This is a genomic window from Actinomadura rupiterrae (genome assembly GCF_024172125.1).
Lineage (GTDB): Bacteria > Actinomycetota > Actinomycetes > Streptosporangiales > Streptosporangiaceae > Spirillospora > Spirillospora rupiterrae.
Window position 1 is genome coordinate 744,133 of record NZ_JAMZEA010000001.1, and the last position, 55,584, is coordinate 799,716.

52 protein-coding genes (2 of these 52 cut by a window edge) are annotated in these 55,584 nt (G+C 72.8%); 24 read left to right on the forward strand and 28 right to left on the reverse strand.

What is annotated here, in order from left to right; genetic code table 11:
* The 3 genes from FHU30_RS03335 to wecB all read right to left on the reverse strand — a co-directional run.
* Positions 1-487, reverse strand: the 5' end (the start) of a protein-coding gene (locus tag FHU30_RS03335) for a glycosyltransferase (RefSeq protein ID WP_253871888.1). 1,643 nt of this gene lie to the left of the window's left edge; only the first 487 of its 2,130 coding nucleotides appear in the window; the start codon lies at positions 485-487; the stop codon falls past the left edge of the window.
* 68 nt (positions 488-555) lie between these two features.
* Positions 556-1,239: a hypothetical protein gene (locus FHU30_RS03340; protein ID WP_253871286.1), complete on the reverse strand. Its 684-nt coding sequence runs from the start codon at positions 1,237-1,239 to the stop codon at positions 556-558.
* Positions 1,232-2,326: a non-hydrolyzing UDP-N-acetylglucosamine 2-epimerase gene (gene wecB / locus FHU30_RS03345; RefSeq protein ID WP_253871890.1), complete on the reverse strand. Its 1,095-nt coding sequence runs from the start codon at positions 2,324-2,326 to the stop codon at positions 1,232-1,234. Before wecB ends, FHU30_RS03340 begins: the two co-directional genes overlap by 8 nt.
* A 54-nt stretch (positions 2,327-2,380) precedes the next feature.
* On the opposite strand from wecB, the gene FHU30_RS03350 reads away from it, so the two are divergent.
* The 3 genes from FHU30_RS03350 to FHU30_RS03360 all read left to right on the forward strand — a co-directional run bounded on the left by FHU30_RS03350 (position 2,381) and on the right by FHU30_RS03360 (position 6,512).
* The gene (locus FHU30_RS03350; protein ID WP_253871288.1) at positions 2,381-3,805 is read left to right on the forward strand and encodes a glycosyltransferase family 4 protein; all 1,425 of its coding nucleotides are present in this window, start codon (positions 2,381-2,383) and stop codon (positions 3,803-3,805) included.
* Between the two features lie 50 nt (positions 3,806-3,855).
* The gene (locus FHU30_RS03355) at positions 3,856-5,118 is read left to right on the forward strand and encodes a nucleotide sugar dehydrogenase (RefSeq protein ID WP_253871300.1); all 1,263 of its coding nucleotides are present in this window, start codon (positions 3,856-3,858) and stop codon (positions 5,116-5,118) included.
* A gap of 98 nt (positions 5,119-5,216) precedes the next feature.
* A complete protein-coding gene (locus FHU30_RS03360; RefSeq protein WP_253871892.1) occupies positions 5,217-6,512 on the forward strand; it encodes a glycosyltransferase family 4 protein in 1,296 nt (431 codons plus the stop codon).
* Here FHU30_RS03360 and FHU30_RS03365 read toward each other — a convergent pair.
* Both FHU30_RS03365 and FHU30_RS03370 read right to left on the reverse strand, forming a co-directional pair.
* Complete coding sequence (locus tag FHU30_RS03365; RefSeq protein ID WP_253871301.1) at positions 6,469-7,125, reverse strand: GNAT family N-acetyltransferase; 657 nt, start codon at positions 7,123-7,125, stop codon at positions 6,469-6,471. The genes FHU30_RS03360 and FHU30_RS03365 overlap by 44 nt on opposite strands.
* Positions 7,126-7,327: 202 nt before the next feature.
* Positions 7,328-8,152, reverse strand: coding sequence for a GntR family transcriptional regulator (locus FHU30_RS03370; RefSeq protein WP_253871303.1), 825 nt, complete (start codon positions 8,150-8,152; stop codon positions 7,328-7,330).
* 345 nt (positions 8,153-8,497) lie between these two features.
* Between FHU30_RS03370 and FHU30_RS03375 the strand changes: the two genes are divergently transcribed.
* A complete protein-coding gene (locus FHU30_RS03375) occupies positions 8,498-8,932 on the forward strand; it encodes a DUF6292 family protein (protein WP_253871305.1) in 435 nt (144 codons plus the stop codon).
* 106 nt (positions 8,933-9,038) lie between these two features.
* Here FHU30_RS03375 and FHU30_RS03380 read toward each other — a convergent pair whose 3' ends face one another.
* Positions 9,039-10,838, reverse strand: coding sequence for an outer membrane protein assembly factor BamB family protein (locus FHU30_RS03380; protein WP_253871307.1), 1,800 nt, complete (start codon positions 10,836-10,838; stop codon positions 9,039-9,041).
* Between the two features lie 96 nt (positions 10,839-10,934).
* On the opposite strand from FHU30_RS03380, the gene FHU30_RS03385 reads away from it, so the two are divergent.
* The 5 genes from FHU30_RS03385 (at position 10,935) to FHU30_RS03405 (ending at position 16,282) form a co-directional block, all read left to right on the forward strand.
* A complete protein-coding gene (locus FHU30_RS03385; protein ID WP_253871308.1) occupies positions 10,935-11,549 on the forward strand; it encodes an HD domain-containing protein in 615 nt (204 codons plus the stop codon).
* A 35-nt stretch (positions 11,550-11,584) separates the two neighbouring features.
* The gene (locus tag FHU30_RS03390; protein ID WP_253871309.1) at positions 11,585-12,094 is read left to right on the forward strand and encodes an SRPBCC family protein; all 510 of its coding nucleotides are present in this window, start codon (positions 11,585-11,587) and stop codon (positions 12,092-12,094) included.
* A 68-nt stretch (positions 12,095-12,162) separates the two neighbouring features.
* A complete protein-coding gene (locus FHU30_RS03395; RefSeq protein WP_253871310.1) occupies positions 12,163-12,915 on the forward strand; it encodes an acetoacetate decarboxylase family protein in 753 nt (250 codons plus the stop codon).
* Positions 12,912-13,673, forward strand: coding sequence for an SDR family NAD(P)-dependent oxidoreductase (locus FHU30_RS03400; RefSeq protein ID WP_253871311.1), 762 nt, complete (start codon positions 12,912-12,914; stop codon positions 13,671-13,673). The genes FHU30_RS03395 and FHU30_RS03400 overlap by 4 nt, the downstream gene beginning before the upstream one ends.
* An 86-nt stretch (positions 13,674-13,759) precedes the next feature.
* Positions 13,760-16,282 (forward strand): HelD family protein, encoded by a 2,523-nt coding sequence (locus FHU30_RS03405; protein ID WP_253871312.1) that lies wholly within the window; start codon positions 13,760-13,762, stop codon positions 16,280-16,282.
* A gap of 204 nt (positions 16,283-16,486) precedes the next feature.
* On the opposite strand, the gene FHU30_RS03410 is transcribed toward FHU30_RS03405, so the two are convergent.
* Both FHU30_RS03410 and FHU30_RS03415 read right to left on the reverse strand, forming a co-directional pair.
* Positions 16,487-16,648, reverse strand: a complete 162-nt coding sequence (locus tag FHU30_RS03410) for a hypothetical protein (protein ID WP_253871313.1) — start codon at positions 16,646-16,648, stop codon at positions 16,487-16,489.
* A gap of 28 nt (positions 16,649-16,676) precedes the next feature.
* On the reverse strand, positions 16,677-16,970 hold the full coding sequence (locus FHU30_RS03415) for a hypothetical protein (protein ID WP_253871314.1): 294 nt from the start codon (positions 16,968-16,970) through the stop codon (positions 16,677-16,679).
* A gap of 317 nt (positions 16,971-17,287) precedes the next feature.
* Here FHU30_RS03415 and FHU30_RS03420 point away from each other — a divergent pair, with 317 nt between their 5' ends.
* On the forward strand, positions 17,288-18,076 hold the full coding sequence (locus tag FHU30_RS03420) for a GntR family transcriptional regulator (RefSeq protein WP_253871315.1): 789 nt from the start codon (positions 17,288-17,290) through the stop codon (positions 18,074-18,076).
* A gap of 86 nt (positions 18,077-18,162) precedes the next feature.
* On the opposite strand, the gene FHU30_RS03425 is transcribed toward FHU30_RS03420, so the two are convergent.
* Entirely contained in the window at positions 18,163-18,438 is a 276-nt protein-coding gene (locus FHU30_RS03425) for a ribbon-helix-helix domain-containing protein (protein ID WP_253871316.1), read from the reverse strand.
* A gap of 299 nt (positions 18,439-18,737) precedes the next feature.
* Here FHU30_RS03425 and FHU30_RS03430 point away from each other — a divergent pair, with 299 nt between their 5' ends.
* Complete coding sequence (locus FHU30_RS03430; protein ID WP_253871317.1) at positions 18,738-20,081, forward strand: cyclic nucleotide-binding domain-containing protein; 1,344 nt, start codon at positions 18,738-18,740, stop codon at positions 20,079-20,081.
* Positions 20,082-20,126: 45 nt separating this feature from the next.
* On the opposite strand, the gene FHU30_RS03435 is transcribed toward FHU30_RS03430, so the two are convergent.
* The 6 genes from FHU30_RS03435 to FHU30_RS03460 all read right to left on the reverse strand — a co-directional run bounded on the left by FHU30_RS03435 (position 20,127) and on the right by FHU30_RS03460 (position 26,079).
* Positions 20,127-20,981 carry a glycosyltransferase family 2 protein gene (locus FHU30_RS03435; protein ID WP_253871894.1) on the reverse strand — a complete coding sequence of 285 codons (855 nt, stop codon included), beginning with the start codon at positions 20,979-20,981 and terminating at the stop codon, positions 20,127-20,129.
* A 43-nt stretch (positions 20,982-21,024) separates the two neighbouring features.
* Positions 21,025-21,948, reverse strand: a complete 924-nt coding sequence (locus tag FHU30_RS03440; protein ID WP_372503838.1) for a CDP-alcohol phosphatidyltransferase family protein — start codon at positions 21,946-21,948, stop codon at positions 21,025-21,027.
* Entirely contained in the window at positions 21,926-22,981 is a 1,056-nt protein-coding gene (locus FHU30_RS03445; RefSeq protein WP_253871897.1) for an iron-containing alcohol dehydrogenase family protein, read from the reverse strand. The genes FHU30_RS03440 and FHU30_RS03445 overlap by 23 nt, the downstream gene beginning before the upstream one ends.
* A 181-nt stretch (positions 22,982-23,162) precedes the next feature.
* The gene (locus tag FHU30_RS03450; RefSeq protein WP_253871319.1) at positions 23,163-23,894 is read right to left on the reverse strand and encodes a phosphocholine cytidylyltransferase family protein; all 732 of its coding nucleotides are present in this window, start codon (positions 23,892-23,894) and stop codon (positions 23,163-23,165) included.
* A complete protein-coding gene (locus tag FHU30_RS03455; protein WP_253871324.1) occupies positions 23,891-24,559 on the reverse strand; it encodes a DUF5941 domain-containing protein in 669 nt (222 codons plus the stop codon). Before FHU30_RS03455 ends, FHU30_RS03450 begins: the two co-directional genes overlap by 4 nt.
* Positions 24,556-26,079: a CDP-alcohol phosphatidyltransferase family protein gene (locus FHU30_RS03460; protein ID WP_253871326.1), complete on the reverse strand. Its 1,524-nt coding sequence runs from the start codon at positions 26,077-26,079 to the stop codon at positions 24,556-24,558. The genes FHU30_RS03455 and FHU30_RS03460 overlap by 4 nt, the downstream gene beginning before the upstream one ends.
* Before the next feature lie 176 nt (positions 26,080-26,255).
* Here FHU30_RS03460 and ispD point away from each other — a divergent pair, with 176 nt between their 5' ends.
* Positions 26,256-26,948 carry a 2-C-methyl-D-erythritol 4-phosphate cytidylyltransferase gene (ispD, locus tag FHU30_RS03465; RefSeq protein WP_253871328.1) on the forward strand — a complete coding sequence of 231 codons (693 nt, stop codon included), beginning with the start codon at positions 26,256-26,258 and terminating at the stop codon, positions 26,946-26,948.
* Complete coding sequence (locus FHU30_RS03470) at positions 26,945-27,700, forward strand: glycerophosphodiester phosphodiesterase (protein WP_253871337.1); 756 nt, start codon at positions 26,945-26,947, stop codon at positions 27,698-27,700. The genes ispD and FHU30_RS03470 overlap by 4 nt, the downstream gene beginning before the upstream one ends.
* Before the next feature lie 4 nt (positions 27,701-27,704).
* Here the strand turns inward: FHU30_RS03470 and FHU30_RS03475 are convergent, their stop codons facing one another.
* The 3 genes from FHU30_RS03475 to FHU30_RS03485 form a co-directional block, all read right to left on the reverse strand.
* A complete protein-coding gene (locus FHU30_RS03475) occupies positions 27,705-28,319 on the reverse strand; it encodes a hypothetical protein (protein ID WP_253871339.1) in 615 nt (204 codons plus the stop codon).
* A 236-nt stretch (positions 28,320-28,555) separates the two neighbouring features.
* The gene (locus FHU30_RS03480; protein ID WP_253871341.1) at positions 28,556-29,251 is read right to left on the reverse strand and encodes a hypothetical protein; all 696 of its coding nucleotides are present in this window, start codon (positions 29,249-29,251) and stop codon (positions 28,556-28,558) included.
* 76 nt (positions 29,252-29,327) lie between these two features.
* Positions 29,328-30,377 (reverse strand): glycosyltransferase family 2 protein, encoded by a 1,050-nt coding sequence (locus FHU30_RS03485; protein WP_253871343.1) that lies wholly within the window; start codon positions 30,375-30,377, stop codon positions 29,328-29,330.
* A gap of 140 nt (positions 30,378-30,517) precedes the next feature.
* Between FHU30_RS03485 and FHU30_RS03490 the strand changes: the two genes are divergently transcribed.
* Positions 30,518-32,233, forward strand: coding sequence for an LCP family protein (locus FHU30_RS03490; RefSeq protein WP_253871345.1), 1,716 nt, complete (start codon positions 30,518-30,520; stop codon positions 32,231-32,233).
* Positions 32,234-32,358: 125 nt separating this feature from the next.
* Complete coding sequence (locus FHU30_RS03495; protein ID WP_253871346.1) at positions 32,359-32,790, forward strand: alpha/beta fold hydrolase; 432 nt, start codon at positions 32,359-32,361, stop codon at positions 32,788-32,790.
* A gap of 48 nt (positions 32,791-32,838) precedes the next feature.
* Here the strand turns inward: FHU30_RS03495 and FHU30_RS03500 are convergent, their stop codons facing one another.
* On the reverse strand, positions 32,839-34,008 hold the full coding sequence (locus tag FHU30_RS03500; RefSeq protein ID WP_253871348.1) for an acyl-CoA dehydrogenase: 1,170 nt from the start codon (positions 34,006-34,008) through the stop codon (positions 32,839-32,841).
* Between the two features lie 178 nt (positions 34,009-34,186).
* On the opposite strand from FHU30_RS03500, the gene FHU30_RS03505 reads away from it, so the two are divergent.
* Positions 34,187-35,461, forward strand: coding sequence for a UDP-glucose dehydrogenase family protein (locus FHU30_RS03505; RefSeq protein WP_253871899.1), 1,275 nt, complete (start codon positions 34,187-34,189; stop codon positions 35,459-35,461).
* 92 nt (positions 35,462-35,553) lie between these two features.
* Here the strand turns inward: FHU30_RS03505 and FHU30_RS03510 are convergent, their stop codons facing one another.
* Positions 35,554-36,675: a hypothetical protein gene (locus FHU30_RS03510; protein ID WP_253871350.1), complete on the reverse strand. Its 1,122-nt coding sequence runs from the start codon at positions 36,673-36,675 to the stop codon at positions 35,554-35,556.
* A gap of 95 nt (positions 36,676-36,770) precedes the next feature.
* Here FHU30_RS03510 and FHU30_RS03515 point away from each other — a divergent pair, with 95 nt between their 5' ends.
* Positions 36,771-37,181 carry a CoA-binding protein gene (locus FHU30_RS03515; protein WP_253871351.1) on the forward strand — a complete coding sequence of 137 codons (411 nt, stop codon included), beginning with the start codon at positions 36,771-36,773 and terminating at the stop codon, positions 37,179-37,181.
* A gap of 61 nt (positions 37,182-37,242) precedes the next feature.
* On the forward strand, positions 37,243-38,379 hold the full coding sequence (locus FHU30_RS03520) for a hypothetical protein (RefSeq protein WP_253871353.1): 1,137 nt from the start codon (positions 37,243-37,245) through the stop codon (positions 38,377-38,379).
* A gap of 520 nt (positions 38,380-38,899) precedes the next feature.
* On the opposite strand, the gene FHU30_RS03525 is transcribed toward FHU30_RS03520, so the two are convergent.
* The gene (locus tag FHU30_RS03525; RefSeq protein WP_301322701.1) at positions 38,900-39,241 is read right to left on the reverse strand and encodes a winged helix-turn-helix transcriptional regulator; all 342 of its coding nucleotides are present in this window, start codon (positions 39,239-39,241) and stop codon (positions 38,900-38,902) included.
* 99 nt (positions 39,242-39,340) lie between these two features.
* Here FHU30_RS03525 and FHU30_RS03530 point away from each other — a divergent pair, with 99 nt between their 5' ends.
* Complete coding sequence (locus FHU30_RS03530; protein ID WP_253871355.1) at positions 39,341-40,210, forward strand: NAD(P)-dependent oxidoreductase; 870 nt, start codon at positions 39,341-39,343, stop codon at positions 40,208-40,210.
* A gap of 311 nt (positions 40,211-40,521) precedes the next feature.
* Here FHU30_RS03530 and purE read toward each other — a convergent pair whose 3' ends face one another.
* Both purE and FHU30_RS03540 read right to left on the reverse strand, forming a co-directional pair.
* Positions 40,522-41,016 (reverse strand): 5-(carboxyamino)imidazole ribonucleotide mutase, encoded by a 495-nt coding sequence (gene purE / locus FHU30_RS03535; protein ID WP_253871357.1) that lies wholly within the window; start codon positions 41,014-41,016, stop codon positions 40,522-40,524.
* Positions 41,013-42,218, reverse strand: coding sequence for a 5-(carboxyamino)imidazole ribonucleotide synthase (locus tag FHU30_RS03540; RefSeq protein ID WP_308211172.1), 1,206 nt, complete (start codon positions 42,216-42,218; stop codon positions 41,013-41,015). The genes purE and FHU30_RS03540 overlap by 4 nt, the downstream gene beginning before the upstream one ends.
* A gap of 296 nt (positions 42,219-42,514) precedes the next feature.
* On the opposite strand from FHU30_RS03540, the gene FHU30_RS03545 reads away from it, so the two are divergent.
* Positions 42,515-43,159 carry a GtrA family protein gene (locus FHU30_RS03545; RefSeq protein WP_253871360.1) on the forward strand — a complete coding sequence of 215 codons (645 nt, stop codon included), beginning with the start codon at positions 42,515-42,517 and terminating at the stop codon, positions 43,157-43,159.
* A 58-nt stretch (positions 43,160-43,217) separates the two neighbouring features.
* On the opposite strand, the gene FHU30_RS03550 is transcribed toward FHU30_RS03545, so the two are convergent.
* Entirely contained in the window at positions 43,218-44,495 is a 1,278-nt protein-coding gene (locus FHU30_RS03550) for an ATP-binding protein (protein ID WP_253871362.1), read from the reverse strand.
* A 465-nt stretch (positions 44,496-44,960) separates the two neighbouring features.
* On the opposite strand from FHU30_RS03550, the gene FHU30_RS03555 reads away from it, so the two are divergent.
* Complete coding sequence (locus tag FHU30_RS03555; protein WP_253871364.1) at positions 44,961-45,860, forward strand: hypothetical protein; 900 nt, start codon at positions 44,961-44,963, stop codon at positions 45,858-45,860.
* Positions 45,861-45,892: 32 nt separating this feature from the next.
* Here the strand turns inward: FHU30_RS03555 and FHU30_RS03560 are convergent, their stop codons facing one another.
* From FHU30_RS03560 to glgX, 4 genes are all read right to left on the reverse strand, one after another.
* Positions 45,893-46,564: a response regulator transcription factor gene (locus tag FHU30_RS03560; RefSeq protein ID WP_019629095.1), complete on the reverse strand. Its 672-nt coding sequence runs from the start codon at positions 46,562-46,564 to the stop codon at positions 45,893-45,895.
* Positions 46,565-46,836: 272 nt separating this feature from the next.
* Positions 46,837-48,858 (reverse strand): malto-oligosyltrehalose trehalohydrolase, encoded by a 2,022-nt coding sequence (gene treZ / locus FHU30_RS03565; RefSeq protein WP_253871366.1) that lies wholly within the window; start codon positions 48,856-48,858, stop codon positions 46,837-46,839.
* Positions 48,855-51,350 carry an alpha-amylase family glycosyl hydrolase gene (locus tag FHU30_RS03570; RefSeq protein ID WP_253871377.1) on the reverse strand — a complete coding sequence of 832 codons (2,496 nt, stop codon included), beginning with the start codon at positions 51,348-51,350 and terminating at the stop codon, positions 48,855-48,857. The genes treZ and FHU30_RS03570 overlap by 4 nt, the downstream gene beginning before the upstream one ends.
* Positions 51,343-53,454, reverse strand: coding sequence for a glycogen debranching protein GlgX (gene glgX / locus FHU30_RS03575; RefSeq protein ID WP_253871383.1), 2,112 nt, complete (start codon positions 53,452-53,454; stop codon positions 51,343-51,345). Before glgX ends, FHU30_RS03570 begins: the two co-directional genes overlap by 8 nt.
* A gap of 160 nt (positions 53,455-53,614) precedes the next feature.
* Here glgX and FHU30_RS03580 point away from each other — a divergent pair, with 160 nt between their 5' ends.
* The 3 genes from FHU30_RS03580 to FHU30_RS03590 all read left to right on the forward strand — a co-directional run.
* On the forward strand, positions 53,615-54,094 hold the full coding sequence (locus FHU30_RS03580; RefSeq protein ID WP_253871391.1) for a (2Fe-2S)-binding protein: 480 nt from the start codon (positions 53,615-53,617) through the stop codon (positions 54,092-54,094).
* A 39-nt stretch (positions 54,095-54,133) separates the two neighbouring features.
* Positions 54,134-54,631, forward strand: a complete 498-nt coding sequence (bfr, locus tag FHU30_RS03585) for a bacterioferritin (RefSeq protein WP_253871393.1) — start codon at positions 54,134-54,136, stop codon at positions 54,629-54,631.
* A gap of 166 nt (positions 54,632-54,797) precedes the next feature.
* Positions 54,798-55,584 carry the 5' portion of a GNAT family N-acetyltransferase gene (locus FHU30_RS03590; protein ID WP_253871395.1) on the forward strand. Its footprint extends 431 nt past the window's final position, so 787 of the gene's 1,218 nt are visible here — the first part of the coding sequence; its start codon is at positions 54,798-54,800; the stop codon falls past the right edge of the window.

Sequence of the window (55,584 nt, forward strand, 5' to 3'; positions counted from 1 at the left end):
GCGGTTCGAGACCGTCCGGCAGGACGACCACGGGCGGGAACAGCACGCTCTTGCCCGCCGTCGCCGGGACCGCGGCTTCCAGGAAGGAGCGCAGCTCCTCGGTCTGGCAGAGCAGCACGCGGGACGCGTCGGCGATGCGCCGCAGGTCCCCCTTGGACTTGCCGTCGAACTCGGCCGCCGACTGCGGGACGTCGGTCAGGTACGTCCACAGGCGGCCCTTGAGCGGACCGGCGGCCAGCTGGCCCGCCAGCGCGCGCCCGCGCACCACGGCCAGGTCGAACGGGTTCTGCGCGTCGATCCGCGCGATCACGGCGGCGGCCTCGTGCGGGCGCATCGAGCCCTCGGACGCGGTCAGCCCGTCCTCGTGCGGGGAGAGGACGGTCACGTTCGGCAGCTCGCGCAGCGGGTCGACGAGCCGCCCGGTGCGGACCGGGGCCTTCAGCACGAGCGTGACGTCGCAGCCCGCGCGCGCGAGCGTCTGCACCATGCCCTGGGCCCAGATGGCCGAGCCGTCGATCAGGTTCAGGTCCACGTCTCCGTAGACGAGGGCGCGGGTCAACGCATCTCCTTCAGCGAGGCGGCGTTCAGCGAGGCGGCGTTCAGCGAGGCGGCAGGGGCGTCCAGCGAGGCGACGGGGTCCCAGTCCAGGACGGCCATCGTGGGCGGCGGGTTCTCGCCCCAGAGGACGACGGGCAGGGACCGGGAGCGTGCGATGCCGCGCGCCTCGTCCAGGTCGCGGTCGCGGTCGTACATGCCGGGGACGCCGAGGTAGGCCCACGGCCCGCCCGGCTCGCCCGCGCGCGCGTCCACGACCAGCGCGTCCACGTCGGCGGTCTCCAGGATCGTCCGGACGTCGTGCGGGTGGACCGGCACGACCTCGTACCGCTCGGCGAGCTGCGCCGCCGCGTCCCGGCCGAGGATGCCCGCGATGACCGGGCGGTCGGCGGGGTGCTGCACGAGCAGCCGGTCCTCGGGCCGCTCCAGCCGCTCGGAGCGGCGCATCGCGCTCTCCCGCAGCGTCGCCGACTCCAACGGGCGGTCCCGCTGGCGCCACAGCCGGTACAGCTCGCGCGGCAGCCGCGCGGCGCGCCGGCGCGGGTTGCGCGCGGCCCCGGCGACCAGGCGCCCGAACTGGACGGTCGTCGAGGTCTCCAGCGCGGCGAGGCGCCGCTCCAGCTCCTCGACGCGGGCCTCGCTGTCGCGCAGGGCGGCGCGCAGGCGGGCGGATCGGTCACGCACGGAGGTACTCCAGGATCACTTCGGCGATGCGGGGTCCGGCGTGCCCGTCCCACAGCGGCGGCACCCGGTCGCCGGACGGCCGCTCGCCGTCCAGGACCTTGCGCGCCGCGGGGACGAGCTCCTCCAGCGACACCAGCCGGTTGGTGCCGTGGGTGATGGTGATCGGCCGCTCGGTGTTCGGCCGGACGGTCAGGCACGGCACCCCGAGGACGGTCGTCTCCTCCTGGATGCCGCCCGAGTCGGTGACGACGGCGGCCGCGCCGCGCACCGCGGCGACGAAGTCGACGTACCCGAGCGGGTCGAGGACGCGGACCCGGTCGTGCCGGTCGAGCCCGGCCGCGATGAGGTTCGCGCGCCCGCGCGGGTGCACGGGGATGACCAGCTCGGCGATGTCGGCGACACCGTGCAGGCTCTTGACCAGCGCGGCGGCCTTGTCCGGGTCGTCCACGTTCGCGGGCCGGTGCATCGTCGCCAGGACGTACCGCTCCGGCAGCCCGTGCTCGGCGCGCACCTTCGCGGTGTCGAACCGGATCAGGTTGCCGAGCAGCGTGTCGATCATCGGGTTGCCGACGAAGTGCGCCCGGCCGACCGGGATCCCCTCGGCGGCCAGGTGGCCGACCGCCTCCGGGCTGGTCACCAGGCACAGGTCGGACAACTGGTCGGTGAGCCGCCGGTTGACCTCCTCGGGCATGGTCATGTCGAAGCTGCGCAGCCCGGCCTCCACATGGGCGACCGGGATGCCGAGCTTGGCCGCGACCAGGGCGGCGGCGATCGTCGAGTTCACGTCGCCGTACACGATGACCAGCGCCGGTGAACGGCGGATGAACTCCTCCTCAAGCCCGACCAGCAGCGCGGCCGTCTGGGACGCGTGCGAGCCCGACCCGACGCCGAGGTTCACGTCCGGCTCGGGCAGGCCCAGCTCGTCGAAGAAGACCTCCGACATCCGCCGGTCGTAGTGCTGGCCCGTGTGCACGACGGCCTGCCGCGCGCCGCGCTCCGCGAGCGCGGCGATCACCGGCGCCGCCTTCACGAAGTTCGGCCGCGCGCCGAGGACGTGGACGAGTTCGCCTTGGTGTTCACCCACCATTTCACCCACCTGGCTTTCCTTTCTGTTCATCGGACGCGCCTACGCTCGCCCGCCGTGTTGAAACGCTCCGTGTACATGTCGGCGCTCGCCGTCCGGCAGCTCCGGGACGACCCGTCCCGCGCCGGCCGCCTGGCCGTCCGCCTCGCCGCCCGCGCCGCCCCCCGGCTGGGCCGCGCCCGGCTCGCCAAGCCGAAACCGCGCGCGCCCCAGCGCGAGGCCGCCGACCTGCGAGAACTCCTCGCCACCCCGGTCTACCCGGCCCGTCCGGCGGCGCTCAGGGAGGTGCGCGGGGTGCTGATGTTCGTGACCAACTCGCTGCCGGTCACGAACGCGGGCTACACCGTCCGCACGCACCGGATCGCCCTGGCCCAGCGGGACGCCCTCGGCTGGGACACCAACGTGGTGACGCGGCTCGGCCACCCCCTGGCGCAGGGCGTCGGCGACGCGCGCGCACGAGTGGACGTCGATGGCGTCCCGTACCACCGGCTGCTGCCGTGGGTCCCGCCGTCCGACCCGGTGAAGGCCGTCGGCAAGGCCGCGGACCTGGCCGGACGCCTCGTCGAGGAGCTGCGCCCGGATGTCCTGCACGCGGTCAGCGACCACCGGAACGCGGCCGTGGCGCTGGAGCTCGGACGGCGGCACGGGCTGCCCGTCGTGTACGAGGTGCGCGGGTTCCTGGAGGACTCGTGGCTGTCCCGGTCGCCCGAGCACCGCCCGTCCGACGACTTCTACCGGCTGACCCGCGAGCTGGAGACCCGCCGCATGGACGAGGCGGACGCGGTGGTCACGCTGGGCGAGACGATGCGCGCCGAGATCGCCGGGCGCGGCGTGGACCCGGCGAAGATCACCGTGGTGCCGAACGCCGTGGACGAGGCGTTCCTCGGACCGCTGCCCGACGCCGCCGACCTGCGCGCTTCGCTGGGCCTGCCGGACGGCGTGCCGGTCGTCGGCCTGACCTCGTCCTTCTACGGCTACGAGGGCATCGACACGCTGATCGACGCGGCCGCGCTGCTGCGCGCGGGCGGCGACGACGTCACGCTGCTGCTCGTCGGGGACGGCCCGGAGCGCGCGGCGCTCGAACGCCGCGCCGCCGAACGCGGCGTGCGCGCGGTGTTCCCCGGAAGGGTGCCGCCGTCGGACGTCCGTCGCTATCACGCGCTCCTCGATGTGTTCGCGGTCCCCCGGCGGGCCGACCGCGTCTGCCAATTGGTCACGCCCCTCAAACCGCTGGAGGCGATGGCCGGGGGAATCCCAGTAATAGCAAGTGATGTCAGCGCCCTGCGCGAAATCGTGGAACCCGGCGTGACCGGCACGTTAACTCTTCCGGAAGACGCGGCGGCGTGGGCCAATTCCCTGGGGGAGCTCATTTACAGTCCCGAGCTGAGAAAGAAATCAGGACAGGCCGCCCGGGAATGGGTGCGGGCCGAACGCACATGGCGCGCGGTGACCGCCCGCTACCGCGAGGCCTACCGATCCTGAAAGCACGGGAAAACGCTTAAGCGAATCGTTGAGTGAAGGGAGCCACCGGCGTGGATCTGGTGGTCATCGGGCTCGGCTACGTCGGGCTTCCGCTGGTGCGCGAGGCGTGCCGGGCCGGGCTCCGGGTGGGCGGCTACGACCGGGACGAGCGGGTCGTGAACGGGCTCGCCGCGGGCGCGTCGCACATCGACGACGTGTCCGCCGAGGAGGTCGCGGAGATGCTCGCGGCCGGCTTCACCCCCACCCTCTCGGACGAGGTGCTGCAGGGCGCCCGCACGGTGGTGATCTGCGTCCCCACCCCGCTCTCCCCGGAGGGCGGGCCGGACCTCACCGCCGTGCGCGGCGCGGCCGAGACGATCGCGGGACGGCTCACCCGCGGCACGCTGGTCGTGCTGGAGTCGACCACCTACCCGGGCACGACCGAGGAGGTCGTCCGGCCGATCCTGGAGACGTCCGGACTGACCGCCGGGGAGGACTTCCACCTGGCGTTCTCCCCGGAGCGGATCGACCCGGGCAACCCGGTCTACGGCGTCCGCAACACCCCGAAGATCGTCGGCGGGCTGACCCCGGCGTGCGCGTCGGCCGCCGCCGCGTTCTACGGCAAGTTCGTCGAGCGGGTCGTGCAGGCCAAGGGCACCCGCGAGGCCGAGATGGCCAAGCTGCTGGAGAACACCTACCGGCACGTGAACATCGCGCTGGTCAACGAGATGGCGGTGTTCTGCCACGAGCTCGGCATCGACCTGTGGGACGCGATCGACTGCGCCGCCACCAAGCCGTTCGGGTTCCAGGCGTTCCGCCCCGGACCGGGCGTCGGCGGGCACTGCATCCCGATCGACCCGAACTACCTGTCGTACAAGGTCAGGTCGCTGGGCTACCCGTTCCGGTTCGTCGAGCTGGCGCAGGAGATCAACGACCGGATGCCGCGGTACGTGGCCGAGCGCGCGCAGCAGCTGCTCAACCGCGAGGGCCGCGCGCTGAAGGACGCCAAGGTCCTGCTGCTCGGCGTCACCTACAAGGCCGACATCGCCGACCAGCGCGAGTCCCCGGCCCGCCCGGTCGCGCGCCGGCTGATCCGGCTCGGCGCGGACGTCGCCTTCCACGACCCGTACGTGGAGTCCTGGCAGGTGGACGGCGATGACGTGCGCGCCGCCGAGGGCGAGCTGAGCGCCGCCCTGGCCGAGGCGGACCTGGCGATCGTGCTGGCCGACCACGCCGCCTACGACCCCGCGCTGCTCGCCCGGCACGCCCGGCTGCTGTTCGACACCCGCGGCCGGACCCGCGCGTTCGCCGGAGCGGGCGCCGAGCTTCTATGAGCGAACTCCACCTTCCCGCCGTCCGGAATTCATCGGCAATTTCCACTGCCAGCGCAGAATTCCCAGGAGATCACCGTCGCCCATCCGGAGTGAGTGGAATGCGGGTCTGCGTCTGCACGGTCGTGCACCATCCCGAGGACGCGCGGATTCTGCACCGGCAGATCCGCGCGCTTCTCGACGCCGGGCACGAGGTCACCTATATCGCCCCGTTCCGGGCGACGAACTCGACACCGTGGCGGGAGGTGTCGCCGGTGGACGTGCCGCGCGCCACCGGCCGCCGCCGGCTGCACGCGCTGCGCGCCGCGCACCGCGCCCTGGCCGAGCACGCGGGGTACGCCGACGTGGTCCTGCTGCACGACCCGGAGCTGCTGGTCGGCCTGCCCCGCGCGGTCCGCCGCAAGGCGACGGTCGTCTGGGACGTGCACGAGGACACCGCCGCGGCGCTGACCGCCAAGGGCTGGCTCCCGGCGCCGCTCGCGCCGCTGCTGCGGCCGTTCGTCCGCCGCCTCGAAAAGCGCGCCGAGCGCCGCCACCACCTGCTGCTCGCCGAGGAGGGCTACCGGGACCGGTTCCGGCTGCCGCACCCGGTCGTCCCGAACACCACCTACGTCGCCGAGGACGCGCCCGCCGCGCCGGACGACCGCCGGGTGGTCTACGTCGGCCACCTGTCGGCCGCGCGGGGCGCCCTGGACATGATCGAGACGGCCCGGCTCGTCGCGGCCGAGGGCGTGCTGGTCGAGCTGATCGGCTCCGCCGACCCCGAGATCCGCCAGGCGCTGCGGGACGCGCAGCTCGAAGGCGTGCTGCGCTGGTACGGGTTCGTCCCGAACGACCGCGCGCTGCGCATCGCCGAGGGCGCCATGGCCGGGCTCGCCCTGCTGCACGACGAGCCGAACTACCGGCACTCCATGCCGACCAAGGTCGTGGAGTACATGGCCCGCGGCATCCCGGTCATCACGACCCCGAACCCGCCCGCCGTCGCGATCGTCGAGCCGTCCGGCTGCGGGAAGGTCGTGCCGTTCACCGACCCGATGGCCGTCGCGGCGGCGATCCGGCAGCTCCGCGCCGACCCCGAGCTGCGGACGGCCATGGGCGAGCGGGGCCACGCCACGGCCCGCGCGCGCTTCCACTGGCCGACGCAGGCGATCCCGTTCGTCCACCAGCTGGAGCAGTGGGCCGCGGGCGCGACGGGTGTCGCCGAGCCGCAGCCCGCACCGGCCGCCGGTGTGGCAACTGATGTCGCGACCAAGTTGAACGGCGCGGCCGACGCCGGTTCGCCGATCCCGCCGGGCAGCGGTCTGCAGGGTGCGCCGGACGCAGGGCTGGGCGGCGCCGCCGGGCTGGACCCGGCTACGCCCGCCGGATCCCCGGGACCGAGTCGCCGGCCAGCCTGAACCCGCCGGTGTCCGGCCAGCTCTCCACCGGCTTCAGCGCCCGGTCGAGGACGACGCCGGACGGGTAGACGTCCATGGGCAGGCGCGGGTCGGGACGGACCGTCCCGTCCGCCTGCACTCGCGGGGTGTCGGTGTAGAGGAAGCCGCGCCCGCGGTAGTACCGGTGCAGCCGGATGTTGTCGGTCCACACGTCGATGCGCATGATCTCGGCGCGCCAGGCGAGCCGCCCCCACTCGCCCGCCCACTCGATCAGCCGCTCGCCGAGGCGCAGGCCCGCGTAGCGGCGGTCGATGACGAGCCGGTGCAGGAAGACCGTCCTCAGCTTCAGCTCGTCCTCGGTCCAGAGCCCGGCGCCCGGGATCCGGGTGATGTAGGTGGTGGCGACCGGCCGGTCCCCGTCGGTCACGAGCCAGGTGACCCCCGGGCTGTGGCCGTCGTCGCCGGTCTCCCGGGAGACCTCGATCCCCCGCCGGACGCGTTTCTCCCGCTCCGCCGCGTTCGGCCACGGCTCGGCCCACTGGCTCGTCCCCTGGCCGCGCAGCCAGCGTGCCGCGTCGTCGATGAGGCGGATGATGCCGGGGACGTCGTCGTCACCGGCACGGCGAATGCTCAAGTCTGCGCTGTTCATGGCTCCGTGAAGCTGCCGAAGGCTCCGTGTGGGACCGCCGGCCTCCCCGATCGGCGCCGGCGCCAGGACGAAAGGCCGTTCACCGCGGAAGCGAAGAAGGGCGCCCTCGCCCCTTCCCCCGTGCTCCCGGAGCGTCCTCACCCGCGACGCGTCCGGGAGGCGGCCCCCAGCCGAAGGACCGGATCGCTCAGGACGACCCTCCCTTCTTGGCGCCCTTGTCGTAGGCCCAAGGGGACGCCGGGACCGCGCCGACGACGAGGTCGAGCTGGTTGCGGTCGGCCGGGTAGACCGTCCGTGTGAAGCGGATGGGCTTCTGGTCCCGGTCGTACCCGACCCGGTCGTGGACGATCACCACGCTGCCGGTGTCGCGCAGGCTGAAGAAATTGGTCTCGTTGGTGTCGGGAGCGCGCGCGGTGATGCGGTCGCGGTAGGCCGTCTGCTCCACGCCGAGGGCCTCCTTGAGGTAGGCGACCACGCCCTCCTCGATGTCCTCGTCGTCGAGCAGCCGCTCGGCGCCCTGCGACACGTAGTCCATCGGGTAGTACGTGGTCTGCAGGGACCACGGCCTGCCCTCGATGAGCCGCTCCTGGTGGCGCAGGACGACGCGGGTGCCCTCCTTGATGGCGAGCGCCTTGGCGACCTCGGGGTTGGACCGCTGGATCTCGACCCGCGGGTCCTTGTTCTCGAAGACGCGTCCCTGGAGCTGGGCGTCGAACCGGTAGGCCGCGCCCTCACCGCCCGCGCCGCCGGCGGGCGGCACCGGGATGCCCGCGAGGGTGACGGCGAACGGGACGGTGCCCTCCAGCACGAAGGTGCCGCGCCCCTGCGTGGTCTCGACCAGCCCGCGGGTCTTGAGGATCTTCACCGCCTCGCGGATGGTGTTGCGCGAGGCGTTGTCGTAGTCGACCATGAGCTGCTCTTCGGTGGGCAACCGCTCCCCGGCGGCGAACTCGCCCTCCTCGATGCGGCGTGCCAGGTCATCGGCGATGTCCCGGTACCTGGCCACGGCCATGGCCCACTCCTTTTTCGATCATCACGGTCCGCAGTGCGCTAAGGCCATCCTACTCATAGGGCTTGCAGAAAGGTAGGAACGAATGAATAATTCAGCCAAGGACTTGAACAGCTGAGCGGAACGCCCTCATGAGCCGCATCTCAGGCGGGAGACGGTCGAACCTACCATCCCGATCTGTCGCGGGGACGGCGTTTCCACCGGCACGGAGCATCCGAGGGAGATGATCGGGACCGGGCCACCGGACAAATGATCAGCACGACCTCTCCCCCTACGGCAAAAGGCCGCAGGGATGGACAAAGCGTCCAATTCGGGCCACAATCCGAACCACGGAGAGGAGACATGATCATGTCCGAACGGCGTTTTCCCGTTCCCGCGCGTCACCCGGACCCCTGGGTCGACGAGATCCACGGCTACGTCACCCGTGTCGCCGAAACCCTCGGCCGCGCAGGTGTCCGCGTCGAGACCTGCTGGCTCGACCCCTCCGGCCCCCGCGACGCCACGATCGTGACGCGTTCGGGTTCCGACCGCCGCGCCCTCGTCTGGGACGAGGAGACCGGCTGGCGCGAAGGCCTGTTCGTGAGCGGACGCCAGGGCGAGCGCACCGTCCTGGATGGAACCCGCTATCTCGGCGGTGACGTTCTCCTGGACGGCGACGCGGTACTCGACCGCCTGCTGACCGGTGTCGCCGAGCCCCGCAAGGCGTTCCGCTCCCACACCGACCACCTGGACGGCTTCGCCGCCCGCCTCGCCTCCCACTCACCCGCCACCGCCGCCGCCTGACGCGGCCCGGCACTGCCACCGCTCCCACACCAAGGCTCCCCCGAAGCTCACCGCCTCCCGGCCTCTTGCCCGCTGGGAGGCGGTTCCTTTTGTTCGGAGCACTTGCTCAGGGCAGCGCGCGGAGGTTCTGGGCCACCGAGCGGGCCAGGTGCGCGGCGGCGCCCGGCGGACGGGTGGCGTCCACGACGACGATGTAGCGCTTGACGCGGAGCGCGATGGTGCCCGCGGACGGGCCCAGCTCGTACGCGTCGTCCGCGGCGAGGTCGGTGCGGCGGCGGGCCTGGGCCTGGGTCGACTGGAGCGACGCCAGGAGGTCGGCGGCCGCGTCGGGGGTCTGCGCGACCCAGCGGACCGAGACGGTCGCGCCGTCCGGGGCGGGGCGCATGACGCCCGCGGCGGCGGACGGCTTGGCAGCGGGCTTGGGCGGCGCCGGATTCTCCTGGACGTCGTACTGGCACGCGACCGGTTTCGGGAGCCGGACACCGGCCACCTGCGCGCGGACGGGTCCCCCGGCACGCACCGGCAGCCGGGCCGTGACCAGGTCGGCGGGTTTCAGCAGGGTGCAGGCGTCCGGCCAGGTCGCGGTGGGGACGCCGTCCAGCTCGGCCGGTCCCGGCCCGGCCGGGCCGCCGCGCATCGCGATCAGCCGCGCCGCACCGGACGGCCTGGGCGCCGCCTCCGGGACGGAGATGTAGAGCAGCCCGCCCGCCGCGGCCATCCAGGGGCGGACGCCGACGAGATCCGGGTCCACCGCGAACGGGACGGGCGCGGTGACGGCGCCGCCGGTCGACGGCGTGATGAGGTCGACGCCCGCGGGCAGCAGTCCGTCCGCGAGGCGGGGGCGCAGCGCGTAGAGGCGCCCGCCCGCCTCGGTCAGCGCGGCATAGGCGGGGGTGTCGCGCTGCCAGGCGACGCGTCCGGTCCGGAGGTCGACCGCCTCGGTCCGCGCGCCGGACCCGGCCGAGCGGACGACGACCAGCAGGTTCCCGGCCAGGGCGCTCGGGCACATGCCCGCGCCGCAGGCGTCCGGATCGTTCCAGACGACCAGCTGGTCGCCCGCGCTGTCGTAGACGCGCAGCGCCATGCCGTCCGAGACCAGGACGGACCGGCCGCGCACGGCCACCTCGGGCGCGTCGTCCGCGCCGAGCGTCCGGTCCCACAGGGTGTGGCCGGTGGCGGGATCGACGGCGAGCAGGTGGCTCGGGCCGGCGCAGTCGAGCGCGAGCGCGGCGAGGTCGTCCGAGGCGTCGGCCGGGCGCGGCGCGTCCTCGTAGAGGCGGCAGCCCGCCGGCAGCTTCACCGTCCAGCGGCGCGAGCCGTGCGCGGTCGAGCGACCGGACAGCTCGCGCCGGTCGGCCGAGGCGGTGAGCACGGTGTCCGCGCCGGACGGCCAGTGCAGCGTGGCGCGCGCGACGGTCGCGGGACGCCCGTCCGAGCTGCGCCACAGCAGCCCGCCGGACAGCGCGTCGAAGCCGAGCAGCTCGTGCTCGCCGGGATGGCCGTCCCGCTGGAGGAACGCGACCACGCGGGCGCCGGTGGCCGTCCAGCCGAGCAGGCTCCAGCCGGAGCGGCGGTACTCCCAGCGGCGCACGCCGGTGCGGGCGTCGCGCACCGACAGGCCGCTGCCCGCGGCCGTGACGACCTGGCCGTCCGCGACCTCGTGCGCGACCGTGTCGTGCCCGGCGACGGCGCTGCCGCGCAGCGCGACCGTCCGCGTCCAGCTGGTGGTGAGCGGGCCGGGCGGCGGGCCGAGGCGCGGCTGGTCGGCGACCGGGTCGGCGGTGACGGTGTGCCGCACCAGGCCGTCGGTCAGCAGGTAGCGGACGGCGACCGCGCCGCCCATGGCCAGCACGACCGCGGTGGCGGCGGCGGCACCGCGCTGCCCGATGCGGACCACGGCCGGCACTCCCCTAGGTTGGACGTCACGACTCCCGCGCGGCCCCGCGCCGCGCGGCCTGCTCCGCGCGGCGGACGCCGCGTCCCGCCGGGAAAGGAACCCGACATGCGGACCTTCACCAGCTGGCCGACGTGGGACGCCGCGCGGGCGGACCTGTCCGGCCACCCGGCGCTGCCGGTGCTCGACCTCGCCGCGGAGGCCGCGCTGTACTGGCACGGCGACCAGACCCGGCCCACCGGGGCACCCTACGCCGAGCACCTGCTGGAGGCGCTGGAGGTCCTCGTGCGGGGGGCGGGCGTCTCCGATCCTGCCACCCTCGCGGCGGTGCTGCTGCACGACGTCGTCGAGGACACCGCCGCCACCGTCGCCGACGTGGAGGCGGTCTTCCGGGACGGGTTCGGCGCGGAGTTCGCCGAGGAGGTCGGCGAGCTGGTCGACTGGGTGACCAAGCCGCCCGCGCCCGAGGGGACCGGCCGCAAGGCCAAGCGCGCGCTGAAGGGCGCCTACCTGGCCCGGCTCCGGAACGCGCCGGAGAAGGCCGTCCTGGTGAAGCTGGCCGACCGGACGAGCAACGTGCAGACGCTGGAGAAGATGCCGGCCGACTTCCAGCGCCGCTACTACGCCGAGACGGTCATCTACGTCATGCCGCTGGCCGAGCGGACGCCGTGGTTCGCCGAGTGGTTCGCGGAATGGCGGGACGTCTACGGCCACCTGCGCTGACGGCCGCGCGACCCCCGGCTGCTCTAATGGCCGCCATGGAACGCGAGTGGACGGTCGAGGAGTCGGTGCCGGTCGCGGCGTCCCCGGACGCGGTGTACGCGGCGCTGTCCGATCCGCGCCGGATGCGCGAGTGGAGCCCGGAGCTGTTCGCGGTGTGGGTCCGCGACCGCGGCGAGACCGCCGAGGGCACCCGGTTCGTCGGGTTCAACCGGCTCCGCTGGCGGATCTGGTTCACGAACTGCGAGGTCACGGCCGCGATCCCGGGCCGCGCGTTCGCGTTCCGGGTGACGTCGTTCGGCATGCCGGTCGCGCTGTGGGGCTACCGGATCGAGGGCATCGGCGAGGACGCGGCCTCGACCCGCCTCGCCGAGTACTGGCAGGACCTGCGCCGCGACTCGCGCACGGCCCGCCCGGTCTCGCTGCTCGGACGGGTCTTCACCGGCGTCCCGGCGGAACGCCGCGCCGAGCTGAACCGGCGCGGCATGCGCGCCACGCTCGACCGCATCCGCGCCTCCCTGGAAGCCACCGCGGCACCCCGCTCCTGATCTCCGCCGCTCTCGATCGGCAGGGAGACGCTCTTGAGTGGAAAATAAGAACCTGTTCTACTTGTGGCGTGCCTCCAGACGCCGTGCCCGCCCCGCCGGGGGCGCATCCGATCCAGGGCGACCGGGTCGTGCTGCCGGTCGAGATCCGGGACGCCGCCGTGGCGTCCGCGATGTTCCCCGTCCCGGCCGCCGCCGCGCAGGCCGTGATCGCCTACTCCGGGCTGGAGGTCGTCCGGCCGCTGCCGGGCAGGGCGGTCTGCTCGCTGGCGTTCGTCCGGTACGCGGACGGCGATCTCGGCCCGTACCACGAGTTCGCGGTCGCGTTCCTGGTCCGTCCGCCGGACGGTCCACCTGACAGCCCGCCGGACGGCCCGCCCCGCAAGGTCGGGGCGTTCATCCACTGGCTGCCGGTGAACCAGGCGTTCACCCTCGAAGCGGGCCGAACGATCTGGGGCTTCCCCAAGGAGATGGCCGACATCCGCATGGACCTCGCCAGCCGTACCAAGCGCTGCCTCGTGCGCGTGGACGGCAGGACGGCCCTAGAGCTGCACGTCCGACCAGGCGTTCCGGTGCCGTCCGGTAGGGGCGCGCCTAGCGTGGACGCCTACTCCTGCATGGACGGTGTGACCCGGCGGACGCCATGGACGCTTTCGCCCGGCGGCGTCCGGATGCGCCCAGGCGGCGCACTCCTCAAGCTCGGCGACCATCCCGTGGCCCACGAGCTGCGCGGCCTCGGCCTGGACCGGACGCGCGCGCTGTCGGTCTCCACAGTGGACCGCCTGCGGATGACGTTCCAGGAGGCGGCGGAGGTGCGGACATGACGGCGGTCCGGACGGCCCTGGTCACCGGCGCCGCGAGCGGGCTCGGCGCCCTTGCCGCCCGGCGCCTCGCCGCCGCCGGATGGGACGTCGTGGCGGTCGATCTCGACACCGGCGGCCTGGCCGAAACCGCCCGCCGGTCCCCCAACACGCACGTCCGGGTGTGCGACGTCGGCGATGCGGAGGCGGTGAACGCGCTGGTCGCAGGGGTCGGGCCGGTGCACCGGGTGGTGCATGCCGCCGCCATCGGTCCGCTGGTCCCGGCCCTTGAGCAACCGCTTGAGGACGTCGAGAACGTGCTCCGGACCGACTTCCTCGGCACCGTCCACGTCGTCCGGGCGACGATGCCCGGGATGCTGGAGCGCGGCGGCGGCGAGCTGGTCCTCTTCTCGTCGCTGGCGTCGCTGCTGCCCGTCCCGAAGACCTCGGCGTACGCGGCGGCGAAGGCGGCCGTGAACGTCTACGCCGAAGCCCTCGCGGCCGAGCACGCCGGCAGTGGAGTGGTCATCCGCTGCGTCTGCCCGCGGCAGGTCGATACGCCCGGCTTCCGGGCCGCCGCCGCTGATGACCCGGCCGCTACCGGCCGCATGCGCGGCGTCCCGCCCGGTCTCGTCCTGGACGCGGTGGACCGGTCGCTCGCCCGGCCCGCCCGCGACCTGTACGTCTTCCCCGACCCGCTGACCAGGGTCGTGGCGCTGGCCCGGCGGTGGGCGCCCGGGACGGTCCGGCGCCTTGTGGGACAGGTCACCTCGTCACGCTGAGTGGACCTTGGACCGCGTAGGCTGTCTCTTTCGTGTCCTGGGGACGGGCCCTAGACGCCGTCCCGTAGCCGCGAGGAGCAGCATCCATGTCGTCCGAGGTCACCGACCGTCCCACCGGTAGCCCGCCGGCCGGCGGCACCGGCTCCGGGGCCGGTGAGAAGGGCCCGCTGAAGGACCGCGAGATCGCGGCCGAGCAGCGTTTCGTGGACGAGGCGTACGTCCGGCTGGGCGAGATGCGCGAGGACGCCCGGGCCATGCTGCGCGAGGGGTTCCGGCAGTCCCTCGCCGGCACCAAGGGCTCGCTGGTCGACCGGGACGCCATGGTCCACCAGGCCGCGCAGCGCGCGCACGCGCTCGACATCGCCGACGACGGCCTGGTGTTCGGCCGGCTCGACCTCGCCCCGCGCGAGTACGCCGACGACGCCCAGCCGTCCGGCCGGATCGTGGACGGCCGCGAGGTCCGCTACGTCGGCCGCGTCGGCGTGCGCACCCGCGAGCACGACTCCCTGGTCATCGACTGGCGCGCGCCCGCCGCCGAGGACTTCTACCGCGCGACGCCCGAGGAGCCGCGCGGCGTGATCCGCCGCCGCGTCCTGCACTCGCGCGGGCACAGCGTCGTCGACATCGAGGACGACCTGCTCGACCCGGACGCCGCCGACGGCCTGTCGGTGGTCGGCGACGGCGCGTTCCTGGCGTCCCTCGCGCGCACGCGCGAGGGGACCATGCGCGACATCGTCGCCACGATCCAGCGCGAGCAGGACGAGGTCATCCGCGCCCCCGCCGATGGCACGGTCCTCGTGCGCGGGGCCCCCGGCACGGGCAAGACGGCCGTCGCCCTGCACCGCGTCGCGTACCTGCTGTTCCGGCACCGCCGCCGTTTCGGTTCGCGCGGCGTCCTCGTCGTAGGGCCGAACGCGCGTTTCACGTCGTACATCGAGCGCGTGCTGCCGTCCTTGGGCGAAGGCTCGGCGACGCTGCGTTCGCTAGGCGACCTGGTGCCGGGCGTTAGCGCGAACACGCACGACACCCCGGAACTGGCCCGGCTCAAGGGCGCCGAGGCGATGGTGAACGTCCTGCGCCGCGCCGTTAGCGACCACGCGCCGGACGCCCCGAACGAGCTGCGCGTCGTCTACCGCGGCATCGTGATCCGCCTCGACCGCTCCCGGCTGGACAAGCTGCGCGCCGAGGTGCACCGCCGCGCCCGCAACGCGGTCAACGCCGCGCGCGGCCGCGCCGCCGAGGCCCTGCTGGACGCCCTGTGGGACGCGTTCGGGCAGCTCGGCGGCCCGCAGGCCGTCGAGGAGGACGCCAAGGCCGCAGGGCAGGGCGAGCTGGAGCTGTGGAACTCGATCCTCGCCGCGGACGGGCTCGGCGAGCTGGACGCGGACGGCCGTCCCGCGCCGCGCCGCGGCAGCCGCGAGGAGTTCGACGCGAAGGTCCGCGAGCAGCGCGCGTTCACCGACTTCCTCCAGGCGTGGTGGCCGATCCGCACCCCGCGGGACGTGCTGGCCTCGCTGGCCGACCCCGCCCGGCTGCGCCGCGCCGCCGGACGCGAGCTGGACCGCGCCGGCGCCGACGCGCTCGCCGCGTCCTGGGCCGCGCTCGCCGAGCGCGACGTCCTCACCTACCAGGACGTCGCGCTGCTGGACGAGCTGGACGCGCTGCTCGGCTCCGCGCCGCGCCCGCCGCGCCGCCGCCGCGCGCCCTCCGACGGCGACCCGTTCGTCGTGGACGGCGTGAACGTGCTCACCGGCGAGGAGGTCCCGGACGAGGACTGGGAGCCCGGCATGGACGAGCTGACCACCTCGATCGAGCGGATGGAACGCGCCCGCCGGGTGGACGACGGCGTCGCCGAGGAGCGTCCCGAGTACGCGCACATCGTCGTGGACGAGGCGCAGGACCTGTCCCCCATGCAGTGGCGCATGCTCGGCCGCCGCGGCCGCCAGGCCAGCTGGACGGTCGTGGAGGACCCGGCGCAGAGCGCCTGGGAGGACCTGCCCGCCGCGCGCGCCGCGATGGACACCGCCCTCGGCGGCGGCGCGCCCTCCTCGTCCCGCTCGCGGAACCGGCGCGGCCGGGGCCGTCCGGCGCAGCGCCCGGCGTCCGCGCGGACCGTCCGGCACGAGTACGAGCTGACGACGAACTACCGCAACTCGGTCGAGATCGCCGCGGTCTCCGCGCGCGTGCTCGCCGAGGCGCTGCCCGAGGCGCGTCCGGCCCGCGCCGTCCGCGAGTCGGGCCTCGATCCGGTGGTGCGGGTCGTCCCGGCGGAGGACCACGCGCGCGCGGCGCGCGAGGCCGTCGAAGAGCTGCTGGAGCAGGTCGAGGGGACGATCGGGCTGATCGTCCCGATGCCGTCCGGCGAGGCGTGGTCGGCGGCCGAGCGCGAGCGGCTGGCGGAGGGCCTGCCCGAGCGCGTCCAGGTCCTGGACGTCCTGGAGGCCAAGGGCCTGGAGTTCGACGCCGCCGCGATCGTCGCGCCCGAGACGGTCGCCGCCCAGTCGCCGCGCGGCCTGCGCGTCCTGTACGTGGCGGTCTCGCGGGCCACCCAGCGCCTCGCGGTCCTCACCGCCGCCCCCGCCTGGCGCGACCTCCTCCTCGGCCGCTGAGGGGTCCTGCCGCCGGAAAAGGATGTGTCCGGACCGGCGCCGGTCCGGACTGCGGGGTTCCGGTCTGGCCGGGACGGTGAGGAGGAGGGCCGTCCGGCCTTCACGGGTGAGCGACGAGGGCGGGGGGCCTGGCTCGTCGGTGCGGGCGGATGGGGGTCGGTCCGGCGGCTGCGTCGGCGCCGGGAGGTGGGCGGTGGCCGGTTCTCACCGGTCCTGGTCGTCCGCTCCCGCGGTTCCTTCCAGGGGGCGGTGGTCGGCTCCGCCGATCGGCGAGCCCTCCGATGCGGGCTCCTTCGCGATCTGGGGGTCGGCTCTGCTCGTAGGCTCCTGCGAGCTGAGGTCGGTATGGATCACGACGGGCTTCACGGATCGCTTCCTTCTGTGTCCCGCCCGGTCAGCCGGTGCCCGAACCGACCAGGACGGCGGTGGACTCGTCGGGGTCGGCGTCCGCCCGGTCCGAGCCGTCCGGACGGCGCTGCCCTGCCGGGCGCTCCGCCGCCGGACGCGGACCAGGCGACCGGCGCGCGGACACGAAGGGGTCGCGGTAGCGAACCTCGCCCCTCTCGTCCGCGGGGCCTCCCCAGAGCTGCAGTGTGCGGCTCTTGTGGGAGAACCAGGCCAGAAACACGCCGATGCCCACGAGCACGAGCGCGAACGCGCCCAATGAGACGATCACGACGCTGATCATCGCGGGGACCTCCTGGATCCTTGCTGTCGTCCCTCTCCTTGCTGCGGTGATCGCATCGACCCGGGGAGGGGATCTCCGCGATCCGGTGAGGCCCGGCACTGGTAGGAACTATCCGAGCACTCCGTGCGTCCCATTGGCTGAGTCAGTCGGCCGAGCGTCTCACCCATTGGTGTGGCTCGTCCAGTCATCCCAACCACTGACACCTATAGGATTTCCTGCACCAAGGCGTGCCAAACATGCGATCATGCTTCATTCTGGATGAAGTAATGCACTGGTTGTGAACTTCATCCATTCGTTGGGATGTTTGGAGGCTTTGAATGCCTGCCCGGTACGAGGAGATCGCCGCCGACCTGCGCGAACGCATCAGCAGCGGTGAGCTGCGCCCCGGCCAGCGCCTCCCGACCGAGCGCGAGCTGGCCCTGCGCTACGACGCGTCCCGCAACACGGTGCGCGACGCGGTGCTGCGGCTGAGGGGCCTGCGCCTCCTGGAGTCCCGCCACGGCCTCGGCACGTTCGTCCTGGAGCCACCGGTGAAGTTCGCCATCACGCTCACCCCGTCGGAGGGCACCGGCTCCGGTGGCGGCGAGGGCCGGGCCTGGGTGGACGAGGTCGCCAGGCAGCAGCGCTCGGCGCGGACCTCGGTTCCCAGCGTCGCGATCGAGCAGGCGGACGAGCCGCAGGCCCGCGAGCTGGGCATCGGGGTCGGTGACATGCTCGTCGTCCGCCACCAGCAGCACTTCATCACCGACAAGGGCGTGGACGTGCCGTGGTCGCTCCGGACGTCCTTCTACCCGATCGCCCTGGTGGACCGCGGCGCCACGCGCCTGCAACGCCCGGAGGACATCCCGGAGGGCACGGCCGCCTACCTGGAGCAGACCCTCGGAATCAGGCAGGCGGGCTACCGCGACCGCATCTGGGTCCGTCCCCCGAACGACTACGAGATCCGCTTCTTCGACATGCCCCCGGAAGGCACCGTCCCCGTCTTCGTGCATCAGCGCGTCGTGACCGACACCGAGGGCGAGCCCTGCCGGTACACGCTCACCGTCTACCCCGCCGACCGCAACGAGTTCGTCATCGAAGCCGACCTGCCGGCGCGCGACGGCTAGCGGCGCTCAGAGGAGGCGCACGCGTCGGCGGTCAGATCAGAGGAAGCGGACGCGTCGGTGGTCAGACGAGGCGGACGCGTCGGCGGTCAGAGGAAGCGGACGCGTTCCAGGTCGCCCTGGTCGCGCTCGCGGACGTAGACCTTGCCGCCCTCGGCGATGACGTCCTCAAGGTAGGCGTAGACGCTGAGGGCGCGGTTGATGACGTCGGTCTTGGTGTCGCCGGTGAGGCGCATGAGGTCGGTGAGGGCGGCGGCGCCCTTGGAGGTGAGGTTGACGGTGACCCGTTCGCGGGCGCCCGGTCCCTCGGAGTGGACGGGCTGGTCGCGGCTCTGGTCCGCCGAGAGGGCTTCGGACTTGTTCATCAGCGGGTCTCCTCCACCGGGACGGCTCCTCGCCCCGCTCGCGGCCCGTCGGCTCCGTCCGCGCGGCGGCCACGGCCGGAAACGGGGCCCCGACCGCCGGGTGCGGTCAGTATGCGCCCCGCCCGTACACCGGTCAACGCGGGTGCGTAAGGGCTTACCCGGTCTGCGGCCGTTCTACTCTTGTCACTTCCACGCTATACGTACTTCGTGTGAGTTCTGTATGTACATCACTCACATCCGAGTCTACTGTCAGTGCTATCGGAGGCATACAGGGGGGACCGGGAAGAAGGGAGCGGGACATGCCGGGGGCGGTCATCGTGGCGCTGGCCAGCGTGTTCATCCTGGCCGTCGGGTTCACCGCGGCCATGCTCGCGCTGGTCACCAGGGGGTTGCTGCTCGCGCGGGACACCGCCGAGCTCCGCGCGCTCGTGCGGGACTTCGCCGTCTTCTACACCCTGCCGCTGTCGGTGCTGGTCCGGCGCCTGCCGGCGACCGCGCTGAACCTCGACGGCGGCACAACACCCGGGGCGGCGGGGGCCGCCGAACAGCAGGGCGTCCGGAACCGGCCCGGCGCGGACGACCCGGACCGCGGGTTCCTGGGGGCGCTCGACGAGCGGGAGCGCGCCGCGCTGGGGGCGCTGTCGCGCGAGGTCCGGTACGAGCCGGGCGCGGTGCTGCTGCACAGCGGCCACCCCGGGGACGAGGTGCTCGTCCTGCTCACGGGGTGGACGGCCGTCACCAGCGCTGCCGGGCGGCTCGTCGCGCTACGCGGGCCGGGCGACATCGTCGGCGAGCGCGCGATGTTCATGGTGAAGGAGCGCTCGGCGACCGTCACGGCGGTCACGGAGGTCACCGCGCTGGTCGCGCCCGCCGGGGCGGTCAACGCGTTCCTCGTCGACCGTCCGCACCTGGCCGCCTTCCTTGAGGACGAACTGTACGAGCGGATGGTCGCCGCCGCGCCGGCGTCCGCCCGGGCCGCCGAGGCGCCGGGCTGGAAGGGCACGCGGGACTGCACGGTCATGTTCGTCGACATCGCCGGGTTCGGAGCCGCCGCGCGCTCCCAGCGCGACCGCCGGACGATCCGCGATGTCACCTTCACGCTCGTCCAGGACGCCCTCGACCGCGCCGGTGCCGGTCCGGCCGCCTGCCACCGGGAGGACCGCGGCGACGGCGCGCTCATGCTGCTCCCGGCCACAGTGCCGGTAGAACGGCTCGTCTCCGTGGCCGTCCCGGCGCTGCTGGAGGGGCTGCGCGAGCACGCCCGCTCGGCGGGGCCGGGCCTGGAGCTGCGGCTCCGCGTCGCGCTGGACGCCGGGAGGGTCGTGGTGGACGAACGCGGCGTCTTCGCAGACGTCGTGATCGACACCGCCCGCCTGCTGGACGCGCCGCAGCTCAAGGGCGCGCTCGCCGAGCCGGGACGGCTGCTCGGGCTGATCCTGTCCGCGCGCGTCCACGCGATGCTCCCGGACGGGTCCGCCTTCCAGCGGCTCGACGTCGCCGTCAAGGAGCACCGGCTCGTCGGCTGGACCGCCGTCTACGGCGCGGACGCCGAGCAGCCGCGCGCCGACCGCGGGATGACGCACCCGCACGTCCGGCCGCACCGGGCACGCCGCCTGATCCGCGCCGCCCGCCCGTCCCGCTGACTGCCCGTCCCGCTGACTGCCCGCCCGTCCAGCCGAGCGCGGCCGTCAGATAATCGGGGGGCGGCCCATGCGGGTCATGCGCCAGGCGGTCTTCCAGGAGATCGGGCGGCGCGGGCCCGCGGGCTTGCGCCAGCCCTCGGCGAAGCCCTTGAACCACGGCTTCAGCGCGCTCGGCTTGCGCTCGCGCAGGACGGTCATGCCCATCCAGACGCCGAGGTAGGTGAGCGCCAGCAGCCAGGGGAGGTTGCGGCGGGCCAGCCAGACGCGGTTGCGCGCGTTGTAGCGGTAGAACATCTCGTGCCGGGTCGGCAGGACGGCCGGGTGGAACATGACCGCCGACGCGTCGTACACGATGTGGTAGCCCGCGTTGAGGACCTGCCACGCGAGGTCGGTCTCCTCGTGCGCGTAGAAGAAGTCCTCGGGGAGGCCGCCGCCCGCGTCGAACGCAGCACGGCGGACGGCGCAGGCGCCGCCGAGGAACGTGGTCACCTCGGACGAGCGCTCCGGGTCGCCCGCGCGCAGCCGCGGGACGTGCCGGCGCTCGCCGCGCCCGCCCTCGGGGTCGCGGACGCGGAACGACACGATGCCGAGCGTCGGGTCGGCGGAGAAGCGGTCGCGCAGGTGCGCGCCGAGCCGCGGCGAGCGGTACCAGCCGTCGTCGTCCAGGAAGAGGATCACGTCGCCGCTGGACGCCTCGACCCCGCGGTTGCGTCCGCCGGGGATGCCGAGGTTGCGCGGCAGGCTCAGCGTCTTCACGCGCGGGTCGTCGAACGGCGCCTCGCCCGCGCGGTCGCCGACCGGGTCGACGCCGTTGCCGACCAGGACGACCTCGACGTCCACGTGCTCCTGGTCGAGCGCGCTCTGGACCGACCGCGCCAGCTCGACCGGGCGGTTGCCCATGGTCAGGACGACGACGCTGAGCTTCACTTCGGCCTCCGGAGTGTCACTTGAGCCTCCGCGAGGCCAGGATGCTGACCAGGTGCAGCAGGGTCTGGACGACGGCGACCGCGGCGACCGCGACGCACAGCACCCGCATCGCCGCGGGCGTGTCCGTGCCGAGCACGGCGTCCAGCACGGCCGCGCCGAGGATGAACAGCGACAGCTCGACCGCGCCGATGATCCGGTGGAAGCCCAGCATGGACGCGGCCTGCCGGGCCAGCGCGATCTTGGTGGACCGGGGCCGCAGCGCCCGGTCGCCGCCGGACGGGTCGGACGGCAGCCCGGACTTGGCCCGCGCGACCACCACGTTGTCGGTCTCCGCCTTGATCAGCGCCGCGCCGAGCGCGGCCAGCAGGCCCAGCTCGACGTAGCCGCCGTTGCGCCAGCCGCCCTGCGCGGCGAACCCGAGCCCGGCCAGCAGCGCGACCTCGGACAGGTAGTGCCCGATCCGGTCGAGGAAGACGCCCGCGACCGAGGTGCGCCGCAGGTAGCGCGCGACCTCGCCGTCGATGCAGTCGAGCAGCAGGTAGGCCTGGATGAGGACGGCGCCGCCGAGCGCGGGCCACACCGCGGCCGTCCCGGACGCCGGGACCGACACCACGGCGCCCGCGAGCACGCCGGTCGCCATCATCATGTAGGTGAGCTGGTTCGGGCTGAACCCGAGCCGCAGCGCCAGCCAGGAGAAGTAGGGCGACAGCGACCGCATGTACAGCCGGCCGGCCCAGTGCTCCTCGTTGCGGCGGTCCTTCAGGCCGGGCGGCTGCCCGTACCGCCGGACGTCCCGGACCTTCGCCTGCTTCCGCGTCGGCCGGTCGTCGGGCGGGGCCGCCGCGGCGGCGGCCGCCTCCGGGTCGGTCGGACCGGGGGGTGTGGGGGGTCGTCCCCCCTCGGTCGGAACGGTCACGTCAGCCTCCGTAGGCCCGGACATAGTCGTCCACCGCCGCGCGGACCGCGGCGGCGTCGAGGTCGAGGTGTTCCAAGATCGTATAGCGGCCGGGGCGGGTCTCCGGCGCGAACGAGACGGCGTCCGCGAACTGCTCCGCGGTCAGCCCGACGTCGCCCGGGACGCGCGGCAGGCCGTGCTGCTCCAGGCAGCCGAGGACCTCCGCCAGCCGCTCCTTGCCCGTCCCCAGGCGGGTCGCGCGCAGGTGGTAGCAGAACGCCGCGCCGAGCCCGGCGAGCTCGCCGTGGTTGGCGGTGCCGGGGAACAGCCGGTCGATGGCGTGCATGATCTCGTGGTCGCCGCCGGACGCGGGCCGCGAGTCGCCCGCGAACGACATCGCCATCCCCGACAGCACCAGGCCCTCGGCGAGGACGGTCAGGAACTCGTCCGACTCGACCGACTTCGGCTGGTGCAGCAGCGCCTCGGCGGCGGTGCGGGCGACGGTGAGCGCCATCCGGTCGACCCGCTCGCCGACCGCGTCGGCGGCCAGCAGCCAGTCGTCCACGGCGGAGAAGTTCGACACGACGTCGCCGATCCCGGCCCGGACGAGCCGGTCCGGCGCGGCGCGCACGTAGTCCAGGTCGACGATCATCGCCAGCGGCATCACGACGCCGAACGAGCCCTTGCCCTTGTCGTGCTCCAGGGACGCCACCGGCGAGCAGATCCCGTCGTGGGACAGGTTCGTCGCGACCGACACCATCGGGATGCCGGACAGCGTCGCCGCGTACTTGGTCGCGTCGATCGTCCGGCCGCCGCCGATGCCGACGACCGCCTCGTACTGCCCGGCGCGCAGCCTGCCGCCGAGCGCGACCGCGGCGTCCACCGTGCCGCCCTCGACCTGGAACACCTCGCAGGCGTCCAGGGAGGTGCGGACGTGCTCGGCGATCTTCTCGCCCTGGCCGGGGCCGACCGCGATCGCGACCCGCCCCTCGGTGGCGATCCGCCCGTCGGCGAGCAGCTCGCCCAGGCTGGCGACCGCGCCGCGCCGGACGTCGATGGACAGCGGCGCGTTCAGCATCCGCGTCAGCAGTGGCATTGAGCCCTTCTCTCTCTTCGGGCGGGGGGAACGAAGAGGCCGGTTCAGGGGCCGGTGTCCGGGCGGTGGCCGCCGGGTGCGCGCGGGGCGCGGTTCGCGGCGGCCGCCGGGTACGCGTCGCCGCCGCACCCCGGACACGGGTCGTGCGGCGGCGGCGGTGCGGCTAGTAGGTCGTGGCGATCTCGCGGGCCTTGGCCAGGTCGTCGTGGTTGTCGACCTCGACCCAGGCGACCTCGCCGATCGCCGCGACGCCGATCTTGCCGCCGCGGTTCACGAACTCCTGGTAGCCGTCCTCGTAGTAGAGGTCGGGGTCGCGCTCGAAGGTGGCCTTCAGCGAGTCGGCGAGCGCCTCGGCCGCGGCGGGTTCGAGCAGCGTGGCGCCGATGTACTCGCCGTTGGCGGTGGCCGGGTCCATCAGCTTGGTGATGCGCTGCAGGTTCCCCTCGCCGTCGAGGATGACCTTCATCTCCTCGTCGGCCAGAGTTTTCACGTTGTCCACGGCCAGGAGGATGTCCGGCCCGCGGTTGGCCAGTAGCGTCTTCTCAACGCCGACCGGATGCACGGTGTCGCCGTTCACGAGGAGGACGCCCTTGGCGAAGTGCTCGCGGGCCAGCCAGAGCGAGTAGGCGTTGTTCCACTCCTCGGCCTTGTCGTTGTGGACGAGGGTGATGGAGACGCCGTACTTCTTCTCCAGCTCGTCCTTGCGCTCCTCGACCGCGGACGCGCGGTAGCCGACGACGATCACGACGTCGGTCAGGCCGACCTCGGCGAGGTTGCCGAGGGCGATGTCCAGGATGGTGGTCTCGCCGTCCACCGGCACCAGGGCCTTCGGCAGCGTGTCGGTGTAGGGGCGCAGCCTCCGGCCGGCACCCGCCGCCAGCACCATCCCGATCATGTTCCCTCTTCCTCCAGGTCGGACGTCCCGCCGCCGCCGCGCGCATGGTGCGCCCAGCTCACGGCGCTTTCGCACGCGAACAACACGCCAAGGTAGGCGGCGAGCGCGGCGTACGCGAACGGAAGAAGCCCGGAGAGCCCGAAGAAGGCGACCAGGAGCATCCGCCCCTCCCAGCCGAGCCCGGCCGGGAGCAGCCATTCCGCCGGCCAGTGTCCCTGGCGGGTGCGGTACACGGTGTCGTAGTGGTGGAACGCCAGCACGCCGAGCAGCAGGAAGACCAGCGGCGCGGGCACGCCCTGCGCGAACCCCAGTACGGCCACGTAACCATACTCGATGGCGCGGATGATCGGCGGAACGAGCCAATCGAGACGTCCGGTATGCCCGTTGCCGGCGGCGAGCCCGGTCAGCAGCAGCACCACCGCCGGGGCGAACAGCGCCATCGAGTGCTGGTGGCCCAGACCCGTCGCGAGCAGCACCGACGACACCGCGAGCGCCACCAGCGCCCCCGGCAGCGGCGGCAGCAGGCCGCGGGCGAGAACTCCCAGTCCGACGCCGATCGGGCCGTCGTCCCGGTATGCACGGATCCGGGCCGTCCCGGGGTCGGACGCCTGGTCGCCCGCTTCGTCCTGCGCGGTGGCGGCCTGGGCGGGGCTGGTGGTCGTCATCGGCGGATCGCCCTCATCACTCGTCCGGTCAGGGTGTAGCAGGCCGCGACCCCGCCCCAGCCGAGCAGCGCGGCGAAGGTGAGCCGGGCGGTGCCGAGCGCGGCGGTCACCGAGATCAGCGCGAACCGCTCCCCGATCGGCAGGACGACGATCCGCCTGGCCCAGTAGCGCGCCGAGCGGCCCTCCGGGGGCGCGGACGGCGCCTGCGGGACGGCCGGGACCGGGTCGTCCGCGACCGTGAGGGGCGCGCTCGGGGTGTCCGCGCCGGCGGGCGGCGCGCCGCCGGCGTCCATGGCGACGGGACGGGGGCGGTCGGCGAACGAGAAGTCGATCATGTGCCGGACGGTCTGGAGGACCAGCGCGGCGGCGGCGAGCGCCCAGACGTCCCCGGTGTGCGGCCGTCCGGCCAGGGCCGCCGCGGACGCGCCGACCGCGAGCCCGGCGTACACGCCGAACTCCTTGACCCGGTCGAGGGTCGCGTCGAGCCAGGCGCCGAACGGGCTGAAGGCCCGCGTGTAGCGGGCGAGCTGGCCGTCCACGCAGTCCAGGACGAACGAGAGGTAGAGCAGGACGGCCCCGGCGACCATCCCCGTCCGGGCGCCGCTCGCGAACGCGAACGCGGCGACCGCCGCGAGGCCCGTGGAGATGCCGGTCACCGCGTTCGGCGTGAGGTCGAGCGCGGCGGCGCAGCGCACCAGGAGCGGCGACCACGAGCCGACCGCGTACGTGGCGAACCAGCCGTCGTCCTTCTTGACCGCGGCCCGGAGGCGGATCCGGTCCTCGTCGGCCGCCTGCGCCGTCTTCACGGCCTCCTGGGCGGTGTCCTCGCTCCAGACGCGGCGGCATACGAACTCCTGGACGACGGGCTGCGCCTGGACCGGCACCCCCGCGCGCACGAGCCCGACCAACATCAGCTCTATCGCGTCGTACTCGGGCGCGGTTGGGAGCGCGGCGGGCGGGGGTAGGGCGCCAGGCAGTTCCAGAAGGGCGGCGAGCTTTTCGGCCACTTCCGCGGCCTGGACAGTGCGCTGCTCCCCGATGCACAGGGCTCCGGGGAAATCGGCCGTAGGGGCGGTGACGCGATGGAAGGCGGATCCGGCGGCGGCGACGCGTCCGGCGTCCACCCGGACGGGACGGCTCGGACCGCCCGCCGGCCGGACGGTCGCGGCGGTCGCGGGGTGCGGCGCGGCGTCCAGGACGAGCCGGGCGAGCTGCTCGTCGCTGATCACCAGGTCGGCGGGCAGCAGCACCACCGCCGTGCGGGCCAGGTGCACCAGCCGCGCGATCTCCCGCAGGTCGGCGGCGGTTCCGTCGCACTCGACCGGGTCGTGGCCGTCCTTGCGGAGCCGGGGCGCGAGGTCCGGACGGGTGATCAGGCGGCTCTCCACGCCGAGCGCGCCGAGCCGTCCGACCAGGCGCGTCAGCACGCTCGGCCCTCCGTCACCGGTGGGCAGGGCGGCGGTCGGGACGGGCTCCGGGCCGGCGGTCCGCCCGGTCGCGACGATCACGGCGAGGGTCATCGGCGCCTCCGGCCGGTCGATGGGGTGTCGGATGCTGTCGAATGCACACGGGACTCGAATGCCGAGCGTAGTGATTCGCTCACCGTACGCGTCGGAGCGGCGTGTCCGGTAGAAAAGATCCGGAACGGGTAGGGCGGGCGCGGCCGGCCCACGGCGCGGTGACGGAGGGAAGGCCCATGGCGACGGTCGCGGTGGTGCTCGCGGGCGGCATCGGGCAGCGGATGGGCGCGGGCCGCCCGAAGCAGCTCATCGAGGTCGGCGGGCGGCCGATCCTCGCCCTGTCGGTGGCCGCGTTCGACGGGCATCCCGGCGTGGACGAGGTGCTGGTGGTGATGGCCGCCGGGCACCTGCGGGACGCCGCCGCGATGGCCGCGCCGTTCCGCAAGGTCGCCGGGGTGATCGAGGGCGGCGACACCCGCACCGCCTCGTCCGCGGCGGCGCTGCGCGCGCTGGCGGGCCGTCCGGACGACACCCGCGTGCTCTTCCACGACGCGGCCCGGCCGTTCGTGAGCCGCGCGGTGATCGACCGGGTGCTCGCCGGGCTGGACGGCTACGAGGCGGTCGCGGTCGGTGTCCCGTCGTCCGACACGATCGTGGAGGTCAGCGGCGGGATGGTCGCCGCGATGCCGCCGCGCGAGTCGCTGGTGCGGTTCCAGACGCCGCAGGGGTTCCGGCTCGGCGCCGTCCGCAAGGCCTACGAGGCGGCGCTCGCCGACCCCGCGCTGCGCGCCACCGACGACTGCGGGATCGTGCACCGGTACCTGCCGGACGTGCCGATCACCGTGGTCCTGGGCGACGAGCGCAACCTCAAGGTCACCCACCCCCTGGACATCGTCATCGCCGAGCACCTCGCCGCGGAGGAAGCATGATCTTCGACGCCCCGCCCGCCGTCATCGGCCACCGCGGCCTCGGCGCGGGCACGCTCCCGGACGCGGCCGGCGGCGGCGCGCCGGTCGCGGAGAACACCCTGGACTCGCTGCTCGCCGCCGCCCGCGCGGGCGCGTCCTGGGTCGAGATCGACGTCACCCGGACCGCCGACGACGCCCTCGTCCTGCGGCACGACCCGACCACGCCCGACGGCGCGTTCATCATCGGGCAGACCGCCGAGGCGACCGGGCTGCCCCGGCTGGAGGAGATCTTCGACGCCCTGCCGCCGGAGATCGCGGTGGACGTCGACGTCAAGACCATCCTGGAGGACGCGGTCGACGCGCCGTCCCGCCGCACGGGCGCGCTGCTCGCGCCCGTCCTGCGCCGCGAGGCCCGCCGCCGCCCGCTGCTGGTGACCTCGTTCGACCCGTCCCTCCTGACGTTCCTGAAGGACGAGCTGCCGGACGTCCCGCTGGGCCTGCTCACCTGGCTGCGGTTCCCGCTGTGGCACGGCGTCCCGGCGGCGGCCGGGCTCGGTCTCCAGGCCGTCGCCGCGCACACCGCGTCCTGCGGCTTCGAGCACCCGGACACCCGGCTGCGCCCGCTCGACCAGGTCGTGGACGCGGCGCACAAGGCGGGCCTGGCGTTCATGGCGTGGTGCCCGACCGCCGAGGCGGCGCCGTCGTACGCGGCCGCCGGAGTGGACGCCATGGTCGTCAACGACATCCCCGGCGTCCTGGCGGCCGTCCGCTAGGGCGTCACGCGGGTGGGGGCGCGCTCGGCGGCGTCTGCGGAGGCCCGGACGGGTAGCCCTGCGGCTGCCCGAACGGCCCTGGCGAGGCTCCCGGGCGCGGGCCGCCCGGCATTCCTGGACCGCCCATGCCCGGATGCGGAAGCCCAGGCCCGTACGCGCCCGGACCGGCCATCATCGGAGCCGTCCGCCCGCGCCAGCGGGACGGCGCGACCGACGCGGCGATCAGCAGCCCGCCCGCGAGCACCAGCATCCCCGACGCCAGCTGGTCGGTGAACGCCATCACCCAGCGCGGGCTCATCGGCTTCAGCAGCAGGTCGTAGGTCCAGCGCGGCTTGAACAGGAACACCACGTTGACGATCAGCAGCGCCGCGCCGGGCACCAGCGACGCCAGCGGCGACAGCCTGGGCGCGCACAGCACCGCGAGCAGCGCCGCGGACAGGAGCAGGAGCACGATCAGGACCACCGCGACCCCGGTGGACTCGTGCATCCGGTAGGAGTACAGGGCCATGCTCCGCCACCGGGTGTACCGGTCGGCCGCGTACCCGAACAACCCGATGAGCACGGGGATCGCGACGATCCCCGCGAGCACGCCGAGCCCGTGCCTGGCACCGTTGGTCATGAACCACCTCCGGACGAGCGGGCCTCCGGACGATCGAGGCCGATCCTCGGACGCCGCCCGCCCGCGTCCGGTTCACGCGCAGCGGCGGAACGGCCAGGTCGGGCCGGAAACGGTCAGCCTGAGCCGGACGCGTTCAGCCTGAGCCGGACGCGTTCAGCCGGAGCTGGACGCGGTCAGGCCCGGCCCCGCCGAGACGACGGCCGGGCCGGGCCTGCCTGCCTGCCTGCCTGGGACGGTCAGCTGGAGCCGCCGCCACCGTAGATCTGGGTCCACTCGCCGCCCTTGGGGTTGGTGCCGCCGGCGGCGTGCCGTCCACCGCCCGGGCCGGGCGACGCGGCGGGAGGCGGCGGGGCCGGGGCGTCCTGGCGTCCGTACAGCGGCGGGGCCTCCTGCCGGGACGCCATGGGCGGGTCGGCGGGCGGCGCGCCCCACGCGTCGTTCACCGGACGCGGCGCGGCCGTGGAGCCGTTGAACGGCAGCGAGTCGTCCGCCGCCCGCGACCGCCACCGCGAAGGCGGCAGCGACGCTACGACCAGCGCGAGGCCGATCACCAGCACCAGTCCGGAGTGTGCGAGGAACTGGAGTTCCAGGCCGCGGGAGCCCTTCATCCCCGGCAGGTCGGACAGGTTCCTTATCGCGGACATGGGCCGGACCAGCCACCAGGCGCCGTACCCCGCCAGCGGAAGGCCCGCCACGAGCGACGCCAGCGGGGACAGCCGGGAGCCGCAGAGCAGCCCGAGCAGCACGGCTCCCCCGGCGAAGAGGGCGAGCACGATGAGGCCGTCGCTGAGCGGGCCGTCCTTGAAGGTGGACGCGTTCACGTGCTGCTGCTCGATCATCCGGTGCGTGCCGAAGACGAGGAGCGCGCTCAGCGCGGGGATCGCGACGATCCCGGCCAGTACGCCGAGGCCGTGCCGGGCACCGTTGGACATGGACCACCTCCGAAGGGGTTGGTCGGTCAACCTAGCCCTCGGAGGAGGTCATGCACAGTCCGATTCGCGGAAATAGTCAGGATTTGTTCGGTTTGGGCTGTCCCAGTCCGGGCGGGCTGGTGAGGAAGCCCACGCCCCACGACACGTGCATCGTCGCGAACACGAGCGGCAGCCGCAGCCACGCCGCGAACGGCAGCCCGCGCCCCTCGGCGGCCGCCCCGGCGATCATCGCCAGCGCGTACCCGCCGGGCAGGATCCACCCCGGCCAGAACCCGGCCAGCCCGGCCACCGCGCCCGCGACCATCGCCACCACCGCGAGCGGCGGCGCCAGGTAGCGCAGGTTGAGCGTGCCCTGGTGCTCGCGTCCGACCACCCGGCGCCAGCGGCCCGTGTGGTAGTACTGCTTGGCCAGCGCGCGCAGGTTCGGCCGCGGCCGGTAGGTGACCCGCATCCGCGGGGTGAAGAAGATCTTCCCGCCGGTCTGCCGGATCCGGTGGTTCATCTCCCAGTCCTGCGCCCGGACGAACGTCTCGTCGTAGTACCCCACCCGCTCCAGCGCGCTGCGCCGGAACGTCCCGAGGTACACCGTCTCCACCTCGCCCGGCTCGCCGCCAGTGTGGAACCGCGCGTTCCCGACGCCGAGCTTGGACGTCATCGCCCGCGCCACGGCCTGCTCGAACGGGGTGACGCCCTCCGCGGCCATGATCCCGCCGACGTTGTCCGCCCCGGTCTGCTCCATCGTCTCGACGGCGGCGCGCACGTAGTCCGGCGGCAGCAGCGAGTGGCCGTCCACCCGGACGATGATCGAGTACTGCGACGCGCGGATCGCGATGTTCAGGCCCTGCGGGGTGCGCCCGGTGGGGTTCGGCACGACCCGGATCCGCTGGTCGGAGGCCGCGAGCTTCTGCGCGATCTCCTCGGTCCGGTCGCGGGACGGCCCGACCGAGAGCACCAGCTCCAGCTCGCCGGGGTAGTCCTGGGTCACGATGTGCCGGACCGCGTCGTCGAGGTGGCGTTCCTCGTTCAGCACCGGCATCACGACCGACACCGCGGGCCAGGTGCGTTCCGAAGGCTGGGCGGAACGGACGTCCTGCAGGTCGCTCTGGGTATGCGGAGACGGGTTCATCGGGTCCTGGGGTCAAGGCGGGTCAAGTCGGCGCCACGTTACTGCAAGGACACGGGGCGCAGGTAGCGAACGAATCGGTGTCGTCCACTTTAGAGTGGTGCCGACTCGGGTCGGCAAGTGTTCAGGAGGCGGCGGTCGGCATGACGGACGGGCGAGACTCGGACCGCGGCGGCCCGCGGCGCGGCGACGACCCGCTGGAGCGGTACTTCCGGCCGCGTCCGGGCGGGGTGCCGTCCGGGGCGTCCGCCGCCGAGGACGGCGAGATCGACGGGGTCACCGTCGACGGCGTGCCGGCCCCGCGGGTGACCGTCGACACGCCGCGCGGGCCCCGCCGCCCGGACCGGGGGGCGCCTCCGGGCCTGGGGCCGCGCGCGGTGATGAGCGCGCGGCGGCAGCGCCGGTTCCTCGCCGTGACCGGGGTCATGTCGGCGTTCGTCCTGCTCACCTCGGGCGGCGCCTGGGCCTTCCAGAACTACGTGACCGGCACGATCGACAAGGTCTCGGTCGGCGGCCTCGGCGGCGCGAAGGACGCCCCGAAGGGCGCGATGACCATCCTCGTCGCGGGCGTCGACCGGCGCGAGGGCCTCACCCGCGAGCAGCAGCGCAAGGCCAAGCTGGGCCACGAGCCCGGCGAGCGCTCGGACACGATGCTCCTCGTCCACGTGAACAAGGACCACGACAAGGTCACCGTGGTCAGCCTGCCGCGCGACTCCTACGTCATGATCCCGTCACACAAGTCGAACGGTTCCGAGGGCGCCAAGGGCAGCGACGTCCCGTCCCGGTACGGCAAGCTCACCTGGGCCTACCAGTTCGGCGGCCCGGACCTGACCGTCGCGACGATCAAGCAGGCCACCGACGTCCCGATCGACCACTACGTCGAGGTCAACTTCTACGGCTTCGTGAACATGGTCGACTCGCTCGGCGGCGTGGACGTCTGCACCGAGCAGGCCGTCAACGACCCGAAGTCCGGCCTCCAGCTGCCCGCCGGGAAGTCCCACGTGGACGGCCTCCAGGCGCTCGCCTACTCGCGCGCCCGCTATACCCTCGGCGACGGCACCGACCTCGGCCGCATCGACCGGCAGCAGGCGTTCATCGCGTCCCTGATGAAGCAGGCTTTGAGCAGCAAGACCCTCAGCGACCCGGTGAAGTCCACCAAGTTCCTGAACGCGGCCCTGCACTCGCTGCGCGTCGACAAGAAGCTCGCCAAGGACCTGCCGAAGCTCGCCGACCAGATGAAGGGCGTGTCCACCGACCACGTCACCTTCGCGAAGGTCCCGCTCTCCAACCCGGGCTTCAACACCGTCCTGTGGAACTCGCCGCAGCCGCAGTCCACCGTCCAGTGGGACGAGTCGGCCGCCGGCGACCTGTTCTCCCGGCTCCGGCACGACAAGCCGATGACCGAGGACTCCCCGGCGCCCTCGCCGTCCCAGCCCTCGGCTCCCCCGACGACCAACCCGGACGCCCCGACCGTCGCGCCGAAGGACATCGACGTCCGCGTCCTGAACGCCGTCGGCACCCCGCGCCTCGCCGCCCGCGCCGGCGGCGACCTGCGGGACGCCGGCTTCCAGGTCACGGTCGTCCCCGGCATCGCCGAGCGCGGCCGCACCACCACCCTGATCCAGTACGGCCCGGGCCGCGCCGACTCCGCCAAGACCCTCGCCGCCGCGATCCCCGGCGCCAAGCTCAAGCAGGTCGACGGCCTCGGCTCGCGCCTCCAGGTCCTCGTCGGCGACGACTGGACGGGCGCCAAGAAGGTCAAGGTCGCGCCCACCACGTCCCCGTCCGCCACCGGCTCCCCGTCCGGCTCCGACCCCAAGCTCCAAGCCAAGACCGCCAGCGACAAACTCTGCAAGTGACCGCCCCCGGCCCGGCTGCCGGTCGCCTTCTTCGACCGCTGCCACCGCAGGGCGCCGGCTCCCTTCCCGCCTCGTGGCCGACGTTTGCCAAGGTCACCCAGGGGCAGAGCGCTTGAGGGGTCGAAATGCGGAAATCGCGCAGCGGGCAGATCGGGGCGCTGGGACATGACCTGGCCGCGTTCCTGGACGTCCTGGACCTGGATCAGGTGCTCCTGGTCGAGTTCGAGCAGGCCGCGGCGGCCTGGGACAACGAGGACTGGCCGGCCGTCACCGTGCACGCCTACCTGCACTGCTGGGGCGAGGCGCCGGGCGACCCGGCCTACGACGACATCGAGAAGCGCCTGGCGGATCCGGCGCCGGTGCGCGTCCCGACGCTGGTGATCCACGGCGCCGACGACGGCGACAACCTGCCCGAGACCAGCAAGGGCAAGGACGCCATGTTCACCGCCGGATACGAGCGGATCGTCCTGGACGACGTGGGCCACTTCCCGCCGCGCGAGGTCCCCGAGAAGGTCGCCGACCTGACCCTCCGCCACGCCGAACGGCCGCCGTCCTAGAACGACGAACGCGCCCCCGACCAGGCCGGGGGCGCGCGGCAGCCAGTCCTACTTGAGGAGCTGGCGGGCCATGACCATGCGCTGGATCTGGTTGGTGCCCTCGTAGATCTGCGTGATCTTGGCGTCGCGCATCATGCGCTCGACCGGGAACTCGCGGGTGTAGCCGTAGCCGCCGAGCAGCTGGACGGCGTCGACGGTGATGTCCATCGCGACGTCCGAGGCGAGGCACTTGCAGGCGGACGAGACGAAGGTCAGGTCCGGGACGGTCTCGCCGTGCATCGCGCGCTCGGACTTGATCGCCGCGTGGTAGGTGAGCTGGCGCGCGCCCTCCAGGCGCATCGCCATGTCGGCCAGCATGAACTGGACGCCCTGGAAGTCGCCGATCGGCTTGCCGAACTGCTTGCGCTCCTTGACGTAGCCGACGGCGTAGTCGAGCGCGCCCTGGGCGATGCCGAGCGCCTGCGCGGCGATCGTGATCCGGGTGTGGTCGAGGGTGGCGAGGGCGGTCTTGAAGCCGGTGCCCTCGGCGCCGATCATGCGGTCCGCGGGGATCCGCACGTTCTCCAGGATGACCTGGCGGGTCGGCGAGCCCTTGATGCCGAGCTTCTTCTCCTTCGGCGCGAAGGAGACGCCCTCGTCCGACTTCTCCACGACGAACGCGGAGATGCCGCGGCCGCCCTTCTCCGGGTCGGTCACGGCCATGACCGTGTAGTACTCCGACACCCCGGCGTTGGTGATCCACATCTTCGCGCCGTTGAGCACGTAGTGGTCGCCGTCCCGCACCGCGCGGGTCTTCATGCCCGCCGCGTCCGACCCCGCGTCCGCCTCCGACAGGGCGTAGGAGAACATGGCCTCGCCCTTGGCCACCGGAGTCAGATACTTTTTCTTCAGCTCTTCGGAGCCGGACAGCAGCACCGGCACCGTACCGAGCTTGTTCACCGCCGGGATCAGCGAGGAGGAGGCACACGCGCGCGCGACCTCCTCGATGACGATCACGGTGGCGAGGGCGTCGGCCCCGGCACCCCCGTAGCTCTCCGGGACGTGCACCGCGTGCAGCTCGTTCTGCACCAGCGCGTCCAGGGCCTCCTGGGGGAAGCGGGACTCCTCGTCGACCGCCGCGGCGAACGGGGCGATCTTGGCATCGGCGAGCTCGCGAACCGTCTGGCGGAGCATCTCGTGCTCCTCCGACGGGGCGTACGCGGGAAAGTCGGGACTCATAGCGCGCATGCTACCCGCCGGTACACTCCCCGTCCGGCGCAGGGACCCGGCGCCAGGTGGGCAGGACTCGCAGGGAGGCGGCATCATCTCGGGGACGGAACAGACAGGAGGAAGGGCTTTGACGCACCGCCTGACCGTGATCGGGACGGGCTACCTGGGCGCGACGCACGCGGCCTGCATGGCCGACCTCGGATTCGAGGTGCTCGGCCTCGACGTGGACCACGAGAAGATCGCCCGGCTGTCCGCAGGTGACCTCCCGGTCTACGAGCCGGGGCTGGAACCGGTCCTGCGGCGCAACCTGGAGTCCGGACGGCTGCGCTTCACCACCTCGTTCGAGGAGGCCGCCGAGTTCGGCGACGTGCACTTCATCTGCGTCGGCACGCCGCAGAAGCAGGGCGAGTACGCCGCCGACCTGGCCTTCGTGGACGCCGCCGTCGACTCGCTCGCGCCGCACCTGAAACGGCCCTGCCTCGTAGTGGGCAAATCGACCGTCCCCGTGGGGACCGCCGCACGCCTGGCCAGGAAGCTGGCCGAGCGCGCCCCCGCCGGAACCGACGCCGTCCTCGCCTGGAACCCCGAGTTCCTCCGCGAGGGCTTCGCCGTGAAGGACACGCTGCACCCGGACCGGATCGTCGTCGGGCTGCCGTCCGACCCCGACGCCGGGACGCTCGCCGAGAAGACCCTCCGCGAGATCTACGCCACGATGATCGGCGAGGGCACGCCGTTCATCACCGCCGACTTCCCCACGTCCGAGCTGGTGAAGGTCGCCGCGAACGCGTTCCTCGCCACGAAGATCTCGTTCATCAACGCGATGGCCGAGGTCTGCGAGGCCGCGCACGCCGACGTGACCAAGCTCTCCGAGGCGCTCTCCCACGACGACCGCATCGGCGGCAAGTTCCTCGGCCCGGGCCTCGGCTTCGGCGGCGGCTGCCTGCCCAAGGACATCCGCGCCTTCATGGCCCGCGCCGGCGAGCTCGGCGCCGACCAGGCGCTGACCTTCCTGCGCGAGGTCGACGAGATCAACATCCGCCGCCGCATCCGCATGGTGGACCTCGCCCGCGAGCTGCTCGGCGGCTCCTTCATCGGCCGGACGGTCGGCGTCCTCGGCGCGGCCTTCAAGCCCAACTCCGACGACGTCCGCGACTCCCCCGCGCTGGACGTCGCCGCGTCCATCCGCGGCCAGGGCGCCCGGGTCACCGTCTACGACCCGCAGGCCATGCCGAACGCCCGCCGCGCCCAGCCCGCCCTCGACTTCGGCCCGTCCGCCCTGGACGCCGCCCGCGGCGCCCACGTCGTCCTGCTCCTCACCGAGTGGTCCGAGTTCCGCGAGATGGACCCGCACGCCCTCGCCGAGGTCGTCGCCGAGAAGAACATCGTCGACGGCCGCAACGCCCTCGACCCCGACCACTGGCGCGCCGCCGGCTGGAACTACCGAGCCCTAGGCCGCCCCTGACCTCCACTCCACCACCGGAGCGCCCACCTCTGCGCCCCGTCCCGGGAAGCAATCCACGCCCCGCGACGGGGCGGCAGCGTTCAAGGGGCTGGTCAGGGGTCGGGGAGGGGCCGGTGGAGGTGGGGGACGGTGCGGGCTTCGAGGTTTTGTTGTTCGAAGGTGCGCAGGGACGCGATCAGGGTGATCAGCAGGGGTAGGGCCAGGGGCGGGGTTGCGGCCAGGGTCAGGACGGTCAGGGCGGGGGCGGCGAGGACGCCTACCTGGGTGACCCGCGCGTTGATGTAGTCGAAGAACTCGCTGGTCGGACGGCCTGGGCGGATGCCTGGGACGAAGGCGGCCGTCCTGGTCAGTTCGGCGGCGATCCGCCTCGGGTTGATCGCCGTGGGGGCGGCTATCAGGTCGAGCAGGAGGGCGGTCGCGGCCGCCGCGGCCAGGGTCCACGGGGTGCCGAGGGGCGTCCAGGCGCGGAGGGCCAGGAGGATCAGGCCGGCGCCCAGCATCGGGATCAGGGTGTACGGCATGACCCTGACCGGCATGTAGGTGGTCTTCGGCTGGCGGATGCTGGCGGTTCGCCGGTATTGGACGGGGATCATGCGGGCCGTCCGCCGGAGCTGGACCAGGACGGCCAGGGCGAGGAGGGCGCAGGCCGCCGCGGTCGCGCCGCGCGTCCCGTGGAGGTGGCGGGGCAGGGCGGCGAGCAGCTGGGTGAGCAGGAGGACCGAGAAGCCGTCGCCCAGGCCGCGGTCGGTGATCCATTCGATGAGCAGCAGCGTGGCGGCGGTTCCGGCGGTCAGGCAGCAGGCGAGGGTCACCAGGGTCAGCGCGCTCCGGTCGCGGAGATGTCCGGCAATGGCGACCGTGATGCAGGAGGCGACGGCGCCGAGGAGGAGCGCGAGGGTTCTTGCGTGGCGGGCAAGGAGTCTGTGGCCGGCGGGGCCTTGCCGTCGGAGGGCCTCAAGGCGGGGGACGCCCAGGGAGAGCAAGCCGATTCCGACGAATCCGGCTGCGGCGGGCCAGGCGCCTAGGCCGAAGACCGTGAGCCGTAGGAGCGCGCCGCCGGTGAGGACGTCCAGTAGGGCGTGCATATCACCGTGGTCGGCCCAGGTGTTCGCCGCGTGCCGGGCATCGGACGGCTGGACGCCCGGCAGCGGGGCGTTCTGCCCTATCCGGAAGATGAGCACCGCTATGAGCGTCACGAGAACTTTGCGATACACCGCGTTCACCCCCGAACGACCGTACACCTGAAAGACATTGGTGTTTGTTGGAGCGGGGCGGGAAGCGGGCGGCGGCTCCGGGGGTTGTGCCGGGCATGACGGACTTTGCCGACCAGTTGGTGATCAAGAAACTGCTGAACGAGTCGCGGACGTGGGCGTTCGTGGGGCTCGGGGACAACCCCGACCGCGAGGTCTACAGCCAGGCCCGGCTGCTGCAGCAGCGCGGGAAGCGGATCGTCCCGGTTCATCCGGCCGCGGACGAGGTGCTCGGCGAGCGCGGGTACGCGACGCTCGGCGAGGTGCCGGACGAGATCGACGTCGTCGGCGTGTACCGGCGGGCCGAGCACGCCGGGGCGGCCGTGGACGAGGCCATCGCCGCAGGTGCGAAGGCGGTCTGGCTGCCGCTCGGCGTGATCGACGAGGCTGCCGCGCGGCGGGCGCGGGACGCCGGTCTGGACGTCGTCATGGACCGCTGCCCCGGAGTCGAGTGGGCCCTGCGCCGCTGAGCGCCGCATCTCCGGTCGAGTAGGCGGATACTGGGCGCATACTTGATCAACGGAGGTGCTGATGGCGGAGGACGGGCTGCGGGGCAGGCTCTACGGCATGCTGCTCCCGGCGGACGAGCTGGCCGAGCCGCCCGAGGACGTGCCCGAGCCCCTGCCCGGCCTCCACCTGGTGATGGCGCTGGCCGGGGACGAGGGCCTGGACGAGGCGTCCCTGAACGCGCTCGGCGAGCCCGAGGAGCAATGGGAACTCGCCTTTCAGAACCTGAGTGGAATGCCGGTCGGAAAGCACGAGGTCGTGCACGCCGACAAGGGCGGCACCTACCACGTGATGACCGGACCGAACGCCTTCACCGCGAGCCGGGTTCTCGTTCTGGACGACGTCGCGCGGCAATTGACCGGGCAACCGATTCCGGCCGCCGGAGCGCTGTTCTCCATCCCGGACAAGTTCCATGTGCTGCTGCATCCGATCGAAGGCGGGACGGTCCTGACCGCGCTAGCGGCCATGGCCGAGGACACCGCGGCGCTGTTCAGCGCGTCCGAGAGCCGCCTGAGCCCGCACATCTACTGGTGGCGGGAAGGCGAAAGCGAGCAGCTCACCCGCATCAACGGGCAGTCCCTCACGTTCGCCTTTCCGGAGGAGTTCCGGACGATGCTCGGCGACATTCCCGAGCCCGTGGACGACCCGGTCGGATTCCGCCGCCACCATTACCACTTCGTCCATTCGGTGATGCGCGAGGCGTCCGAGCAGTACGGGCCGTCCCTCCTCGCGAACACCGATCCCGGGGAACTCACCGGAATACTGGAGAAAACCTGGCGGGACGTCGGGGAGGACCTGCCCGCCGGCGAGCGCCTCCCGTCCGACGGCCTGCGCGGGAACCTCATCGAGCTGGCCGACAACCGGCTCCTGCTGATCACGCTGCCGGAGCCGGAGGCCGCCGCCGAGGCGTACTACGCCGCGATGGTCCAGCCGTACGGATCGTCCTCGACGCGCTTCTTCACCCTGGAGTACGCCGTCGACCCGATCACGCACGAGCCGGGCGCGATCCTCGGCGAGTGGACACCCCAGGGCCACCACCTGCACTTCGCCGACATGTCCACCGAGATCGGCGACTTCATCCGCGGCATCGCCACGCTGCTGACGGTCGCCCCCGGCACCACGACCCAACCCAAACGCCGAGGCCTCTTCCGCCGCCGCTGACCCCAAAGCCCCCTCCCCCACCCCACCCAGGCGCGGCCACGCTCAGTCACACGCCTGCCCAAGCACGTGCCCGCACGAACGCGGACATGCTCAGACATGCACGCACCCACACACAGGCGCCCCCGGACACACGCTCAGGCATGGCGCGCTCAGACACGCACGCACTGAGACACGCACGCGCTCTGACACCGGCGCGCTCAAGCATGGCGCGCTCAGACGCACGCGCACTCGGACCCGCACTCAGGGCGGGCGCCCACTCAGGGCGGGCGCGCACTCAGGCGCGGGCGCCCACTCAGGGTGGGCACGCACTGAGGGGCGGGCGCGCACTGAGGGGCGGGCGCGCTCAGGCGCGGGCGCGCACTCAGGCGCAGGCGCCCACTCAGGGTGGGCACGCACTGAGGGGCGGACGCGCACTCAAGGCGGACGCGCACTGAGGCGCGGGCGCGCTTAAGCATGGGGCGCGCTCAGGCGTGGGCGTGGGCTGTGTGGATGTGGGGGGCTCGGCTGGGGGCGCAGGGGGTCAGGGCTGATGCAGGACGTTCAGGACGTTCTCGCGGCCCCAGGCGCCCAGCGGGGCGAGGGCCTCGTTGAGGGAGCGGCCGCGCGGGGTCAGGGAGTACTCGACGCGCGGCGGGACCTCGTCCAGGACCTCGCGGTGGACGATGCCGTCCTCGACCAGCTCGCGCAGCTGGGCCGCCAGCACCTTCTCGGTCACGCCCGGCAGCGCGCGGCGCAGCTCGCCGAAGCGGTGCGTGCGCTCGGCCAGCGCCCACAGGACGAGCACCTTCCACTTGCCCCCGACCACGTCCATCGCCGCGTCCAGTCCGCACTGGTAGGCGCCTGGCCGCCGCATCGTCCGCATCGCGCCGCCCCCCTCCTCGCTGATCACTAACGTCAGGGTAACCACGCACCTTGAAGTGCGTACTGTTCGTGCTGCGAACGACCGGCCAGGGTGGACGGCATGAACCCCGACAACAAGATCACTCTGCTGGGCCTCGGCGCGATGGGGACGGCGCTCGCGCGCACGTGGCTGGCCGCCGGATACGAGCTGACCGTCTGGAACCGCACCGCGAGCCGCGCCGAACCGCTCGTCGCTCAGGGCGCGAAGGTCGCCGCGTCCGCGGCCGAGGCGGTGGCGGCGAGCCCGCTGGTCGTCGTCTGCCTGCTGGACGACGCGTCCGTCGAGCAGGCCCTCGCGGACGCCGACCTCACCGGCAAGGACGTCGTCAACATCACGACCGGAACCCCGGGCCAGGCCCGGGAACGTGCCAAGTGGGCCACCGCACGCGGCGCTCGGTACCTGGACGGCGGGATCATGGCCGTCCCGCCGATGATCGGCGTCCCGGAGTCCGGCGCGTACGTGTTCTACAGCGGATCGGACGTCCTGTTCGAGGAGCACCGGGATGCGCTGGCCGTCCCGGCGGGCACCCGGTACGTCGGTGAGGATCCCGGCTCGGCGGCGCTGCACGACGTGGCGCTGCTGAGCGCGATGACCGCGATGTTCGGTGGGGTCTCGCACGCGTTCGCCCTCATGCGCGGCACCAGCGTCACGCCGAAGGAGTTCGCGCCGCTGCTGGTCGAATGGCTGACCGCCATGTCCGGATATGTGCACGGCGTCGCCGCCCAGCTGGAGAGCGGCGACTACACCCTGGGCGTGACGTCCAACCTGGCGATGATGGTCCAGGGCAACGCGACGCTCCTGCGCACGGCCGAGGAGCAGGGCGTCAGCGCCGAACTCCTCACCCCGTTCATGGCGCTGATGGAGCGCCGCCTGGCGGACGGCCACCCCGACGAGGGCACCGCAGGCGTGACCGACCTTCTCAAACGTTAGAGCCTATAACGCGACGTTAGAGGGTATAACCGTTCGCGTTAGAGGGTATAACCGTTCGCGTTAGAGGGTCTAACAGTTGCTAGAGCCCAACGAAGACCTGAGAACGCGCAGCAAAAGTTCCCAGGCCCTCGAAGGGCTAGAGCGCCTCGCGGAAGGCACGAGCGCGAAGGATCCGCGCAGGCGGGCTAGAGAGAGTCGCGCAGGCGGGTTCGAGGGAGTCGCGCAGGCGGGTTCGAGGGAGTCGCGCAGGCGGGTTAGAGCGACTCGCGGACTCGCGGAAGGGACTAGCGCGAGGGAGTTGCGGAGGCGGGCTAGAGGGAGTCGCGTAGGCGGGCGCCCTTGGCTTGGGCTTGGGCCTTGAGGTCGGCCTGGAAGGACTCCATCTTCGCGCGCAGGGCCTCGTCGCTCGCGGCGAGGATGCGGGCGGCGAGGAGGCCGGCGTTGCGGGCGGCGCCCACGGCGACGGTCGCGACCGGGACGCCGGCGGGCATCTGGACGATGGAGAGCAGCGAGTCCATGCCGTCCAGGTACTTGAGCGGCACCGGGACGCCGATCACCGGCAGCGGCGTCACCGACGCGAGCATGCCCGGCAGGTGCGCCGCCCCGCCCGCGCCCGCGATGATCACCTTGAGCCCGCGGGACGCCGCCTCCGCGCCGTAGGCGATCATCTCGTGCGGCATCCGGTGCGCGGACACCACGTCCGCCTCGAACGGGATGCCGAACTCGTCCAGCGCCTCGGCGGCGAGCTTCATGACGGGCCAGTCCGAGTCGCTGCCCATCACGACGCCGACGACGGGGGTGCTCATCCGGTGTGCTCCTTCACGGCTGCGGTGTGCTGCTTCATGGCGGTGCCCCAGCGCAGGTAGTCGGCGGCGTGCCGGGCACGTTCCCGCAGGTCGCCGAGGTCGTCGCCGAGGACGGTGACGTGGCCGATCTTGCGGCCGGGACGGACGTGCTTGCCGTAGAAGTGGACCTTGACCCCCGGGTCGTGCGCCATCACATGGAAGTACCGGGAGTACAGGTCCGGGTCGTCGCCGCCGAGGACGTTCGCCATGACCGTCCAGCGGGCGGACGGCTCGGTCGAGCCGAGCGGCAGGTCCAGGACGGCCCGCAGGTGCTGCTCGAACTGCGAGGTGCGGGCGCCCTCGATCGTCCAGTGGCCGGAGTTGTGCGGGCGCATCGCCAGCTCGTTGACCAGCAGGCCGTCCGCGGTCTCGAACAGCTCGACGGCGAGCAGCCCGGTCACGCCCAGCTTGTCGGCGATGTCCAGGGCGAGCCGCTGCGCCTCCTCGGCGCGGTCGGCGTCCAGGCCGGGCGCGGGCGCGATCACCTCGACGCAGATCCCGCCCTCCTGGACGGTCTCGACGACCGGGTACGCGGCGCCCTGCCCGTAGGGCGAGCGGGCGACCAGCGCGGCGATCTCGCGGCGGAAGGACACCATCTCCTCGGCCATCAGCGGGGTGCCGCTGGCCAGCAGCTCCGCGACGGCCGGGTCGTCCAGGTCCTTGATCACCCAGACGCCCTTGCCGTCGTAGCCGCCGCGGGTCGCCTTCAGGACCAGCGGGAGCCCGTGCTCGTCCGCGAACCGCTTGAGGGACGTCTCGTCCGGAATGGCCGCAAACGCGGGGCACGGCGCGCCGAGCGCGCTCAGCCGCTCGCGCATGACCAGCTTGTCCTGCGCGTGCCGGAGCGCGTCCGCGCCCGGACGGCACGGCACCCCGGACGCCTCGACGGCCTCGATGTGCGCGCCGGGCACGTGCTCATGATCGAAGGTCAGGACGTCGCAGCCCTCGGCGAAGGCCAGCAGGTCGGCCTCGGAACGGTCGTCCCCGACGGACGTTCCGGGCGTCACCCGGGCCGCCGAGTCGTCCGCCGCCCCGGCCAGCACCCGCAGCGACACGCCGAGCGCGATCGCGGCCTGCTGGGTCATCCGGGCGAGTTGCCCGCCTCCGGCCATTCCGACCACCGGTGTCCGGCCCGCGCTACCGTCCTGAGCTGCGTCTCTCACGCAGAGAAGGGTATCGGGCGCGCGCGGCGGGGAGACTCAGAGCATGACCGAAACCGGAGGAGGCGAACCATCCCGGCTTTCCACGCGTCCGAACAGGTAGGACGGGCAAGTCCGGGGAACGCAAGGGAACTGTGCGGGTACGGTGAAACGTTCATGTTCGGACGCTACAGAGGTCGCTTGCGTCTATCCTCGATGTGCCTCGACGGTTCGCGCACCGGCCGGAGCACCCGCTCCCGGGCCCTGACGCCGCCGACCGCACCGCCTGTAGCCGAGGTCCGGAAGGACGGTTCCCCTTCGTGAGCTTTGTCGCCCAGCTCTACCGGCGGTTCGCGCACATCGTGCACGAGCTCGCGAAGTTCGGCAGCATCGGCGCCCTCGCGTTCGTGATCACCACCGGTGTCGGCAACGTGCTGCACGTCGGGTTCGGCGTCGGCGAGCTGACCTCCACCGGTGTCGGCACGGTCGTCGCCGCGACCTTCTCCTACCTCGCCAACCGCTACTGGACGTTCCGGCACCGCGAGCAGACCGGGATGGGCCGCGAGTACGTCACCTTCTTCGTCCTCAACGGCATCGGCCTGCTGATCACCTGGCTCATCCAGGGCTTCACCAAGTTCGTCCTCGACCAGCGCGGCTGGATCGCCTACAACGCGTCCCTGATCATCGGGACGGCGATCGCCACCCTGTTCCGCTACTGGGCCTACAAGAAGTGGGTCTTCCTGCCCGAGGACGCCCCGCCGGTCGCCCCCGCCACGGGCCTCCCCGAAGCGTCCGCCCCGCAGGACACGGCCTCGGGCCAGGCCCCGTCCCCGGGCCACGCCCCGTCCCCGGGCCACGCCTCGTCCCCGGCCCCCGGCACTGCGGCGGCCCGCGACTACTCGCACCCCCTCGACTCGTCCCGCCCCGAACCCGAGGGCCTGGCCGAGTTCACCCGCGCCCACTGAGCAGCCCTCTCGACGGCGCGGCCCCGGCAGCTCGCAGGATGGCCGTGGCGGGAGCCGGTCAGACGGGCCCGATGACGACGCGTTCTTCGGCCAGGCGGGCCTGGGACGCCTCGCGGAGGAAGATCCCGAAGGTCGCCGGACGCGGCTGGATCAGCTCCAGGCGCCCGCCGTCCACCGCCGCCAGCGAACGGGCCAGGTAGAGCCCCAGGCCCGTGCCGTGACCGCCGCTGACACTGCGTTCGAAGATCCGGTGCTCCAGCTCGGGCGGGATGCCCCGGCCCTGGTCGCCGATCTCCACCACGACCGAGCTGGCGCCCTGCTTGGTGTTGATCGTGACGACGCCGGCGCCGTGCACGAGCGAGTTGTCCAGCAGCGTCGCGACGATCTGGGACAGGCCCTCGGGGCTGGTCATCCCGACGAGGCCCTGCTCGCCGATGATCCGGATGTCGCGGCCGTCCCGGCGGAAGATCGGGCGCCACTCCTCCACCTGCTGCGCGATGATCTGGTCGATCGGCGCGGCGACGGCGGCGCCCGTCCGGTCGTGCCGGGCGCGGGCGAGCAGCTGCTCGACCACGGCGACCAGCCGCTCGGTCTGCGCGATCGCGGCCACGCCCTCCTCGCGGACGACGTCCGGGTAGTCCGCGGCCTCGATCATCTCCTCCAGCCGCATCGTGAGCGCCGTCAGCGGGGTGCGCAGCTGGTGGCTGGCGTCCGAGGCGAACTCGCGGCTGGCGGCGAGCAGGTCGGCGATCCGGACGGCGCTGCTGTCGAGCACCTCCGCGACGCGGTCCACCTCCGGGATGCCGTAGCGGCGGCGGCGCGGCCTGGCGTTCCCGGTGCCGAGCCGGTCGGCGGTCTCGGCGAGGTCGATCAGCGGCAGGGTGAGCTTGCGGGCCTGGAACATCGCCAGTCCGACGGTCACCGCGACGCCGAGCGCGGCGAGGCTGCTGATCAGCAGCATCTGCCGCAGCGCCTCGTCCCGGACCTGCTGGGCGGGCTGCGCCACCTGCACGTGCACGCCGGACACGGTCGCCGTCGCGGTGAGCTGGTCCCCAGGACGGCGTGGCGCGGTGCCCGCGGTGACGGTCCGGTTGTCGGGCAGCGTGATCACGATGTACCGGCCGGGGTACTCCTGCGCGATCTTGTCGCGGGTGATCGGCTGGCCGGACTCCAGGCTGAAGCCGACGCCGCCGACGATGGAGGACGCCTCGCGTTCGAGCGACTGCCTGGCCTCCTCGTAGATGAGCTTGTTGCTGGCGTAGGCGAGGGGTATGCCGAGTAGCAGGATCGCGACGATCGCCACGGCGAGCGTCGACAGGAGCAGTCGGCGCCTCATCGGGCCTCCTCGAAGAGAGGCGGTGCGCCGGAGCCGCTCGGGACGGCCCGGCCCCCGTACGGGTTGGACGATGACCGCGCCGCCGGGGAGGACGACCCCCGTTCCCCCGGACGGCTCGGACGGCTGGTACGCGAAAGGCTCCCGCGCACCACACGGACGTGACTCACACCGCGAACGGCGTGCCTGACAGACGCGCTTCCCACCCGACCCGGTCACCCGACCCGAACACCCCGCGCCTTCCCAACAACCAACAACCCCCTACCGAACACCCCCAGCACCCGCACCACTCACACCGCCAGCGCCAAACACGCCGCCACGCTAGGAGCGCCCCTCACGCTGGGCGCACATTCCGTGCCACCGGCACCGGATGCGCCATCGCTGCTCGTTGCGCCGCTTGCGCGCGGAGCGCCACTCACGCCATCGGCACCAGATGCGCCGCTCGCGGTGAGAGCGCCAGTCGCGCCGTTGCCGCTGGATGCGCTGTTCGCGTTGTCAGCGCTGGATGCGCCGCTCACGCTGGGAGCGCCGAGCACCCCGTCGGCACTGGCCGCGCCGTTCGTGCTGGGCGCGCCACCCGCGCCATCAGCACCACGCAAGCCGTCAGTGCTGGACGCGCCGCGCACACTAGGAACACCGCTCGCGCCGTCGACGCTAGATGCGCCATCAGCGCTGGAAGCGCCGTTCGCGCCATCAGCCCTGGGGGCGCTATTCGCGTTGTCAATGTTGGATGCACCTCGCACGCCCTCGGCGCTGGATGCGCCGTTCGCGCTGGGTGCGCCGCCCGCGCCACCGGTGCTGGGTGCGCCGTCGGTGCTGGACGCCCCGCTCACGCTAGGAGCGACCCTCGCGCCGTCGGCGCTGGATACGCCACTCACGCTGGGTGCGCCGCTCATGCCTTCAGCGCCGGTTGCGCCATCGGCATCTGGCGCGCCGTTCACGCCGTCGGCGCTGGGCGCGCCATTCGTGCTGAGTGCGCCACCCGCGCCATCGGCGCTGGGAGCGCCGTTGGTGCTGGACGCCCCGCTCACGCTAGGAGCGTCGCTCACGCCGTCGACGCTGGATGCGCCGGTCGAGCCTTCAGCGCTGGGTGCGCCATCGGCATTAGGTGCGCCGCTCACGTTGGGTGCGTCACTTGCGCCGTCGGCGCTGGGTGCGCCGTTCGGGATAGGGACGCTGGGCGCGCGGTTGGCGACGCTGGTTGTGCTGGGTGCGGTGCTTGCGTGGGTGCTGTCCGCGGCTTTGGTGGGTTGCCGGGACGGGCGGGTGGCTGGTGGTGCATGCGGGGTTTCCGGTGTGGGGTGGTGTGGGGTTCGTCGTGGGTGGTCGCGGCCCGCGCGGGTGGTGCGGGGAATGCGCTCTGCGTAGCCCATGCCGGTGCGCGGGTCGCTCGGCCCGCGTCAGTCGCCGCGCTCGAACCGGAAGCCGACGCCCCGCACGGTGGTGATGTAGCGGGGGCTGCCGGCGTCGTCGCCGAGCTTGCGGCGTAGCCAGGAGATGTGCATGTCGAGCGTCTTCGTGGAGCCCCACCAGTTGGTGTCCCAGACCTCGCGCATGATCTGTTCGCGGGTGACCACCTTCCCGGCGTCGCGCACCAGGACCCGGAGCAGGTCGAACTCCTTGGTGGTGAGCTGGAGCTCCTGGTCGCCCATCCAGGCGCGGCGGGACTCGGCGTCGATCCGGACGCCCTGCACGATCGGCGTCTCGGTGCTGCCGCGGCGCAGCAGCGCCCGGACGCGGGCGAGCAGTTCGGCGAGCCGGAAGGGCTTGGTCACGTAGTCGTCGGCCCCGGCGTCCAGGCCGACGACGGTGTCCACCTCGTCGGCCCGCGCGGTCAGGATCAGGATCGGCACGCCGTGGCCCTCCGCGCGGACTCGGCGGGCGACCTCCAGACCGTCCAGCTCGGGCAGGCCGAGGTCCAGCACGATCAGGTCGACGCCTCCGCCGAGCGCCCGCTCCAGGGCCTGCGGGCCGTCGGGGCTGACTTCAACGGTGTACCCCTCGCGACGCAGCGCGCGGGCGAGAGGCTCGGAGATGGACGTGTCGTCCTCGGCGAGCAGTACTGAGGTCATGAACCGATCGTATGGCCATTCATGAACGTTTCCTGGGTACCGCCACGCTCTTGACCTGCGGTTTGCCACTCGTAGTACATCCTCGAATACGCACAATCTTCCCGTCGCCGGAAGTACCCGTACGGACCGCCTCTCGATCAGCTGGTCGCCCGGTCGGCGGAGGCGGTGCCGTTCGCGCTGGTCGGGGCCGCGCGGCCAGCACTGATTTCGGACGGGTTATGGCATCCGTCCGGTGTCGGGATATGCACGCGTTTTGGAGACTTGGCGGGCCGTTATCCCGGTCGGCGGACGTCACCGTCCGACACGACGACGACCCCGGTTCCCCGCAGGATGATCTCGCTCCGCTCCGATGCCTTCTCGGACGAGATGCTCTCATCTGAAACCTTCTCGCCTGAGATCGTCTCAGGTGGGGCAGTTGCGGACGAGAGCACCAGCGTGCCCTCGCCGAGATCCAGAGTGTCGTGATCATCGAGGTTCGCGGCCACCCGGAAGCGTCCCCGGCGCATGATCAGCCAGGTGTCGCCGGCCTCGACTGCGACGCGCGCCAGGTCGGGATCGGTGAACTCGGGGCATGCGCGGCGGAGCGCGATCAATGCCCGGTACCAGCGCAGCAGGTCGCGGTGGCGCGACTCGTCCGGCTCCGTCCAGTCGAGGACGGATCGCCGGAAAGTATCCACAGCCTGTGGATCGGGGATCTCGCCCCGCCACCCGTGCCGGGCGAACTCGCGCCGCCGCCCTTCGGTGACGGCACGTCCGAGATCCGGCTCGCGGTGATCGGTGAAGTAGCACCACGGCGTCTTCGCGCCCCACTCCTCCCCCATGAACAGCATCGGCGTGAACGGTCCGAGCAGCAGCAACGCCGCGCCGATCTTGAGCCGCTCCATCGACAACCCCACCCCGCCCGTCTCCGCCCCCGCCCCTTCCCCGGCCGGCATGTCCACGCCGCCCTCGCCCGGCACAGCCGCAGCCGCCGCGCCCGGCTCCGGCACCACCGCGCCGGGTGCGTCCGTGCTCGGTACGGACGTGCTCGGCGTGGATGCACCAGGTGCGTCCGTGACCGGTGTAGACGTGACCGGTACGGACGTGACCGGTGTGGATGTGCTGGGGGGTGGTGGGGGGGTTGAGAGGCGGGTGCCGGTGGCTCGGTTGCCTATTTGGTCGTGGTTCTGGAGGGAGGCGATGAAGCGGTGGGCGGGGGTTCGGGTGCGGTCTACGGGGCGGCCGTGGTGGCGGCCTCGGAAGGTGGAGTAGCCGCCGTCGTGGACGAATGCGCTGGTCAGCGCCTTTGCGAGGGTCTGGGGTGTGCCGAAGTCGGCGTAGTAGCCCTGGCGTTCGCCGGTGAGGAGGGCGTGCAGGGCGTGGTGCACGTCGTCGTCCCACTGCGCGGTGAGGCCGAGGCCGCCGGCCTCGCGCGGGGTGATCAGCCGCGGGTCGTTCAGGTCGGACTCGGCGATCAGGTACGGGGCGCGACCGAGGTGGGCGGCCAGGGCGTCCACGGCGGCGGACAGCTCCTCCAGGATGTGGACGGCCTGCTGGTCGCGGATGGCGTGGACGGCGTCCAGGCGGAGCCCGTCCAGGCGGAAGTCGCGCAGCCACATGAGCGCGTTCTCGACCACGAAGGCCCGGACGCCGTCCGCGCCCGCCTGGTCGAAGTTGATGGCGTCGCCCCACGGGGTCGCGTACGCGTCGGTGAAGTACGGGCCGAAATCCCGCAGGCGGTTTCCGGACGGGCCGAGGTGGTTGTAGACGACGTCCAGAACGACGGCGATGCCTCGCGCGTGCGCGGTGTCCACGAAGCGTTTGAGGGCGTCCGGGCCTCCGTACGGCTCGTGGACGGCCCAGAGGCACACCCCGTCGTAGCCCCAGCCGTGGTGGCCCGAAAAGGCGGCGAGGGGCATCAGTTCCACGGCGTCCACGCCTAGGTCCGCGAGGTGGTCGAGGCGGGTCGCGGCGGCGTCGAGCGTGCCTTCGGGGGTGAACGTGCCGATGTGGAGTTCGTAGAGGACCGATCCGGGGAGCGGGCGTCCGTGCCACCGGTCGTCCGTCCACGGGAAGCGGGCGTGGTCGTAGACGCGGCTCGGGGCGTGGACGCCGCGGGGTTGCCACAACGAGCGCGGATCGGGCAGCACTTCGGCGCGCTCGTCCAGGACGAAGCCGTAGTCGGTGCCGTGGGTTGCGTCCGGTATGTCCGCAGCCCACCAGCCGTCTCCGACCGGGGCCAGCTCCTCGCGGCGTTCAGGGAGGGCGACGGCGACTTTGCGGGCGGACGGGGACCAGACCGAGAAACGCGTCATGCCAGATCTTCCGGGACGAGCAGGGCGACGGGCATCCGATCGAGGACGGCGGCCAGGTCCAGCAGCGGCCCCTGGTGGACGTAGCCGGTGAGGACGTCGCGCCAGTGGCCGTCGCCGCCCGGGTCCAGGACGGTGGAGGCCCAGCCGCCGCGGCGTTCCAGCCCGGCGGGCAGCCGGGTGGCGATGACCGCGGCGCGGCCGCGGCGGAACGCCACGGCGTGCTCGGCGGCGGGCCCGATCGCGGCCAGCGGCTCGTAGGGAGGCGGTCGGCCCGCCGGGGCGAACCAGGTCGGGTGGTCGCGGCGCAGGCGGAGCGTCCGGGACGTGACCAGGAGTTTCTCGTCGTCGAGGCCGCCGGGGGCGCCGTTGTTGTCGAGCCGGGTCAGGCGGGTCCGGCGGCGGCCGTAGTCGACCGGGCGGCGGTTGTCCGGATCGACCAGGGAGAGGCTCACGAGCTCGCACCCCTGGTAGAGGTCCGGGACGCCGGGCATGGCGAGCTGGACGATCTTCTGGCTCAGCACGTTCGAGCGCGTCCGGGGTTCGAGGCGCGCGACGAACCGGGTGATCTCGTCGGTCGTCTCGGATGCCAGGACGCCGTGCAGGTAGTCCAGGACGGCGCGCTCGTACGCCTCGTCCGGTGTGATCCAGTTCGTGGCGGTCTTGGCCTCGCGCATCGCCTTGGTCAGGAAGCCGCGCATCCGCTCCTCGGTGATCGGCCAGGCGCCGACGAGCGTCTGCCACATCAGGTATTCGAGGTCCGGTTCGAGCGGAGAGGACGGCGAATGCCAGGCGGTGACCGTGGCGTCCCATTCGTCCGGGATCTCGGCGAGCACGGCCAGCCGGGCGCGGACGTCCTCCTGCCGCTTGGTGTCGTGCGTGGACAGCGTGGTCATGGTCAGCGGCCAGTCGGCGGCGACGCCCCCGCAGTAGGCGTGGAAGTCGGCGGGAGCGACGGCGAAGCGGGTCGGGTCGCCGCCGACCTCGTTCAGCGACGCCATCCGGGACCAGCGGTAGAACGCGGTGTCCTCGACGCCCTTCGCCGCCAGCGGCGCGCTTACCTGCTGGAACCGGACGACGAACTCGGGGTCGCCGTACAGCGCCTCGCGCACGACGGCCGGGACCAGCGGCGAGCGGCAGCGCCGCGCCGCCTCGTCCAGGACGCGAAGGGCCTGCTCGGTCGGGCCCTCACCGGGCACGACATAAGCGCGGTAGACGGGCATGGCGACCAGCAGCTCGACCATGGCCTCGCGCAAGGCGTCCGGGTCGTCCCCCGGCCGCGACCGGACCAGGACGCGATGCAGGCGCTCAACATCCGGCCGCAGCCCCTCCTCGGCCACCAGATTCCGAGCCTCCCACTCGACCTCGGCGAAACCGGACGAGTCGCCGCCCACGCCCGTCCATCCGCCAACCGAGCCCGCCGATCCGCCAACCGGGCCGGACGCGCTACCAGTCGAGCCGGATGCGCCGCTAGCCGAACCGGACGCGCCGCCAACCGAGCCGAGCGAGCCACTAACCGAACCGGACGCGCCACCAGCCGAACCGGACGCCCCGTTAGCCGAACTGGACGCGCCGCCAGCCGAGCCGGACGCGCCGCCAGCCGAGCCAGACGCGCCGCCAACCGAACCGGACGGGCCGGTAGCCGAAGTGGACGCGCCGGTAGCGAACTCGGGCGCGCCGTCCGTGGAGCCGGGCGCGCTGCTGGTGAAGCGGGAGTAGGTGGCGGTCAGAGGCTCCTCGCCGGCGGGGTCGAGGAAGAGGCCGCCGACCGTGCCGAGCGCGTCGTAGCCGGTCGTGCCCGCGCAGAGCCAGCCCGCGGGCAGCTCCTCGCCCGGCGCGGTGATCTTCTCGACGAGCACCCAGGGGCCGCCGTCGCGGCCCGGGTCGATGCGGTCGGAGAGGCGGCGGAGGTAGCCGTGCGGGTCGGCGAGGCCGTCCGGGTGGTCGATGCGGAGGCCGTCGACCAGGCCGTCCCGGACGAGCCGGACGACCAGGTCGTGCGTGGCGTCGAAGACGGACGGGTCCTCCTGGCGCAGCGCGATCAGGCCGGAGATGTCGAAGAAGCGGCGGTAGTTCGGTTCGCCCTCGCCGGGCGGGACGAGCCGCCCGCCGCCGGCGTCCCAGTCCACGTCGAACCAGTGCGCGTACGGGGATTTCGGCCCGTCCGCGAGGACGGACTCTACAGCCGGACCGGAAAACGCCATGTGGTTCGGGACGATGTCGAGCAGCACCCGCAGCCCCAGCGAGTGGAACCGGTGGACCATCGCGACGAAGGCGTCCTCGCCGCCCAGTTCGGCGGAGATCCGGCCGTGGTCGGCGACGTCGTAGCCGTGCGTCGAGCCGGGCGCGGCCTGGAGCACCGGCGACAGGTAGACGTGCGAGACGCCGAGGTCCTTGAGGTAGGGCGCGAGCGCCGCCGCCTCGGCGAACCGGAAGCCGGGCGCGCGGAGCTGGAGCCGGTAGGTGCCGCTCGGCGGCTGCGCGGGGTCAGACACGGCGGAGCACCTGCACGGATCGGGCGGTCACCCGGGTGGTCTCGCCGGCCTTGCTGATCGTGGACGCGGGGTCGGCGAGCAGCGGGTCGGCGGTGTCGAGGAGCTTGGCCCACATGGCGCCGAAGCGGCCCGGCGGGAGGGTGAAGCCGAGGTCGCCGAAGTGCGCGTTGAACAGCAGCAGGAACGAGTCGTCCCGGACGGGTTCGCCGCGCCGGTCCGGTTCGCGGATGGCGTCGCCGTTGAGGAACACGGCGAGCGACTTGCTGAACCCGGCGTTCCAGTCGTCGTCCGTCATGACCGTCCCGTCCGGGGTGAACCAGGCGATGTCCGGCAGGCCGTTCGACGACTCGCCACGGCCCTCGAAGAAGCGGCGGCGCCGGAACACCGGGTGCGCGCGGCGCAGCCCGGCGAGGCGCTCGACGAAGTCGACGAGCGGGAAGTGCTCGGCGAGGCCGCCGTCCCAGTCGATCCAGGAGATCTCGTTGTCCTGGCAGTAGGCGTTGTTGTTGCCGCGCTGGCTGCGGCCGAGCTCGTCCCCGTGCGCGATCATCGGGACGCCCTGCGCGAGGAACGTGGTGGCCAGCAGGTTCCGCTTCTGCCGCTCGCGCAGGGTCAGGACGTCCAGGTCGGTCGTCGGGCCCTCCTCGCCGCAGTTCCAGGAGCGGTTGTCGTCGGTGCCGTCCCGGCCGTCCTCGCCGTTGGCCTCGTTGTGCTTGCGGTCGTAGGAGACCAGGTCGTGCAGGGTGAAGCCGTCGTGGCAGGTGGGGAAGTTGATCGAGGCGACCGGGCGGCGGCCGTCGTCGGCGTACAGGTCGGACGAGCCGGTCAGCCGGGACGCGAAGTCGGGCAGCATGCCGGACTCGCCGCGCCAGTAGTCGCGGACGGTGTCGCGGTAGCGGCCGTTCCACTCCGTCCACAGCGGCGGGAAGTTGCCGACCTGGTAGCCGCCCTCCCCGACGTCCCACGGCTCGGCGATCAGCTTGACCACCGAGACGACCGGGTCCTGCTGGACGAGGTCGAAGAACGCCGACAGCCGGTCCACCTCGTGCAGCTCGCGGGCGAGGGTCGCGGCGAGGTCGAACCGGAACCCGTCCACGTGCATTTCGGTCACCCAGTAACGCAGCGAGTCCATGATCAGCTGGAGCACGTGCGGGCTGCGCATGAGCAGGCTGTTGCCGGTGCCGGTGGTGTCCATGTAGTAGCGGGGGTCGTCGTCCACGAGCCGGTAGTAGGACGCGTTGTCCAGCCCCCGGAACGAGAGCGTCGGCCCCAGGTGGTTGCCCTCGGCGGTGTGGTTGTAGACGACGTCCAGGATGACCTCGATGCCCGCCTCGTGCAGGGCCTTCACCATGGCCTTGAACTCCAGCACCTGCTCGCCGCGGTGGCCGGACGAGGAGTACTCGTTGTGCGGCGCGAAGAAGCCGATCGTGTTGTAGCCCCAGTAGTTCCGCAGCCCCCGCCGGACGAGCCGGTCGTCGTGGACGAACTGGTGCACCGGCATCAGCTCGACCGCCGTGACGCCGAGCTTCGCCAGGTGCTCGATCATCGCCGGATGCCCGAGCCCCGCGTACGTCCCGCGGATCTCGGGCGGGATCTGCGGGTGCCCGATCGTGAGGCCCTTGACGTGCGCCTCGTAGATCACCGTCTCGTCGTAGGGGGTGCGCGGCGGCCGGTCGTCCCCCCAGTCGAAGTAGGGGCTGACGACGACCGAGCGCGGCATGTGCGGGGCCGAGTCGGCCTCGTTGCGGGACCAGGGGTCACCGAAGGTGTAGCCGAAGCACGTCTGGTCCCAGTCCACGGCGCCCTCGACGGCGCGCGCGTACGGGTCGAGCAGCAGCTTGGCGGGGTTGCAGAGGTGCCCGTTCGGCGGGTCGTGCGGGCCGTGCACGCGGTACCCGTAGGCCCGTCCGGGCATCACGCCGGGCAGGTAGGCGTGCCAGACGAACGCGTCGACCTCGGTGAGGGGCGTCCGCACCTCCTCGCCGTCCTGGAAGAGGCAGAGCTCGACCCGCTCGGCGATCTCCGAGAAGACCGCGAAGTTCGTGCCCGCCCCGTCGAAGCGGGCCCCGAGCGGACTGGCCTCACCGGGCCACACCTGCGCCACCGGTCACCCCTCCCGTCGCTGGGAGGGAGCCTTTCCCGCTGAGGGTTAGATCACACCGTTCCGGACGCTACTGGCCAGACCGGGCATCCTTCGCTTACATTAGGCATGCCTTACCTTATTGAGGCTTTCCTTACCCGACTCGCGAGAGGGCCCGGCCGGCATGTACGTCTGCGTCTGCAACGCCGTCACCGAGGATGACGTGCGCGGCTGCATGGTCGACGGCGGCTGCCGCGGGGTGCGCGAGGTCAAGGACGCCTGCGGCTGGAAGCCCGGCTGCGGCTCCTGCACCCGCCGGCTGTACTCCCTGGTCAGCGAGGTCAGCACGGCCAGCGAGCTGGCGGACGCGATCACCGGCGGGCCGCTCGCCCCCGTCCGTCCGGCGGACTGCCCGGTCCCGCCCCTCGGCGTCCCGGACCAGCCCGCGCCGGTCGGTGCCGCCCCCGCCCCGGTCCCCGTCGCCGCTGCCCCGGTCGCCTCCGCCCCGGTCCCGGTCGCGCTCGGCCCCACCAAGACCCGCGCGGCGGACGGTCCTCTCGTCACCGTGAGTGACGCCGCCGAGGCCACCGGTGCCGAACCGGCGGCGGCCGAGCGCATCGCGGCGCCCGTGCGTTCGCGCTGGCTCCGCGACACCGCCGCCTGACGCTGTTCCATAACGGAGCGTCATGCGAGCATGGCGGGCATGGAAGGCGACAAGGACATCATCGCGCTGCTGAACGAGCAGCTCACCGCGGAGCTGACCGCGATCAACCAGTACTTCCTGCACTCGAAGATGCAGGAGAACTGGGGTTTCGGCCGGATGGCCAAGCACACCCGGGACGAGTCCATCGACGAGATGCGGCACGCCGAGCGGCTGACCGACCGCATCCTGTTCCTGGAGGGCCTGCCGAACTACCAGAAGATCGGCACGCTCCGCATCGGGCAGACGATCGTCGAGCAGCTCAAGGCCGACCTGCAGATCGAGCTGGAGGCCGTCGCGCGGCTGCGTCCGGGCATCGAGCTCATGCGCTCCCGCGGGGACGTCACGTCCGCGCGGATCTTCGAGGACATCCTCGCGGACGAGGAGCAGCACATCGACTACCTGGAGACCGAGCTCGGCCTGGTGGAGATGCTCGGCGAGCAGAACTACCTGCAGCGTCTCACCGAGTCGCCCGGCGAGGGCGGCCCGAGCGCCGGCTGAGAGCGCGTCCCGGCACGCCGACCCACCACCGCGCCGCGTGCCGGGCCCACGCCGCCGACCCCGAACGCCCACGCCCTTCGCCCGGCGGGCTCAACGGGCACAACCCTCGCACTTGTGGCACTTGATGCCATAAGCGTCCCCTGGGTGCGCAAAGTACGCTTGGTGCATGAGCGGAGCGGAGACGCTGGGGCTTCGGGAGCGGACGCGCCGGGCCGTGCGGCGGGAGCTGGCCGACCTGGCGCTCGGGATGTTCGTGCAGCGCGGCTACGACGCGACCACGGTCGAGGACATCGCCGCTGCGGGCGGCCTGTCCAAGCGCAGCTTCTTCCGGTACTTCCCGGCCAAGGAGGACGTCCTCCTCGGGGACGTCGAGGAGTTCGCCGAGCAGATCGCCGGCGAGATCCGCTCGCGTCCCGGCGGCGAGGACCCGTGGGACACGCTCCGGCTCGTCCTGCGCGAGTGGGAGCCCCGCATCCACACCGCGCGGAACCGGCTGGACGCGCTCCGGTTGGTCGATACGACACCGTCGCTACGCGCCCGTCTCCACCAGAAACGCGATGAGTTGCGCGCTTTGATCTCGGCCGCTCTGCTCGTCCGTCCGGGCACCGCGCTCGACGCCTTCACCGCCGACCTCCTGACGGCCGCCGCCTGCGCCGCGGTGGACGCCGCGACCCGCGAATGGCTCCGCTCCGACGGCACCCGCGATCACGCCGCCCTCATCGACCAGGCCTTCGCCGCCCTGACCCCCACCGAGCCCGCTCCGCACTCGCCGCATCCCGAGCCGTCCCTGCCGAACGCCGAAGAAGCAGAACTATCGGAGGCGGTAGAAGCGGAGCTGACGGCGGCTACGGTCGAAGCGGAGTTGCCGGAGGCGGTGGTCGAGGCGGAGCCGGTTGCGGACGGGCCTCGGCGGTTCCGGATGGACGCCTCCCTGAACGACCTGCCGCCGCTCG

Excerpts from the sequence above, each read along its gene's own strand:
- FHU30_RS03400 (WP_253871311.1), top strand. The coding sequence starts at position 12,912 with ATGACGGCGGTCCGGACGGCCCTGGTCACCGGCGCCGCGAGCGGGCTC.
- treZ (WP_253871366.1), bottom strand. The coding sequence starts at position 48,858 with ATGACGCGTTTCTCGGTCTGGTCCCCGTCCGCCCGCAAAGTCGCCGTC.
- FHU30_RS03520 (WP_253871353.1), top strand. The coding sequence starts at position 37,243 with ATGGCGGAGGACGGGCTGCGGGGCAGGCTCTACGGCATGCTGCTCCCG.
- FHU30_RS03405 (WP_253871312.1), top strand. The coding sequence starts at position 13,760 with ATGTCGTCCGAGGTCACCGACCGTCCCACCGGTAGCCCGCCGGCCGGC.
- FHU30_RS03470 (WP_253871337.1), top strand. The coding sequence starts at position 26,945 with ATGATCTTCGACGCCCCGCCCGCCGTCATCGGCCACCGCGGCCTCGGC.
- FHU30_RS03385 (WP_253871308.1), top strand. The coding sequence starts at position 10,935 with ATGCGGACCTTCACCAGCTGGCCGACGTGGGACGCCGCGCGGGCGGAC.
- FHU30_RS03505 (WP_253871899.1), top strand. The coding sequence starts at position 34,187 with ATGGCCGACCTCGGATTCGAGGTGCTCGGCCTCGACGTGGACCACGAG.
- FHU30_RS03435 (WP_253871894.1), bottom strand. The coding sequence starts at position 20,981 with ATGGGCAACCGCCCGGTCGAGCTGGCGCGGTCGGTCCAGAGCGCGCTC.
- ispD (WP_253871328.1), top strand. The coding sequence starts at position 26,256 with ATGGCGACGGTCGCGGTGGTGCTCGCGGGCGGCATCGGGCAGCGGATG.
- FHU30_RS03420 (WP_253871315.1), top strand. The coding sequence starts at position 17,288 with ATGCCTGCCCGGTACGAGGAGATCGCCGCCGACCTGCGCGAACGCATC.
- FHU30_RS03455 (WP_253871324.1), bottom strand. The coding sequence starts at position 24,559 with ATGACGACCACCAGCCCCGCCCAGGCCGCCACCGCGCAGGACGAAGCG.
- FHU30_RS03375 (WP_253871305.1), top strand. The coding sequence starts at position 8,498 with ATGTCCGAACGGCGTTTTCCCGTTCCCGCGCGTCACCCGGACCCCTGG.
- FHU30_RS03480 (WP_253871341.1), bottom strand. The coding sequence starts at position 29,251 with ATGTCCAACGGTGCCCGGCACGGCCTCGGCGTACTGGCCGGGATCGTC.
- FHU30_RS03460 (WP_253871326.1), bottom strand. The coding sequence starts at position 26,079 with ATGACCCTCGCCGTGATCGTCGCGACCGGGCGGACCGCCGGCCCGGAG.
- FHU30_RS03550 (WP_253871362.1), bottom strand. The coding sequence starts at position 44,495 with ATGAGGCGCCGACTGCTCCTGTCGACGCTCGCCGTGGCGATCGTCGCG.
- FHU30_RS03370 (WP_253871303.1), bottom strand. The coding sequence starts at position 8,152 with ATGGCCGTGGCCAGGTACCGGGACATCGCCGATGACCTGGCACGCCGC.
- FHU30_RS03580 (WP_253871391.1), top strand. The coding sequence starts at position 53,615 with ATGTACGTCTGCGTCTGCAACGCCGTCACCGAGGATGACGTGCGCGGC.
- FHU30_RS03445 (WP_253871897.1), bottom strand. The coding sequence starts at position 22,981 with ATGCTGAACGCGCCGCTGTCCATCGACGTCCGGCGCGGCGCGGTCGCC.
- FHU30_RS03500 (WP_253871348.1), bottom strand. The coding sequence starts at position 34,008 with ATGAGTCCCGACTTTCCCGCGTACGCCCCGTCGGAGGAGCACGAGATG.
- purE (WP_253871357.1), bottom strand. The coding sequence starts at position 41,016 with ATGAGCACCCCCGTCGTCGGCGTCGTGATGGGCAGCGACTCGGACTGG.
- FHU30_RS03390 (WP_253871309.1), top strand. The coding sequence starts at position 11,585 with ATGGAACGCGAGTGGACGGTCGAGGAGTCGGTGCCGGTCGCGGCGTCC.
- FHU30_RS03495 (WP_253871346.1), top strand. The coding sequence starts at position 32,359 with ATGCGGAAATCGCGCAGCGGGCAGATCGGGGCGCTGGGACATGACCTG.
- FHU30_RS03490 (WP_253871345.1), top strand. The coding sequence starts at position 30,518 with ATGACGGACGGGCGAGACTCGGACCGCGGCGGCCCGCGGCGCGGCGAC.
- FHU30_RS03450 (WP_253871319.1), bottom strand. The coding sequence starts at position 23,894 with ATGATCGGGATGGTGCTGGCGGCGGGTGCCGGCCGGAGGCTGCGCCCC.
- FHU30_RS03360 (WP_253871892.1), top strand. The coding sequence starts at position 5,217 with ATGCGGGTCTGCGTCTGCACGGTCGTGCACCATCCCGAGGACGCGCGG.
- FHU30_RS03475 (WP_253871339.1), bottom strand. The coding sequence starts at position 28,319 with ATGACCAACGGTGCCAGGCACGGGCTCGGCGTGCTCGCGGGGATCGTC.
- FHU30_RS03530 (WP_253871355.1), top strand. The coding sequence starts at position 39,341 with ATGAACCCCGACAACAAGATCACTCTGCTGGGCCTCGGCGCGATGGGG.
- FHU30_RS03525 (WP_301322701.1), bottom strand. The coding sequence starts at position 39,241 with ATGCGGACGATGCGGCGGCCAGGCGCCTACCAGTGCGGACTGGACGCG.
- FHU30_RS03485 (WP_253871343.1), bottom strand. The coding sequence starts at position 30,377 with ATGAACCCGTCTCCGCATACCCAGAGCGACCTGCAGGACGTCCGTTCC.
- bfr (WP_253871393.1), top strand. The coding sequence starts at position 54,134 with ATGGAAGGCGACAAGGACATCATCGCGCTGCTGAACGAGCAGCTCACC.
- wecB (WP_253871890.1), bottom strand. The coding sequence starts at position 2,326 with ATGGTGGGTGAACACCAAGGCGAACTCGTCCACGTCCTCGGCGCGCGG.
- FHU30_RS03440 (WP_372503838.1), bottom strand. The coding sequence starts at position 21,948 with ATGTCCGGGCCTACGGAGGCTGACGTGACCGTTCCGACCGAGGGGGGA.
- FHU30_RS03425 (WP_253871316.1), bottom strand. The coding sequence starts at position 18,438 with ATGAACAAGTCCGAAGCCCTCTCGGCGGACCAGAGCCGCGACCAGCCC.
- FHU30_RS03560 (WP_019629095.1), bottom strand. The coding sequence starts at position 46,564 with ATGACCTCAGTACTGCTCGCCGAGGACGACACGTCCATCTCCGAGCCT.
- FHU30_RS03415 (WP_253871314.1), bottom strand. The coding sequence starts at position 16,970 with ATGATCAGCGTCGTGATCGTCTCATTGGGCGCGTTCGCGCTCGTGCTC.
- FHU30_RS03430 (WP_253871317.1), top strand. The coding sequence starts at position 18,738 with ATGCCGGGGGCGGTCATCGTGGCGCTGGCCAGCGTGTTCATCCTGGCC.
- FHU30_RS03515 (WP_253871351.1), top strand. The coding sequence starts at position 36,771 with ATGACGGACTTTGCCGACCAGTTGGTGATCAAGAAACTGCTGAACGAG.